Annotated in this window: 47 protein-coding genes, 2 pseudogenes, 2 riboswitches and 1 other annotated feature; of the genes and pseudogenes, 24 read left to right on the forward strand and 25 right to left on the reverse strand. The window is 62.9% G+C overall.

Annotated elements, in window-relative coordinates:
• Nucleotides 1–88: a sequence feature (AL1L pseudoknot), on the reverse strand. This feature is flagged as partial in the annotation.
• The 6 genes and pseudogenes from DQ230_RS12900 to DQ230_RS12925 form a co-directional block, all read right to left on the reverse strand.
• A pseudogene (locus DQ230_RS12900) lies at nucleotides 1–375 on the reverse strand (transposase); the annotation flags it as partial. It overlaps the preceding feature by 88 nt.
• Before the next feature lie 48 nt (nucleotides 376–423).
• Nucleotides 424–1,208: pseudogene (locus DQ230_RS12905) on the reverse strand (IS3 family transposase); the annotation flags it as partial.
• Nucleotides 1,209–1,473: 265 nt separating this feature from the next.
• On the reverse strand, nucleotides 1,474–4,188 hold the full coding sequence (gene metH, locus DQ230_RS12910) for a methionine synthase (protein ID WP_113913028.1): 2,715 nt from the start codon (nucleotides 4,186–4,188) through the stop codon (nucleotides 1,474–1,476).
• On the reverse strand, nucleotides 4,185–5,228 hold the full coding sequence (locus tag DQ230_RS12915; RefSeq protein WP_113913029.1) for a homocysteine S-methyltransferase family protein: 1,044 nt from the start codon (nucleotides 5,226–5,228) through the stop codon (nucleotides 4,185–4,187). The genes metH and DQ230_RS12915 overlap by 4 nt, the downstream gene beginning before the upstream one ends.
• Nucleotides 5,229–5,374: 146 nt before the next feature.
• Nucleotides 5,375–6,244, reverse strand: coding sequence for a GGDEF domain-containing protein (locus DQ230_RS12920; protein ID WP_203228074.1), 870 nt, complete (start codon nucleotides 6,242–6,244; stop codon nucleotides 5,375–5,377).
• Nucleotides 6,245–6,375: 131 nt separating this feature from the next.
• The gene (locus DQ230_RS12925; protein ID WP_113913031.1) at nucleotides 6,376–7,428 is read right to left on the reverse strand and encodes an enoyl-CoA hydratase/isomerase family protein; all 1,053 of its coding nucleotides are present in this window, start codon (nucleotides 7,426–7,428) and stop codon (nucleotides 6,376–6,378) included.
• 255 nt (nucleotides 7,429–7,683) lie between these two features.
• Nucleotides 7,684–7,899: riboswitch (cobalamin riboswitch) on the forward strand.
• 126 nt (nucleotides 7,900–8,025) lie between these two features.
• On the opposite strand from DQ230_RS12925, the gene DQ230_RS12930 reads away from it, so the two are divergent.
• The 3 genes from DQ230_RS12930 to DQ230_RS12940 all read left to right on the forward strand — a co-directional run bounded on the left by DQ230_RS12930 (nucleotide 8,026) and on the right by DQ230_RS12940 (nucleotide 11,873).
• A complete protein-coding gene (locus DQ230_RS12930; protein WP_113913032.1) occupies nucleotides 8,026–10,017 on the forward strand; it encodes a TonB-dependent receptor plug domain-containing protein in 1,992 nt (663 codons plus the stop codon).
• Nucleotides 10,018–10,125: 108 nt separating this feature from the next.
• Complete coding sequence (locus DQ230_RS12935) at nucleotides 10,126–11,109, forward strand: FecCD family ABC transporter permease (RefSeq protein ID WP_113913033.1); 984 nt, start codon at nucleotides 10,126–10,128, stop codon at nucleotides 11,107–11,109.
• Nucleotides 11,106–11,873: an ABC transporter ATP-binding protein gene (locus DQ230_RS12940; protein ID WP_113913034.1), complete on the forward strand. Its 768-nt coding sequence runs from the start codon at nucleotides 11,106–11,108 to the stop codon at nucleotides 11,871–11,873. The genes DQ230_RS12935 and DQ230_RS12940 overlap by 4 nt, the downstream gene beginning before the upstream one ends.
• Before the next feature lie 879 nt (nucleotides 11,874–12,752).
• Here DQ230_RS12940 and DQ230_RS12945 read toward each other — a convergent pair.
• The 7 genes from DQ230_RS12945 to tldD form a co-directional block, all read right to left on the reverse strand.
• Nucleotides 12,753–13,376, reverse strand: a complete 624-nt coding sequence (locus DQ230_RS12945; RefSeq protein WP_113913035.1) for a 3-oxoacid CoA-transferase subunit B — start codon at nucleotides 13,374–13,376, stop codon at nucleotides 12,753–12,755.
• Nucleotides 13,376–14,080 (reverse strand): CoA transferase subunit A, encoded by a 705-nt coding sequence (locus DQ230_RS12950; RefSeq protein WP_113913036.1) that lies wholly within the window; start codon nucleotides 14,078–14,080, stop codon nucleotides 13,376–13,378. The genes DQ230_RS12945 and DQ230_RS12950 overlap by 1 nt, the downstream gene beginning before the upstream one ends.
• A gap of 119 nt (nucleotides 14,081–14,199) precedes the next feature.
• Nucleotides 14,200–14,766, reverse strand: a complete 567-nt coding sequence (locus DQ230_RS12955; RefSeq protein WP_113913037.1) for a L,D-transpeptidase — start codon at nucleotides 14,764–14,766, stop codon at nucleotides 14,200–14,202.
• Between the two features lie 154 nt (nucleotides 14,767–14,920).
• Entirely contained in the window at nucleotides 14,921–17,671 is a 2,751-nt protein-coding gene (topA, locus tag DQ230_RS12960) for a type I DNA topoisomerase (protein ID WP_113913038.1), read from the reverse strand.
• Nucleotides 17,672–17,757: 86 nt separating this feature from the next.
• Nucleotides 17,758–18,903, reverse strand: a complete 1,146-nt coding sequence (gene dprA / locus DQ230_RS12965) for a DNA-processing protein DprA (RefSeq protein WP_113913039.1) — start codon at nucleotides 18,901–18,903, stop codon at nucleotides 17,758–17,760.
• 231 nt (nucleotides 18,904–19,134) lie between these two features.
• Nucleotides 19,135–19,392, reverse strand: coding sequence for a hypothetical protein (locus DQ230_RS12970; protein WP_113913040.1), 258 nt, complete (start codon nucleotides 19,390–19,392; stop codon nucleotides 19,135–19,137).
• Nucleotides 19,393–19,412: 20 nt separating this feature from the next.
• The gene (tldD, locus tag DQ230_RS12975) at nucleotides 19,413–20,837 is read right to left on the reverse strand and encodes a metalloprotease TldD (protein ID WP_113913041.1); all 1,425 of its coding nucleotides are present in this window, start codon (nucleotides 20,835–20,837) and stop codon (nucleotides 19,413–19,415) included.
• 259 nt (nucleotides 20,838–21,096) lie between these two features.
• On the opposite strand from tldD, the gene coxB reads away from it, so the two are divergent.
• From coxB to DQ230_RS13020, 10 genes are all read left to right on the forward strand, one after another.
• Nucleotides 21,097–21,972, forward strand: a complete 876-nt coding sequence (coxB, locus tag DQ230_RS12980; protein ID WP_113913042.1) for a cytochrome c oxidase subunit II — start codon at nucleotides 21,097–21,099, stop codon at nucleotides 21,970–21,972.
• A gap of 138 nt (nucleotides 21,973–22,110) precedes the next feature.
• Nucleotides 22,111–23,082 (forward strand): heme o synthase, encoded by a 972-nt coding sequence (gene cyoE, locus DQ230_RS12985; RefSeq protein WP_113913043.1) that lies wholly within the window; start codon nucleotides 22,111–22,113, stop codon nucleotides 23,080–23,082.
• Nucleotides 23,082–23,258 (forward strand): hypothetical protein, encoded by a 177-nt coding sequence (locus tag DQ230_RS17265; protein ID WP_203228075.1) that lies wholly within the window; start codon nucleotides 23,082–23,084, stop codon nucleotides 23,256–23,258. Before cyoE ends, DQ230_RS17265 begins: the two co-directional genes overlap by 1 nt.
• Nucleotides 23,245–23,829, forward strand: a complete 585-nt coding sequence (locus DQ230_RS12990) for a cytochrome c oxidase assembly protein (RefSeq protein WP_113913044.1) — start codon at nucleotides 23,245–23,247, stop codon at nucleotides 23,827–23,829. The genes DQ230_RS17265 and DQ230_RS12990 overlap by 14 nt, the downstream gene beginning before the upstream one ends.
• Before the next feature lie 135 nt (nucleotides 23,830–23,964).
• Complete coding sequence (locus tag DQ230_RS12995; RefSeq protein WP_113913045.1) at nucleotides 23,965–24,777, forward strand: cytochrome c oxidase subunit 3; 813 nt, start codon at nucleotides 23,965–23,967, stop codon at nucleotides 24,775–24,777.
• 102 nt (nucleotides 24,778–24,879) lie between these two features.
• Nucleotides 24,880–25,557 carry an SURF1 family protein gene (locus DQ230_RS13000; RefSeq protein ID WP_113913046.1) on the forward strand — a complete coding sequence of 226 codons (678 nt, stop codon included), beginning with the start codon at nucleotides 24,880–24,882 and terminating at the stop codon, nucleotides 25,555–25,557.
• A 15-nt stretch (nucleotides 25,558–25,572) separates the two neighbouring features.
• A complete protein-coding gene (thrC, locus tag DQ230_RS13005; protein ID WP_113913047.1) occupies nucleotides 25,573–26,961 on the forward strand; it encodes a threonine synthase in 1,389 nt (462 codons plus the stop codon).
• Nucleotides 26,958–28,220: a M16 family metallopeptidase gene (locus tag DQ230_RS13010; protein WP_113913048.1), complete on the forward strand. Its 1,263-nt coding sequence runs from the start codon at nucleotides 26,958–26,960 to the stop codon at nucleotides 28,218–28,220. Before thrC ends, DQ230_RS13010 begins: the two co-directional genes overlap by 4 nt.
• A complete protein-coding gene (locus DQ230_RS13015) occupies nucleotides 28,220–28,822 on the forward strand; it encodes a GNAT family N-acetyltransferase (RefSeq protein ID WP_162497442.1) in 603 nt (200 codons plus the stop codon). Before DQ230_RS13010 ends, DQ230_RS13015 begins: the two co-directional genes overlap by 1 nt.
• 78 nt (nucleotides 28,823–28,900) lie before the next feature.
• Nucleotides 28,901–30,319, forward strand: coding sequence for an FAD-binding oxidoreductase (locus tag DQ230_RS13020; protein WP_113913050.1), 1,419 nt, complete (start codon nucleotides 28,901–28,903; stop codon nucleotides 30,317–30,319).
• 63 nt (nucleotides 30,320–30,382) lie between these two features.
• Here DQ230_RS13020 and DQ230_RS13025 read toward each other — a convergent pair whose 3' ends face one another.
• On the reverse strand, nucleotides 30,383–31,405 hold the full coding sequence (locus tag DQ230_RS13025) for an extracellular solute-binding protein (protein ID WP_238987528.1): 1,023 nt from the start codon (nucleotides 31,403–31,405) through the stop codon (nucleotides 30,383–30,385).
• A 180-nt stretch (nucleotides 31,406–31,585) separates the two neighbouring features.
• On the opposite strand from DQ230_RS13025, the gene DQ230_RS13030 reads away from it, so the two are divergent.
• Nucleotides 31,586–33,502 (forward strand): acyl-CoA synthetase, encoded by a 1,917-nt coding sequence (locus DQ230_RS13030; RefSeq protein WP_113913051.1) that lies wholly within the window; start codon nucleotides 31,586–31,588, stop codon nucleotides 33,500–33,502.
• 21 nt (nucleotides 33,503–33,523) lie between these two features.
• Here DQ230_RS13030 and hemC read toward each other — a convergent pair whose 3' ends face one another.
• Nucleotides 33,524–34,468 (reverse strand): hydroxymethylbilane synthase, encoded by a 945-nt coding sequence (gene hemC / locus DQ230_RS13035; protein ID WP_113913052.1) that lies wholly within the window; start codon nucleotides 34,466–34,468, stop codon nucleotides 33,524–33,526.
• Nucleotides 34,469–34,568: 100 nt separating this feature from the next.
• Here hemC and hemE point away from each other — a divergent pair, with 100 nt between their 5' ends.
• Nucleotides 34,569–35,612, forward strand: a complete 1,044-nt coding sequence (gene hemE, locus DQ230_RS13040) for a uroporphyrinogen decarboxylase (protein ID WP_113913053.1) — start codon at nucleotides 34,569–34,571, stop codon at nucleotides 35,610–35,612.
• A gap of 16 nt (nucleotides 35,613–35,628) precedes the next feature.
• On the opposite strand, the gene DQ230_RS13045 is transcribed toward hemE, so the two are convergent.
• On the reverse strand, nucleotides 35,629–35,931 hold the full coding sequence (locus DQ230_RS13045) for an HNH endonuclease (protein WP_113913054.1): 303 nt from the start codon (nucleotides 35,929–35,931) through the stop codon (nucleotides 35,629–35,631).
• 68 nt (nucleotides 35,932–35,999) lie between these two features.
• On the opposite strand from DQ230_RS13045, the gene DQ230_RS13050 reads away from it, so the two are divergent.
• A complete protein-coding gene (locus tag DQ230_RS13050) occupies nucleotides 36,000–37,169 on the forward strand; it encodes a TIGR03862 family flavoprotein (protein WP_113913055.1) in 1,170 nt (389 codons plus the stop codon).
• On the opposite strand, the gene DQ230_RS13055 is transcribed toward DQ230_RS13050, so the two are convergent.
• On the reverse strand, nucleotides 37,166–38,698 hold the full coding sequence (locus tag DQ230_RS13055) for a cryptochrome/photolyase family protein (protein ID WP_113913056.1): 1,533 nt from the start codon (nucleotides 38,696–38,698) through the stop codon (nucleotides 37,166–37,168). The genes DQ230_RS13050 and DQ230_RS13055 overlap by 4 nt on opposite strands.
• Complete coding sequence (locus DQ230_RS13060; RefSeq protein WP_113913079.1) at nucleotides 38,692–39,360, reverse strand: SDR family NAD(P)-dependent oxidoreductase; 669 nt, start codon at nucleotides 39,358–39,360, stop codon at nucleotides 38,692–38,694. The genes DQ230_RS13055 and DQ230_RS13060 overlap by 7 nt, the downstream gene beginning before the upstream one ends.
• Nucleotides 39,361–39,695: 335 nt before the next feature.
• On the opposite strand from DQ230_RS13060, the gene DQ230_RS13065 reads away from it, so the two are divergent.
• Nucleotides 39,696–41,273, forward strand: a complete 1,578-nt coding sequence (locus DQ230_RS13065) for a 2-isopropylmalate synthase (protein WP_113913057.1) — start codon at nucleotides 39,696–39,698, stop codon at nucleotides 41,271–41,273.
• A 98-nt stretch (nucleotides 41,274–41,371) separates the two neighbouring features.
• Here DQ230_RS13065 and DQ230_RS13070 read toward each other — a convergent pair whose 3' ends face one another.
• The 3 genes from DQ230_RS13070 to DQ230_RS13080 form a co-directional block, all read right to left on the reverse strand.
• A complete protein-coding gene (locus DQ230_RS13070; protein WP_113913058.1) occupies nucleotides 41,372–41,710 on the reverse strand; it encodes a DUF2794 domain-containing protein in 339 nt (112 codons plus the stop codon).
• Between the two features lie 72 nt (nucleotides 41,711–41,782).
• Complete coding sequence (locus DQ230_RS13075) at nucleotides 41,783–43,441, reverse strand: Y-family DNA polymerase (protein ID WP_113913059.1); 1,659 nt, start codon at nucleotides 43,439–43,441, stop codon at nucleotides 41,783–41,785.
• A 128-nt stretch (nucleotides 43,442–43,569) separates the two neighbouring features.
• On the reverse strand, nucleotides 43,570–43,866 hold the full coding sequence (locus DQ230_RS13080; protein WP_238987529.1) for an I78 family peptidase inhibitor: 297 nt from the start codon (nucleotides 43,864–43,866) through the stop codon (nucleotides 43,570–43,572).
• Between the two features lie 140 nt (nucleotides 43,867–44,006).
• Between DQ230_RS13080 and DQ230_RS13085 the strand changes: the two genes are divergently transcribed.
• Entirely contained in the window at nucleotides 44,007–45,119 is a 1,113-nt protein-coding gene (locus DQ230_RS13085) for an S-(hydroxymethyl)glutathione dehydrogenase/class III alcohol dehydrogenase (protein WP_113913060.1), read from the forward strand.
• A gap of 132 nt (nucleotides 45,120–45,251) precedes the next feature.
• A complete protein-coding gene (gene yghU / locus DQ230_RS13090) occupies nucleotides 45,252–46,121 on the forward strand; it encodes a glutathione-dependent disulfide-bond oxidoreductase (RefSeq protein WP_113913061.1) in 870 nt (289 codons plus the stop codon).
• A gap of 3 nt (nucleotides 46,122–46,124) precedes the next feature.
• Here yghU and DQ230_RS13095 read toward each other — a convergent pair whose 3' ends face one another.
• On the reverse strand, nucleotides 46,125–46,697 hold the full coding sequence (locus DQ230_RS13095; RefSeq protein ID WP_113913062.1) for a hypothetical protein: 573 nt from the start codon (nucleotides 46,695–46,697) through the stop codon (nucleotides 46,125–46,127).
• Between the two features lie 185 nt (nucleotides 46,698–46,882).
• On the opposite strand from DQ230_RS13095, the gene DQ230_RS13100 reads away from it, so the two are divergent.
• Together DQ230_RS13100 and gltX are read left to right on the forward strand one after the other, a co-directional pair.
• Entirely contained in the window at nucleotides 46,883–47,590 is a 708-nt protein-coding gene (locus DQ230_RS13100; protein WP_113913063.1) for an NYN domain-containing protein, read from the forward strand.
• Between the two features lie 63 nt (nucleotides 47,591–47,653).
• A complete protein-coding gene (gene gltX, locus DQ230_RS13105) occupies nucleotides 47,654–48,979 on the forward strand; it encodes a glutamate--tRNA ligase (protein WP_113913064.1) in 1,326 nt (441 codons plus the stop codon).
• On the opposite strand, the gene DQ230_RS13110 is transcribed toward gltX, so the two are convergent.
• A complete protein-coding gene (locus tag DQ230_RS13110; RefSeq protein WP_113913065.1) occupies nucleotides 48,976–49,545 on the reverse strand; it encodes a gamma-glutamylcyclotransferase family protein in 570 nt (189 codons plus the stop codon). The two genes, gltX and DQ230_RS13110, sit on opposite strands and share 4 nt — an antisense overlap.
• 113 nt (nucleotides 49,546–49,658) lie before the next feature.
• A riboswitch (glycine riboswitch) is annotated at nucleotides 49,659–49,745 on the forward strand.
• Nucleotides 49,746–49,907: 162 nt separating this feature from the next.
• On the opposite strand from DQ230_RS13110, the gene gcvT reads away from it, so the two are divergent.
• The 3 genes from gcvT to gcvP all read left to right on the forward strand — a co-directional run bounded on the left by gcvT (nucleotide 49,908) and on the right by gcvP (nucleotide 54,375).
• Nucleotides 49,908–51,032: a glycine cleavage system aminomethyltransferase GcvT gene (gene gcvT, locus DQ230_RS13115; RefSeq protein ID WP_113913066.1), complete on the forward strand. Its 1,125-nt coding sequence runs from the start codon at nucleotides 49,908–49,910 to the stop codon at nucleotides 51,030–51,032.
• A gap of 24 nt (nucleotides 51,033–51,056) precedes the next feature.
• On the forward strand, nucleotides 51,057–51,416 hold the full coding sequence (gcvH, locus tag DQ230_RS13120) for a glycine cleavage system protein GcvH (protein WP_113913067.1): 360 nt from the start codon (nucleotides 51,057–51,059) through the stop codon (nucleotides 51,414–51,416).
• A gap of 109 nt (nucleotides 51,417–51,525) precedes the next feature.
• Complete coding sequence (gcvP, locus tag DQ230_RS13125; RefSeq protein ID WP_113913068.1) at nucleotides 51,526–54,375, forward strand: aminomethyl-transferring glycine dehydrogenase; 2,850 nt, start codon at nucleotides 51,526–51,528, stop codon at nucleotides 54,373–54,375.
• 77 nt (nucleotides 54,376–54,452) lie between these two features.
• On the opposite strand, the gene DQ230_RS13130 is transcribed toward gcvP, so the two are convergent.
• Nucleotides 54,453–56,966, reverse strand: a complete 2,514-nt coding sequence (locus tag DQ230_RS13130) for an ABC transporter permease (RefSeq protein ID WP_113913069.1) — start codon at nucleotides 56,964–56,966, stop codon at nucleotides 54,453–54,455.
• A complete protein-coding gene (locus DQ230_RS13135; RefSeq protein WP_113913070.1) occupies nucleotides 56,963–57,646 on the reverse strand; it encodes an ABC transporter ATP-binding protein in 684 nt (227 codons plus the stop codon). Before DQ230_RS13135 ends, DQ230_RS13130 begins: the two co-directional genes overlap by 4 nt.
• Nucleotides 57,647–57,671 lie beyond the last annotated feature (25 nt).

Here is a 57,671-nt window from a genome sequence, read left to right on the forward strand (position 1 = left end):
GCTCGACCCCACATACCTCCCGGTGCTCTTTGATAAACCGGATCATTTCCGAAATGGGCGGTCGAGCTCCGCCTGTGCAAAATACGCCGATGCTTTCCTGAGGATTTCATTGGCTTGTCGAAGCTGGCGGTTCTCGCGCTCCAACGCCTTGATCCTGTCCCGTTCGGCGGTCGTCACACCGTCACGTCGACCGCTGTCCGTCTCAGCACGCCGAACCCACGCACGAAGCGTATCAGGCCCACAGCCGATCTTAGGCGCAATCGATTTGATCGCAGCAGACTGGCTGTCAAATTCACCCTGATGTTCGAACACCATCCGCACGGCACGCTCGCGCACCTCCGGTGAATATCTGTTTCCACATTTGTTCTTTTCCATAACCCAGCATCCTTACTTCTGGGTCTCCGGCAAACAAGGGGCGGTTCAGTAGCCGCGCATTTCAGCAATGCGGTCCAGTTCACGACCCACACGGTCGCCTGAGAGCGATGTGTCGACCACGGCAGCCAAACATTCGCGGCTGAAGTCGTCGATCACGTTCAGAATGCGGAACCGGCGACCGCAGGACAGGCTGTCGGACACAAAGTCGAGCGACCACCGCTGGTTTGGCCCCTGTGGGACCGCCATTGGCGTCCTGGTGCCAACTGCGCGCTTGCGACCGCCACGTTTACGGACTGTTAATCCTTCTTCGCGGTAGATGCGGTACAGCTTCTTCCAGTTCACCGCCCAGCCTTCACGTTTGAGCAAGATGTGCAGCCGCCGGTATCCAAAACGACGTCGTTCAGATGACAGCTCCTTCAATCGGTCTCGCAGATCAATGTCCGCTGAGCGCTTCGACATCCGCCGATAAACACGCGGGTCGATCCCAGCCAGGGCGCAGGCCCGCTTTTGATTGTATTGCCTCTCTGTCATGGCCCAGGTCACTGCCTTTCTGCGTGAACCGGGCCTCAAAAGTTTTTTCCCAACATCTCCTTGAGCGTCGACACATCCATCATTTGCTCAGCCAGCAGCTTCTTCAGTTTGGCATTCTCAACCTCAAGCGCCTTCAGCCTCTTGGCCTCCGACACTTCCATGCCGCCATATTTGGACCGCCACTTATAGAACGTCGCATCGCTCACGCCATGCTTGCGGCACAGCTCCTTCGCACCAAGCCCTGCCTGATGCTCCTTCAGTATCCCGATTATCTGTTCTTCGCTGAAACGGCTTCTCTTCATCGTCTGTCTCCTTCTTGGAGAACAGGCTAACTCAAAACACCGGACATTTCAGGGGTGCAGGTCAGAGGGTATGGCCCCACTGGGTAACGACCTGGCTATCTCACCAGCGGAATTGGCTACAATTACACCATAACCGGGCCATCAGTTCGTGATGTCCGGTCACAATTCTGGATTTTCCTTATAAGGTGGTCCCACACACTGAGCGTTGCCACGCTGATTAGGTCGGCATCGTCTATCACACGATGCCGCCGTTTGGATGCGTTGGTTATTCAGCCGCGATGGCGGACTGTGGGCCGGGGATGTAGTTAAGGATCGGTGCGAGCCAGCGCTCCGCCTCGTCAAAATCCATGCCTTTGCGAATGGCATAGTCCTGCACCTGATCGCGTTCGACCTTGGCCACACCGAAATAATACGAGTCGGGATGCGCAATATACAGCCCCGATACCGAAGATCCGGGCCACATCGCCATGCTTTCTGTCAGCTCGACGCCGGTGGCGGCCTGTGCATCCAGCAGCCGGAATAGCGTCAGCTTTTCGGTGTGATCAGGCTGCGCGGGGTAACCGGGCGCCGGGCGGATGCCGCGATAAGGCTCGCCCGCCAGCTCATCGGGCGCAAATGTCTCATCGGCGGCGTAGGGCCACAGCTCGCGGCGGACGCGCTGGTGCAACATTTCGGCCATCGCCTCGGCAAAGCGGTCGGCCAGCGCCTTGACCAGAATGGACGAATAGTTGTCATTCGCTGCATCGAACGCCTTGGCGCGCGCGGCCTCTTCGGGGCCGGAGGTGACGACAAAGCCGCCAACCCAATCGTTTGTGCCGACGGGCGCGACGAAATCGGACAGGGCCAGATTGGGCCGTCCGGGGCGTTTGGCGTGCTGCTGGCGCAGAGTGTGCAGCGTATCCAATGTTTGGCTGCGCGCATCATCGGCAAACAGCTGAATGTCGTCGCCTTTGGCATTGGCGGGCCAGAACCCGACCACTGCACGCGGGCCGAACCATTTTTCGTCGATGATCCGTTTCAGCATGTCCTGCGCATCGGCAAAGAGGGCGCGCGCTGCTTCGCCCTGACGTTCATCGTCAAGGATCTTGGGATAGACGCCCTTCAGCTCCCATGTGCGGAAGAACGGCGTCCAGTCGATATATTCGGCGATTTCGGCCAGATCCCAGTCGTCAATCACCTTGGCGCCAGTGAATTGCGGCGCCGGTATGCTGTAATCCGTCCAGTCGATTTCAAACGCATTGCTGCGCGCGACGGACAGCGGCACACGCTCCTTGGCGCGCTCTGACCGCTCATGCCGCTCGGTGACGGTCACGTATTCCTCGCGAATGCCGTCCAGATATGCAACGCGCGTTTCGGGGTTCAAAAGCTGGCTGACAACGCCCACCGCGCGGCTGGCATCCAGAACGTAAACCGCCTGGTTTTTGGTGTAGCGCGGCGCGATTTTCACCGCCGTGTGGATTTTTGACGTGGTTGCGCCGCCGATTAGCAGGGGAATATCAAACCCTTCGCGCTCCATCTCGGAGGCCATATGCGCCATTTCATCCAGCGACGGCGTGATCAGACCGGACAGGCCGATAATGTCGACATTCTCGGCGCGGGCGACCTCAAGGATCTTTTGCGGCGGCACCATGACACCCAGATCGATGATCTCGTAATTGTTGCAGGCCAGCACGACGCCGACGATGTTCTTGCCGATGTCATGTACATCGCCCTTGACCGTGGCCATCAGCACCTTGCCCGCGGATTCGCGGCCCTCGCCGCCATTCAGACGCTTTTCCTCTTCCATATAGGGCAGCAGAATCGCAACGGCCTGTTTCATCACGCGGGCCGATTTCACCACCTGCGGCAGGAACATCTTGCCAGAGCCAAAGAGATCGCCGACGACGTTCATGCCCGCCATCAGCGGGCCTTCGATCACGTGCAGCGGGCGCTCGGCGGCCTGCCGCGCCTCTTCGGTGTCGGCGTCGATGAATTCGGTGATGCCGTTGACCAGCGCATGCTCCAGCCGTTTTTCAATCGACCATTCGCGCCACGCCAGATCGCGCACCTTTTCTTCGCGCGTGCCGCCGCGGAAACGGTCGGCAATCTCCAGCAGCCGGTCAGTGGCATCATCGCGGCGGTTCAGCACCGCATCTTCGCAGCGCTCGCGCAGTTCCGGTTCAATCTGGTCATAGACAGCCAGCTGGCCCGCGTTGACGATGCCCATATCCATGCCCGCCTGAATGGCGTGGTAAAGGAACACGGCATGCATCGCCTCGCGCACAGGTTCGTTGCCGCGGAAACTGAAGCTGAGGTTCGACACCCCGCCCGACACATGGGCGTGCGGCAGATTGGCCCGGATCCAGCGGGTCGCCTCGATGAAATCGACGCCGTAGTTGTTGTGCTCCTCAATGCCTGTCGCGATGGCAAAGACGTTGGGATCGAAAATGATGTCTTCGGGCGGAAATCCGACCTCGTCCACCAGAATGCGGTAAGCGCGGGCGCAGATTTCGGTCTTGCGCGCGCAGGTATCGGCCTGCCCCTGTTCATCGAACGCCATGACCACCACGGCGGCGCCGTAGGCCAGGCACAGGCGCGCGTGGTGACGAAACGCCTCCTCGCCTTCTTTCATGCTGATGGAGTTGACGATGGATTTGCCCTGAACGCATTTCAATCCCGCCTCGATCACCTCCCATTTGGAGCTGTCGATCATCACCGGCACGCGGGCGATGTCAGGCTCGGACGCGACAAGGTTCAGGAAAGTGACCATTGCCGCCTGCGAGTCGATCAACCCTTCGTCCATGTTGACGTCGATGATCTGCGCGCCGTTTTCTACCTGATCCAGCGCCACTGCCAGCGCGGCGGTGTAATCGCGGTTGGTGATCAGCTTGCGGAATTTGGCCGACCCGGTGACGTTGGTCCGCTCGCCCACGTTCACGAACGGGATGTCAGGGGTCAGGACAAAGGGCTCAAGCCCCGAGAGGCGAAGATATGTGCTCATGCTGCTTGCTCCTGTCGGATCTGGCGGGGGGCAAAGGGGGCGACGGCCTCGGCGATGGCGCTGATATGGTCGGGGGTGGTGCCGCAGCAGCCACCGACCACGTTCAGCAGCCCCTCTTCTGCGAAACCGGCCAGTTGCTGCGCTGTCTGCTCGGGGCCTTCATCATATTGGCCGAACGCGTTGGGCAGGCCGGCGTTGGGGTAGGCGCAGGTGAATGTATCGGCCACGGCGGCGATCTCGGCCATATGCGGGCGCATCGCCGCCGCGCCCAGCGCGCAGTTCAGGCCAACGGTAAAGGGGCGTGCATGTTTGATCGAATGCCAGAAGGCGGTCGGCGTCTGGCCGGACAATGTGCGCCCGGATGCATCGGTGATGGTGCCGGAAATCATGATCGGCAGGCGGCTGCCATGTTCCTCGAACGCCTCGAAACAGGCGAATATTGCGGCCTTGGCATTCAGCGTGTCAAAGATCGTCTCGATCATGATTATATCCGCGCCGCCCGCAATCAGACCGCGGATCTGCTGGCCGTAGGCAATGCGCAGGTCGTCAAACGTCACCGCGCGGTAGCCCGGATCGCTGACATCGGGGGAGAGCGAGGCGGTCCGGTTCGTAGGTCCGACAGCGCCAGCGACGAAGCGCTGCTTGCCGTCGATTGCTGTCGCACGGTCCAGCGCGCGGCGCACAATTCGCGCGCCCTGTTCGTTCAGGTCATGCACAGCCGCCTCAAGCCCGTAATCGGCCTGCGCGATGGTGGTGGCGGAAAATGTGTTGGTTTCCACAATGTCAGCGCCGGCGGTGGCAAAGCTGAAGTGGATCTCCTCCAGCGCCTCTGGCTGGGTCAGGATCAGCAGATCGTTATTGCCCTTCTGCGGGTGATCCGAATGATGCCGGCAGACATGCCCGGATCCGCGGCCGGAATAATCCTCTTCGCCCAGCTTGAGGCTCTGGATTTGCGTTCCCATTGCGCCGTCAAGGATCAGGATGCGCTGGCGCGCCAAGGCGGCAAGAGTATCGGCGGTAGTGGCAGATGAGGCTGACATGAGTGTTCCTGACAATGTGACCGGACTGCATATCTAGCCTTTTCGCGTGCATTAAGCGAATTCATAATGTTCAGGATGATTATGAATTTGGCTGCAATATGGAGCAGGGTAATGCCGCCAACCGGATGCATACCCGCAGGACCAGTTCATGCGCTCGCTTTGTCCGGAACAGCCATATCAGCCGAACACGCAACGCGGTTGCGCCCGGCAGATTTCGCGAAATACACTGCCTTATCCGCCAGCTTGATGGCATCGTCAACGGTTCCGCCCGGCTCCAGAATGGCAATGCCAAAAGACGCCGTGACCGGCCGCCCGTCGATATGAACGTTTTGCTCTATTTCTGCCCTGGCCCGGTCTACGATTTGTCTGGTGTCGCGAATGTCTGCGCCCGGCAGAAAGGCGACAAACTCTTCGCCGCCAAACCGTGCGACGATATCCCCGCTGCGAAGCGCGCGGGAGAATATGGTGGCTGCCTCCCGCAAAACCAGATCGCCGGCGTCGTGCCCATGCGTGTCATTCACGGATTTGAAGTGATCCAGATCCGCATAGATAATACCGCCTGCACCCCCTTGGGTAATGGCACAGTCAAATCCCCGGCGGTTCAGGACGCCGGTCAGCGGGTCGGTGTTTGCGGCATCGGATCTGCGCCGCAAGTCTACGTCGATATCCGCGATCAGGCGGTTCGTCATTGTCATGATCTCGCCGATTTCGTCGCTGAATCCGCTATTCAGATCCAACCGCTCCCGCCGTTTTTCGAACGCCTCCATCGCGTCATGCACTTGGTACAATGGTTGAAGTATCGCCCTGAGGCCCAGCAGGGTCGCGGCTGTTCCCACAAGCGTGGCGATCAGCATGACGATGAACACGTCACTGTTAACGGCAAAACCGCCGCGTTTTATCAAAAGAAAGTAAACCGTCAGGATCAGCGGAAGATGCGTGCCGATGAACGCGATAAAGAACACCTTTGCCGTAAAGCTACTGGGGAACAGCTTTGATAGAGTGGTATATGTGATCATCTGCACGTCATGTCCCCCAGCTTCCTGCATTGATTTCACGCGCGCGTTAAAAGGGCGTTAAAACGCGCGTGAAAAGCGCAGTGCCGCCGCGAAGGAATATGTAATACGCCGTCTGCCGCGGCGGCCAACGCTCAGACCGGGCGTTCGTAGATCTCAAGGTCGCCGCCCGGTGCGGGGCTGCGCATTTCCTGCATCAATTCCTCCGGCACGGAGTCGACGGTGGGGTATTGCCAGGCGGGGCTGCGATCCTTGTCGATGATCGCGGCGCGCGTTCCCTCCAGAAATTCGCCCATTTCGGCCGCACGGGAAACAAAGCGGAATTCGTCGCGCAGCGCCGTCATCAGGGATCTGTGGCTGCGCGCCGCCCGCACCAGTGACAGCGTCATCAGCAGTGACATGGGCGCGCCGGCCTTCATCTTCTTCGCGGTTTCCTGCGCCCAGTCCGAGGTGCCGCGCTCAAGATGGGCGCAAATCTGCGGAATTGTTTCCAGCCCGAACGCCTCGTCGATCTGTGCCTGATGCTTGTCCATGGTAAATTCCGGCGTTTGGGAAAAGCCGGCCAAGTCGGGCACGCGCCCTTCACTGATGATCTGGCTTTCCAGCTGCGCCAGCGTGCTGGATTTGACGTAGTGATCGCACAGCCCCGCATAAAGGCAGTCAGAGCCGGACAGTCTGGTGCCGGTCAGGGCCAGATATTCACCGCAGCGTCCCGGCGTGCGGGCCAGCAGGACCGACGCGCCGATATCAGGCACCAGGCCGATGCTGCATTCAGGCATGGCGAAAAGGGCGTTTTCGGTCATGATCCGGTCGGTGCAGTGGGCCGCGATACCGACGCCGCCGCCCATGACGATGCCATCCACAATCGAGACGGTCGGCTTGGGGTAGGTGGCGATCAGGTGATTCAGCTGATACTCGGTCCGCCAGAACTCGTGCCCATAGGCGTAGTTGCCCTCGCGCCCGGTGCGGTACATTTCGCCAATGTCGCCGCCGGCACAAAATGCCCGCCCCTCGGCGGCGTCAAAGATGACAAGCGATGCGCTGTCGTCGGTTTTCCAGTCCTCAAGCGCGGCGCAAATCGTCTGGACCATGCCCAGCGTCAGCGCGTTCAGCGCCTTGGGCCGGTTCAGGGTGATCCGGCCGACCTGGCCTGTCTGCGTGATGGATACGTTTTCAGATGCTGTCATGTCTGCACCCGCTTGCTGTCGTAATTGCCTGTGTCATTTCAAGTGCTCCTTGCCGGAGGCGATGCATCTGCATGCCTCCGGCCATTTTTAGGTATCTTTGCCTGCGAAACAGCCAGATCCGGCGCCGATTTGCAAGCCATCGCAGGGCGGCGCGGTTCGCCTTGGGGTGTGGCCTACCCGGTCCTGGGCCGGGACGCATTTTTGCAACAAACTGCAAATCAGCCAGATTCCGATTTCCAACTGCGGCGGTCCGGGCTATTAAAGCACTGCTTTGGTCCGGGCGATTTTGCTGCCCGGTGAAAAGGGAATGCGGTGCGGTCTGTTCATACAGGCCAACTCCGCAACTGCCCCCGCAACTGTAAGTGGCGAGCAAAGCCGGATTTATGTCACTGCCGCAAAGGATCGCGGCGGGAAGGCCCGGCCAAGCGTTGACCCGCAAGTCAGGAGACCTGCCAAGGCGATCACCCTGTAGGGGCGCGGGGCGCGTCCATACAACGGAATCTTCCGTAGCGGTGGTGTTTTGCACCGTCTGCGGGGGCCAGTCCTCCAACGACATCAACGGTTTTTGCCCGGCCGGGCAATCGGAGGACGATCTTGATGAAACGCAATACCTTTGCACTGCTTGCCGCCACCACATCGCTGATCGCAAGCGCGGCCGCAGCGCAGCAGACCTATGATCTGGGTACGATCGTGCTGTCGGGCGGGTTCACCCCGGTTGAGGCATCAAAATATGGCCGCGCGGCCAGTGTTATCACCCGGCAGGACATTGAGGCGCAAAATGCGCGCTATGTCACCGACATCCTGCGCACCATTCCGGGCGTTTCGGTGTCGCGTGCCGGGTCGTCAGGCGCCGTGACCAGCGTGCGCTTGCGCGGCCACGAAAGCAACCACACACTGGTTCTGATTGACGGTGTCGAAGTCGCCTATTCCGGGGACGGCACATATGATTTTGCCGGGCTTCTGGCACAGGATATTGAGCGAATCGAGGTGCTGCGCGGCGCCCAGTCGTCAATCTATGGCTCTAACGCGATCGGCGGCGTCGTCTCGATCACCAGCAAGCGCGCGGATGAACCGGGACTGACGGGCGAGGTTGCTGTCGAAATCGGCAGCAATAATACCTCGACCGCGCTTATGGCGCTGCGGGCCAAGGCAGCGCGCGGCGATCTCAGCTTCTCGGTGGCGCGTCAGGAAACCGACGGGTTTGACGTGTCCCAGACGCCCGGCGGCGAAAAGGACGGTCACCTGAACACCACCTATAACCTCAACGGGCGCTATTACCTGACCGATGCCGTCACGGTTGGCGGTGCGCTGCGCTATACGGACCGCATCACCGACGCTGACACCTTCAACTTCGGCGCGCCGACGACGGCAGGACTGGTGACGGATACGCCGCTGGCCGAAAACGAATCTCAGGAGTTGTTCGGCTCGGTCTTTGCCGAGATTGCGCTGATGGACGGCCGGCTGGAGAACCGGATCGACCTCAGCTTTGGCGAGATTGATCGCAAAGGGCGCAATGGCGCGGGCGTCAAGGATCAGGACAGCACGGGCACCAATGCCAAGATTGCCTATCGCGGGACTGTCGCGCTGGATGCGGCCACCGTTGCCGCCGCCGATCATCTGCTGACATTTGCCGCCGAGTGGGAGCGCCTGACCTACAAGGAAAATGACCCGGCAATCGTTTTTGGACCCGGCCAGTTGGTCAAGCGGACGCGCGAGCAGACCGGCATCGTTATGGAATATCAGGGCAGCATCACGCCCGACTTCAACGTGCAGGCCAGCGTGCGCCATGATTTCAACGACAAGTTCGAGGATTTCACAACCTACGCCGTCGGCGCATCCTATACCCTGCCAAACCAGACCACGCGCCTGCACGCGTCATATGGCACGGGCGTGCAGAACCCTACATTGATCGAACAATTCGGTTTTTTCACCGATTTCGTCGGCAACCCAAACCTGAAGCCAGAGCAAAGCGAAGGCTGGGATATCGGCATCGAACAGCAGTTTCTGGACGGCCGCGCGATCATTGACCTGACATATTTCGACGAAACACTCGAAGATGAAATCGGATCGGAGTTTGTCCCTGCTCTCGGCGCCAGCCGTCCGATCAACAATATCGGCAAAAGTGACCGTCGCGGGATCGAAATTGCCGGCCGTACCGACATCACGGACCGCTTGGGAATGACCATCGGCTATACATGGCTGGACGCAACCGAGCCGGTTCCAGTGGCCGCTGGCGGCATCCGCAACGCTATCGAAGTGCGCCGTCCCGAACATCAGTTTTCGCTGGGGGTCAATTACGCATTCCCGGACGATCGCACGCGCTTCAATCTGGACGCAACGCATATCGCGGGGCTTTATGATCTGGACTTCAAGACTGCCAGCTTCATCAGTGGCAATGCCGATGATGATTTTGACCGCGTAAAATTGAGCGATTACACATTGGTCAACATGAACATTACGCATGATCTGAACGACCGGGTCAGGATCATCGGCGGGGTGCGCAACCTTCTGGACGAATCCTACGAAGAGCTGGAGGGCTACGGCACCGAGGGCCGCACCTTTTACGTTGGTCTGACGAGCACGTTCTGAGATGCCGCGCCCACATAAATTGGGGCGCATGTTGGATCTGACTGCGGCGGCGCTGACCGCCGCGGCCACGGCTTGCACCGCGGGCCAAACAAACGCCGGAGAGGCGCGATGACACGGCTGAGTTTGGTTCTGATTGTTGCGGTCCTTGCCCTCTTCACCGGCTCGCTGCTGATCGGGCCGGCGGGGTTGGGTGCGGGCGAAAGCCTGCGCGCGCTGGTCTTGGGCGGTGATGGTCCGCTGCCGATGGTCATGCGCGAAATCCGGTTGCCGCGCGCCATTCTGGCGGCGATGATCGGCGCCAGTCTGGGCCTTGCCGGGGCCGCGATGCAGGGATATCTGCGCAACCCGCTGGCAGAACCGGGGCTGATCGGCGTCTCCGGCTCGGCCGCGCTGGGGGCGGTTTTGTCGATCCAGACGGGGCTGGCGACCGCGTTCGTTCTGGCGCTGCCGGTTGCGGCACTGACCGGCGCGCTGCTTGGCGTTGGTCTGGTCATGTCGCTGGCCGGGCGCGGGGGCGCGTCGCTGAGCCTGATATTGGCGGGGATCGCCGTATCGGCGCTGGCCGGCGCGATGACGTCTCTGGTGCTGAATCTGTCGCCAAACCCCTTTGCCGCCAATGAAATCGTGTTCTGGATGATGGGATCGCTGGCTGACCGCTCCATGACGCATGTGTGGATCGCGCTGCCGTTCATCGCGCTGGGCTGGTTGCTGCTGGCGTCGACCGGGCGCAGCCTTGCGGCGCTGACATTGGGCGAGGATGCAGCAGCGGCGATGGGTGTCAGCCTGCCGCGTCTGCGACTGGTGATCGTTCTGGGCACCGCCTGCGTTGTCGGCGCAGGGACGGCGGTGGCGGGGGCCATCGGCTTCGTCGGGCTGGTGGTGCCGCATATCCTGCGCCCGTTTGTGGGCGCGCATCCGGGCCGCCTGCTGTGGGCGTCCGCGCTGGGCGGGGCGGTAATGCTGCTGGCGGCCGACATCGCCGTGCGCATGGTGCTGCCCGCGCGCGATCTGAAGCTGGGGGTGCTGACCGCGCTGGTCGGCGCGCCGCTTTTCCTGCACCTGATCTACAAACTGCGCAAGGGTGCGCTATGACGCTTCTGTCCGTCTCCGGCCTGTCGGTCACCCAGCGCAATCGTGAGATTTTTCGCGATGTGTCTTTTCAGATCGGCACCGGCGAGGTTGTTGGCCTGATCGGACCGAATGGTGCGGGCAAGACAACGCTGATGCGTGCCGCGCTGGGCATGATCGCGCATGGCGGTGACAGCACGCTTGCCGATCTGACGCCACACGCACGGGCCAAGGCTGCCGCCTGGATGCCCCAATCGCGCGAGATTGCATGGCCGGTCAGCGTGGAAACGCTGGTGATGCTGGGCCGTCTGCCGCATCTGGGCCCCTACAGCCGCCCCAGCGCCGAAGATCACGCGCGCGTGGATGAGGCGATTGCATGGATGGAACTGGAGCAGATGCGCCACCGCACCGCCACGCGCCTGTCAGGCGGGGAGCAGGCCCGCGTGCTGATCGCGCGCGCCCTGGCCCAAGGCACCCCGCTGCTGATGGCGGACGAGCCGATTGCAGGGCTGGACCCGGCCCACCAGATCGGGACGATGAAAATTTTCGCCCAGATGGCTGCGCATGGCAAATCGGTGCTGGTGTCGCTGCACGATCTGGGGCTGGCGGCGCGGCATTGCACCCGGCTCATCATGCTGGGACAGGGCCGCATCATTGCCGATGGCGCGCCCGAGGATGTGCTGACGCCCGCGCGTCTGGCCGAAATCTTCCACATTACTGCGTGGTATCAAAACACCGAACACGGCCCGGTCTATCAGCCGCTTGACGTCATCGGACGCACAGATTGAATCCACGGCTTTGCAGCCCCAGGTCGTCCTTGATGGTCCATACGCTCTAAACTGATAGGGGCCAGTCCCTTGTTTTTGACTGTGGGCTGACGGCAGGTGCGGGCGAAATCCGGGCCAGTGCGATGTGAGCCTGCTGAACGCACGACCCGGCCGGTATTTGCCACCGGCGGAGGATAATGACCGGGTCACCTTGATGTCCTATTCGACAAACCCCGAACTGCCGGAAGCCAAGCCGGAGACGCTGATGGCAACCTGTCCGTCATCCGGGTCGGGCGGCACCGACTGTTTGAGCGCCAAGGGTCAGCGCACAACCGCATAATTCAGCCCAACTGTGACGCGCTATACTGTGAATAGCGGCGTCTGGTGGAGAATTGCTTCGCAAAGATCAAGGCATTCAGAGCTATAGCAAAGGGGTTCGAGAGGGCGGACTGTAGCCGCGTCGCTTGCAGTCACTTGGTCGCAACACAGATTGTATCAAAGTGAACGTTCGCAGGCCCCGATTCAACTTCGGTTAGCCAGGCTTTTGCTTTGATGATCTGACCCGTCGCCCCAAATAGCGGCTCTCTGGCAGTGGCGCGTCTCGCAGCTCTACCAAATCAAAAACATGAGTTTGCTATCAGATGTATCTCGGCCCCAAACCTCAGTAATGACGGTGGTTTCAGGTCAACGTGTTTAATACTCAGGATCGCGCCCCCAGCGGCCAAACTCCATGTTTCTGACCACCGATGCTGCACGTGGCAGGCGCAGATGGGCACCTGATCTTGCGCAATCGGAGGCCAGACCGGAAGTTCCAGGGGCTTCTTTAGGCTTCGGCCGTGAGACAGCGGCGCCAGATACGGCGCCGCCTTTCGCGTTCAGTTTTCCAAACCGCTATGCGGATCAGACTATGGTGGCCTCGGTCGCGGCGCGCAACTCGTCTTCGGTCACGCCGTCGGCTATCTCGACAATCTTCAGCCCGCCTTCGACCACGTCCAGAGCACCCAGATTGGTAATGATCCGGTCCACAACGCCGGTGCCAGTCAGCGGCAGTGTGCACTCTTTCAACAGCTTGCTGTCGCCGTGCTTGCTGGTGTGGTCCATCACCACGATGACGCGGCCGACGCCGGCGACCAGATCCATCGCGCCGCCCATGCCTTTGACCAGCTTGCCGGGAATCATCCAGTTGGCAAGGTCCCCATTTTCGGCAACTTCCATCGCGCCAAGGATCGCTGCGGCGATTTTGCCCCCACGGATCATGCCAAAACTGGTGGCGCTGTCGAAATACGCTGTGCGGTTCAGCTCGGTAATCGTTTGCTTGCCCGCGTTGATCAGGTCGGGGTCTTCCTCGCCCTCGTAGGGAAAGGCACCCATGCCCAGCATGCCATTTTCCGACTGAAGGGTGATTTCCTTGTCACCGACATAGTTGGCCACCAGGGTCGGGATGCCAATGCCAAGGTTGACATACATGCCATCCTCCAGCTCCTGCGCGGCGCGTTCGGCCATTTGATTGCGGTCCCAGGGCATCAGATATCCTCCCTCTTGCGCGTGGTGCGCTGTTCAATGCGTTTTTCATGATCGCCCTGTATCAGGCGGTGTACATAAATGCCGGGCAGGTGAATGTGGTCAGGGTCAAGCGACCCGCGCGGGACGATTTCCTCGACCTCGGCCACGCAAATCTTGCCGCACATGGCAGCGGGTGGATTGAAGTTGCGGGCGGTTTTCCGGAAGATCAGGTTGCCGGTGTCGTCCGCTTTCCACGCTTTCACGATCGCGAGGTCTGCGACAATGCCGCGCTCGAGGATGTAGGTTTCGCCGTCGAAATCCTTGTGTTCCTTGCCCTCGGCCACTTGCGTGCCAACGCCGGTTTTCGTGTAGAAACCGGGGATGCCAGCACCGCCAGCGCGCATGCGCTCGGCCAGTGTTCCCTGTGGGTTGAACTCAATCTCAAGCTCACCCGCCAGATACTGACGCATAAATTCCGCGTTCTCACCCACATATGAGCTGAGCATCTTCTTGACTTGGCGTGTTTGCAGCAGGATGCCGATACCGAAATCATCTACGCCAGCGTTGTTGCTGGCGAATGTCAGATCCTTGGTTCCAGCCTCCTTGATCGCTTGCAGCAGCAATTCAGGAATGCCGCACAGACCAAAACCGCCTGCGGCGATGGTCATGCCGTCGAACAACACCCCGTCCAACGCAGCGGTCGCGTCAGGATATACCTTCTTCATTGAAAAACCCCTAATATGGCATGGTTGCCATGGTTGTGGGGCAGGGCGGCGGCAAAAGTCAATGCCGCCGCTGGAGTTTGCCGGGGTCGCGGCGTCACCCTCGGGTATCGTAACCGGTTCTAAATAATGCGCACTTGCGTGCCGACAGGTGTCACAGCGAACAATTCTTCGATCTTGGCGTTATACAGACCGATGCAGCCAGAGGATGACTTGCGGCCAATCTTGCGCGTGTCATGCGTGCCGTGAATCAGGTAGGCGGGCCATGTCAGATACATCGCGTGCGTGCCCAGCGGGTTATCCGGGCCGGGCGGCATGTAGTCAGGAAGGTCAGGATTCGCCGCCTTCATGTTGGACGTAGGCGTCCAATCTGGTCCAACCTTCTTGCGTACGATCTTGGTATAGCCCCTGCGTGTCAAATCGTCTGTCATTGGCACGGATGTCGGATACACCCGGTAATCGGTCGCATCCGAATTCCAGTAATGCAACGCGCGTGACGACGTGTCACAGACAATCGCCCCGGAGCCGAGCGAATCAAAGTGATCCTGCCAGTTTTGCGTGACAAAGCTGGAGGCGTTGCGCCGCGCGCCCGCAGTTTGCGCGCGCAAGATGCCCGGCGTGGCCAGTGTTACGAATGCGGCTGCGCCCCCGACCAAAGCGGCGCGGCGGTTAAACTTGATATCTGTCATGGCGCGAATCCTCTCGTTCAGGCGGGTGCAGCGTTACACCCTTACAGATAAAATGCGGATTGGGCGAGATAGGTTCCAATAACATTGCCGTGTTGCAACGCCGCCGGGACCGGGGCGCACTGCGCGTTCCGGCCCCGGCGGCGCTGCCGATTGATCATTCCGACGCAGTTTTTTTCGGTGCGGCCTTCTTTGCTGCCGGCTTTTTCGCTGCGGTCTTCTTGGCGGCAGGTTTTTTGTCTGTCGTCTTGGCGGCTGTTGCCTTCTTTGCTGCGGGCTTTTTGGCGGCAGCCTTCTTCGCCGGAGCCTTCTTTTTGGTCCCTTTGCCTGATTTAGCGGCCTTTTCGGCAATCAGCTCGACGGCCATATCCATCGTCACGTCCGCCGGCTCGGTGCCTTTGGGCAAGGTGGCATTTACCTTCTCCCACTTGACATAGGGTCCATAGCGCCCCTCCATCACATTTATGGCGCCGCCGCTGGTGGGGTGTTCGCCAAGTTCCTTGAGTGGTGCAGCGGCGGCCCGGCCTGCGCCGCGGCTGGCCAGTTTCTGGGCCAAGACCTCGACGGCACGATTCATGCCGATGGTGAACACCTCGTCCACTTCTTTCAGGTTGGCGTACAGTTTCCCATGTTTGACAAACGGTCCGTATCGGCCAATTCCGGCCTCGATCGGCTCTCCGTCATCGGGATGCGCACCGACTTCGCGGGGCAGGCTGAGCAGGGTCAGGGCCTTTTCCAGATCCATCGCATCGGGTGTCCACCCCTTGGGAAGGGAGGCGCGGGGCGGCTTCTTGTTTTCTTCTGTCGCCTCGCCGCGTTGGACATATGGGCCAAACCGGCCCGAGCGCAGGGAAATTTCATCGCCATTGTCCTCGCCCAGCACACGGTCGCCGGCCTCGGCCGCATCTGCCCCGATGGGGCGGGTATAGCGGCATTCGGGATACCGCCCGCAGCCGACGAATCCGCCCGATTTCGACGTTTTCAGATGCAGCTTGCCCTCGCCGCACAAGGGGCAGACGCGCGGATCGGTCCCATCCTCGCGCGGTGGGTAGAGCGTGGGTGCCAGCGCATCGTCCAGAACGTCCAGCACTTCGGAAATGCGCAATTCCGATGTTTCTGCGATGGCGGCGGAAAAGTCGCGCCAGAACCGTGTCAGAATGTCTTTCCAGTCTGCTTCGCCGGCGCTGACATGGTCCAGCTCCTGCTCAAGGTTGGCAGTGAATTCATAGCCTACATATTGCTCGAAGAAATTCAGCAAGAAAATGGTGACAATGCGCCCCTTATCTTCGGGGATGAGGCGGTTGCCGTCCTTGCGGACATATTCGCGATCCTGGATCGTGGTGACGATGCTGGCATAGGTCGAGGGGCGCCCGATGCCCAGCTCTTCCATGCGCTTGACCAGAGTCGCTTCGGTATAGCGCGGTGGCGGCTGGGTATGTGATTGCAGGCCCAGCACCGCTGCGTTTTCGGACAAAACGGCAGCCTCGTGGCGGGCTATCCCTTGGGCGCTGTCTTCAACGAGGCTGTCGGATTTATCCGCTTTGGCGAACTGCGCCTTGAACCCGGACTGGCCAAAGGGCGCGGCATCGCCTTGGGTGATCTTGGGTAGGCGGCCATCTTCGCCGCTCTCATCGACATCGTCGCGGCCTTCCTCGTAGATGCGCAGGAAGCCGTCGAACAGCACAACCTGCCCGGTCGCGCGCAGCCCGATCTGGCCGTCCTTGCTGCTGATTTCGACGGTTGTACGCTCCAGCCGGGCGCCTTCCATCTGGCAGGCAAGCGTGCGTTTCCAGATCAGATCATACAGCCGCGCCTGATCTCGGTCGGTAATCTTCAGCGCGGCGGCGTCGCGCGTCATTTCGGTCGGGCGGATACATTCATGCGCTTCCTGCGCATTCTTGGCCTTGTTTTTATAGATGCGCGGCGATGATGGCACGTATTCCTTGCCGTATCGGTCGGCAATCGCCTCGCGGGCGGCTGTCACCGCTTCGGGCGCCATGTCGATGCCGTCGGTTCGCATATAGGTGATGTGGCCGGCCTCGTACAAACGCTGTGCGGCGCTCATGGTCTGGCGTGCGCCCATGCCGAATTTGCGGCTGGCTTCTTGCTGCAAGGTGGAGGTCATGAACGGGGCGGATGGGTTCCGGCTGGCCGGTTTTGCCTCGACCGAGGATACGCTGAGCGTGCTGCCGGACACGGCCAGCACCGCGGCTTCGGCCTGCGCGGCGTCCGCCAGATCGAATTTCTCCAGCTTCTTGCCGGAGAGTGTGGTCAAGCGCGCCTCGTATTCGTGGCCGTCCGGCGTGGCGAGCAGGGCCTTGACGGACCAGTATTCGCGCGCATCGAACGCCTCGATCTCCATCTCGCGCTCGACGATCAGGCGCAGGCAGACCGATTGCACGCGCCCGGCGGATTTGGCGCCGGGCAACTTGCGCCACAAAACCGGGCTGAGGTTGAAGCCCACCAGATAGTCCAGCGCGCGGCGGGCCAGATATGCCTCGACCAGCGGCGCGTCGACCTGCCGGGGGTTTGCCATCGCCTCGGTCACGGCGGCCTTGGTGATGGCGTTGAAGACGACGCGGCTGACCGGTGTGTCCTTCTTGATCGCCTTGCGCTTGCGCAGCGCCTCTTCGAGGTGCCAGCTGATCGCCTCGCCCTCGCGGTCGGGGTCGGTTGCGAGGATCAGCGCGTTATCCTCGGCCAGTGCATCGGCGATCGCCTTGACATGTTTGCGGCTGTCGGTGCCGATCTCCCATTTCATGTCAAACCCGTTGTCGGGATCGACCGAGCCATCCTTGGGCGGCAGATCGCGCACGTGTCCGTAGGATGCCAGCACCGTGTAACCGGGGCCGAGATATTTGTTGATTGTCTTGGCCTTGGCCGGGGATTCGACGACGACGACGGGCATGAAATTCCTCTCCACTCGGGGCGGCTCTTATGGCGGGGCACCATGTGGGGGCGCAAGAGGGTTTGTCAATGCGCCGGGGATCTGCGTCACTTTGCCAGTGACAATAGCCCGCCGGCCTGCCGGTGGATGCGGCCGTCCAGCTCCAGATCGATCATGGCGGGGGCAACGCTGCGCGCGGGTGCGTTCAGGTCGCGGATCAGCTGATCTTCGGCCAGGGGCGACGGGCCGAGGCGGCTGAGGATGCGGGTATGCAGCGCGGCTGTCTCGCGCAGGCCGCGATGTTCGGGCGGGCCTGCGGGAATCGGCTCGGGCAGGGGCAGGTCGGGCTGCATCGTTTGCGCGGCTGGCAGGGCTTCGATCACATCCTCGGCGTTGCGGATCAGGCGGGCGCCGTCGCGGATCAGCATGTTGCACCCTGCGGCGCGCGCATCGAAGGGATGGCCCGGCACCGCCAGCACCTCGCGCCCCTGATCCAGCGCGTTGCGCGCCGTGATGAGCGAGCCGGATTTGGCAGCAGCTTCGACCACGACGACGGCGCCGGCGAGGCCGCTGATGATGCGGTTGCGGCGCGGAAAGTGGCGCGCCTGCGGCTGCGTGCCCATTGGCATTTCCGACAGGCGCACCCCGCAGCGCAGGATCTCGCCCGCCAGTTTCGCGTTCTCGGCTGGATACAGAACATCGACACCGCCCGCCATCACGGCAATCGTGCCGCCCTCGACCGTGGCGGCGTGAACGGCTGTATCAATGCCGCGCGCCAGCCCGGAGGCGATGACATATCCGGCGTTCGACAGCTCGGTCGCCAATGCGCGCGCCATGCGCGTACCCAGCGAGGATGCATTTCGCGCGCCGACCATGGCGATGGTGGGACGCGCCAATGCGCTGATATCGCCCATGACCCACAGGATGGGCGGCGGGTCAGGAATGTCGCGCAGGGCGCTGGGATAAAGCGGGTCGGTGACGCAGATCATCTGCGCCCGCGCCATCCGCGCGGCGCGCATCTCGGCCAGAACCACGCCTTCGGGGCAGGGGGTGTAATCGTCAATACCGGCGGCCTTGGCCACTTCGGGCAGGGCGATCAGGGCGGCCTGGGCCGTGCCATGTTCGGCAAGCAAGCGGTAGAAGGTCGCGACGCCGACGCGCCGTGATCGCAAGAGACGAAGCCACGATACCCGGTCATCTTCCGTGGTGGGTGGGAGTGGGGGGTGAGTGGAAGGATGTGTTTCCTCGGACATCGTGGCTCCATCTGCTTGCAGAATCAGGTGTAGCGCACGGGTGGTTAACAGCCGGTAAACCAGCTTCAGAAAGTAGCCTTAGCGCAGGAACGCGTTGGGCCGCATCAGGCGCAGCGCCAGCCAGAACAGACCACCTGCGATGGCGCCACTGATCAGGAAAGCTCTGTCAGGTATATCCAGCAAGCTGCTGAATCCCAGACCAAAAGCCGCGCCAAGGGCGATTGCAACCGCTCATCCGCCCCAGCCAAATGAGAGTAAAATTGCATATATTGGAACCGCGAAAACGATCGGAAGCCACGCAAACGCCGGGAACATGCTGAGGATCAGCAGCACCTCCAGCGCAGAATTGCCGCGTATTTCAACGTCAGCCGGGACCGTCAGCATCAGCAGCTGACCCATCAGCGGCAATACAATCATCACGGCACCAACGGCAGCCAGCCAGTCAGACCAGCGCAGCACCTGAAGGCTGCGCTGGCTCGTCTGGAGCACCGGCCAACCCACTTGCCTGCTCACGCGGCGCCGGATCCGCCCACGGTCAGCCCGCCGATCATCACGGTCGGCTGGCCCACGCCCACCGGCACCCACTGTCCGGCCTTGCCGCAATTGCCCATGCCGGGGTCCAGCGCCATGTCATTGCCCAGCGCGCGGATGTGCTGCAACGCGGTCGCGCCGTCCCCGATCAGGGTGGCGCCCTTGACGGGTGCGCCGATCATGCCGTTTTGAACGCGGTACGCTTCGGTGCAGGAGAAGACGAACTTGCCGTTGGTAATATCGACCTGACCACCGCCAAAACCGACGGCATAGATGCCATCCTTGAGGTCCGCCACGATATCGCCCGGCGCGGTATCGCCGCCCAGCATATAAGTATTGGTCATGCGCGGCATCGGCACGTGGGCGTGGCTTTCGCGGCGGCCGTTGCCGGTGGCCTGCGTGCCCATGAGGCGTGCGTTCTGGCGGTCCTGCATGAGGCCCACCAGAATGCCGTCGTCGATCAATACATTGCGCTGCGACGGCGTTCCTTCGTCATCAATGGTGATCGAGCCGCGGCGATCGGGCATCTTGCCATCGTCCAGCACTGTCACCCCCTTTGCCGCGATGCGCTGGCCCATCAGGCCGGCAAAGGCCGACGCGCCCTTGCGGTTGAAATCCCCTTCCAGACCGTGGCCAATCGCCTCGTGCAGCAGGATTCCGGGCCAGCCGGGGCCAAGCACGACGTCCATCACGCCCGCCGGGGCAGGCACGGCATCAAGGTTCACGACCGCGATGCGCAGCGCCTCGCGCGCCTTGGCCTGCCAGTCTGCCGGGTCGATCAGCCCATCAAGGCCCACACGCCCGCCGCCGCCGGCGGTGCCGGATTCGCGACGCCCGCCATTCTCGACGATCACCGACACGTTGACGCGGGTCATCGGGCGCACGTCGCGCAGGTGGAGCCCGTCGGGGCGCAAGATCTCGACCTCCTGAAGTGAGGCGGAGATGACGGCAGACACCTGCACCACGCGCGGATCCAGATCACGGGCAAAGGCATCTATCTGGCGCAGCGTTTCGATCTTGACCGGGAATGACGCGCCATTGATCGGATCGTCATCTGTATAGAGCCGCCGGTTGGTGGCCTGCGGGGGCGGGGTCATCGTGCCGCCGCCGTCGCCAACGGCCAGCCGCGCGGTGCTGACGGCGCGCGTCAGCGCGGCCTCGCTGATATCGGAGGAATGGGCATACCCCACCGCCTCCCCGCGCACGGCGCGCAGGCCAAACCCCTCGCCCGCGTCATAGCTGGCGGTCTTGACGCGCCCGTCATCGAAAACCAGCGCTTCGCTGCGGGTCCGTTCCAGAAACAGCTCCCCGTCATCGGCGCCGCCGGTGGCGCGGCGCAGTTGCGCAAGCGCGGCATCCTTGTCCAGATTATCCTCAAACGGGCGAAAGGGGGCGTCGGGCATGATGGCTCCTGCAAGTGGGATTCGGGGCGTGGCGAAGGGCGCGCCGGAGATTATTTTGGCAAGGCGACACTGTGACGCCGATATTTTTGATCTAAATCAGGGCAAAGGTCAGATTGTCACAACCGTCTTTCTTGTCTGTAGCTTCAGAATATGGTTTTAAAGGCTCCAGATACAACGGGGGCTGTCCACCGGGCGGCTGCCCAAGGGGCGGCAGACACCGCGACCACACTATATCCGCTTCAACCGATCAGGGTGCTTTATGCGAAACAAATTCAAACTGACGGCGGCGATGGCCGCGCTAACCGCCCTGCCTGCGATGGCTCAGGACAACCTTGAGGTTGTTGGCAGGCCGACGCAAGGCGGCATGGGCTTCCAGCCTGCCGCGACCGAACTGGCCAGCGATCTGTTCTGGCTGGATGGTATGGTGCTGGTGCTGATCACAATCATCACGCTGTTCGTCGTTTCGCTGCTGGCCTACGCAATCGTGCGTTTCAACCGCAGGGCAAACCCGACGCCGGCAAAATTCACCCACAACTCGCCGATCGAAGTGGCGTGGACCATCGTGCCGATCGTGATCCTGGTCTTTATCGGGGCGTTCTCGCTGCCGGTGCTGTTCAAGCAGCAGGAGATCCCGGAGGGCGACATCAACATCAAGGTCACCGGCTATCAGTGGTACTGGGGCTATGAGTATGTCGACGAGGAATTCGGCTTTGAATCCTTCATGATCGGCGAAGGCAAGGTTCTGAACGACGAAGTCGTCGCCGAACTGGAAGAGGCAGGGTACGGCCGGGAGGATTTCCTGCTGGCCACCGACACTGCCGTTGTCGTCCCTGTCGGCAAGACTGTCGTCATGCAGGTGACCGGCGCCGACGTGATCCACAGCTGGACCATCCCCGCCTTCGGCGTCAAGCAGGACGCGGTGCCCGGCCGCCTTGCGCAGCTGTGGTTCAAGGCCGAGCGTGAGGGCATCTATTTCGGCCAGTGCAGCGAACTGTGCGGCAAGGATCACGCCTATATGCCGATCACCGTCAAGGTCGTCAGCCAGGATGCGTATGATGCGTGGCTGCTGGATGCCAAGGCGCAATATGCCGGGCTGGAGGCACCGCAAAGCTACAAAGTGGCCGCTGCGCAGTAAACGTTGATCCAAAGACGCGCTCGTCTGCATCGGCACCGGGCGCGGGAACTACACAATCGCCCGGCAGTTGCCGGGCGGTATGGGTGCAATAAGACGCTGACAGCGGACAAGGGCAGGTGCCCGGAAGCGGAGTGAAACATGAGCGATGCAAGCCTGAACGCCAGCAATGTGCAGACCTGCGATGCCCAGCCGCAAGAGGCGGGATTCGGCGATTTCTTTGCCTTGCTGAAACCGCGGGTGATGTCGCTGGTAGTGTTCACCGCGCTGGTTGGCCTTCTGGCGGCTCCGGTGCCTGTGCATCCCTTTGTCGGCTTTGTTGCGATCCTGTTCATCGCCATCGGTGGCGGCGCCTCTGGCGCGCTGAACATGTGGTGGGATGCCGATATCGACCGCATCATGAAGCGGACCCGCAGCCGTCCCATTCCCGCAGGGCGCATCACCGAAGGCGAGGCGTTCGGATTTGGCATCGCGCTGTCGGCGATTTCGGTCATCATGCTGGGTCTGGCGACAAATTTCGTCGCTGCCGGGCTGCTGGCATTCACAATCTTTTTCTACGTCGTCATCTACTCCATGTGGCTCAAACGCTGGACGCCGCAGAATATCGTGATTGGCGGCGCTGCCGGCGCATTCCCTCCGATGATCGGCTGGGCGGCGGCGACCGGCGGCATCTCGATTGAATCGGTGTTGATGTTTACGCTGGTGTTCGCATGGACACCGCCGCATTTCTGGGCATTGGCCCTGTTCATGAAGTCCGATTACGACGAGGCCGGCGTGCCGATGCTGACCTCGACCCATGGCCGCCGCGTCACGCGAAACCATATCCTGGCCTACACGATCATTCTGGTGCCGGTGTCCTTTGCGCTGGCCTTCACGTCAATCGGCGGGCCGGCGTATATGATTGCCGCCGTGCTGCTGAACGCGCTGTTCCTGCGCGGCGCATGGGCCATCTGGCGCCGGGACGAGGCGGCAGCACAGGCTGATGGGTATGCCACCGAAAAGAAGGTGTTCAAGCATTCGCTCTACTACCTGTTCGGCCTTTTCGTCGCGATCCTGATCGACGCCACATTGCGCGCCATGGCCATCGTGCCGGCCGCAGGCTGGGTGCTGTAATGTCTTTTCCCAAACAGCACGAAATTCATACCCGCCGCTTTAGCCGCAACCTTGGCCTTGGGCTGGTTCTGGCCGCTTTCGTGGCGCTGATTTTCGGCCTGACGGTGGCCAAGGTCAGTCAGGATGAATTCACGGTTCCGGACGTTGGAAAGGGGGCAAGCTATGGCCAAGACTGATCGCACGCAGCGCACCGCGCTTAAACTGGTCGGAGTTGTGCTGACGATGGGCGCGCTGGCCTGGGCGTCTGTGCCGTTCTACGACTGGTTTTGCCGCGTCACCGGCTTTGGCGGTGTGACCGGCGTGGCCGCTGCCGAATCGGATGTGGTTCTGGACCAGACCATCAAGGTCCGCTTTGACGGCAGCCTGTCGCGCGACATGCCCTGGGAATTCAAGCCTGAGGTCCGCGAAATGGAGTTGCGCATCGGCGAGACTGGGCTCGCATTTTACGAGGCGTACAACCCGACGGATCGCCCGGTGGCCGGGCAGGCGTCCTATAACGTGACACCCTACGAGGCGGGCGGTTTTTTCGAAAAGATCGAGTGCTTTTGCTTCACCGAACAGGTGCTGCAACCGGGCGAGCGTGTGGATATGCCGGTGACGTTTTACGTCGATCCGGCCATCGTGACAGACCGCGATGCGAAATATACCAAGGTCATCACCCTGTCCTACACATTTTACGAGATCGACCTGCCTGAAAAACAGGCGGCACTTGCGCAAGACGACGAAACCGGTAGAAACGTAAATTAAACGGCTGCGGGCGCACCCGAAAGGGTCCGTTTCAGGCCGTAACGAAGCAAAAGAACGTCGCACAGAAGGTCGCGCTTAGCCATTTGTAAGGTTTTGAGCGATATGTCTGAGGCCCGTCCACGAGGGAACACTAAGATGGCACACGAAAAGAACCACGACTACCACATTCTACCCCCGTCTTTATGGCCCCTCCTGGGGTCGGTCGCGGCGTTCGTCATGTTGTTCGGCGCCGTTCTGTGGATGTCGCCGCAGGTTGACAACAACCAGCCATGGCTGTTCCTGGCCGGGCTTGCGGGCGTGCTGTATACCATGTTCGGCTGGTGGTCGGAAACCGTGGCAGAAAATCAGGCGGGTGATCACACGCCGGTGGTGCGGATCGGCCTGCGCTACGGCTATATCATGTTCATCATGTCCGAAGTGATGTTCTTTGCCGCATGGTTCTGGGCGTTTTTCAAAAATGCGATGTACCCGATGGGCGAATTTTCGCCCGGTATCGACGGTGTCTGGCCTCCCGTGGGTATCGAGACGTTCGATCCTTGGCATCTGCCGCTGATCAACACGCTGATCCTGCTTTGCTCGGGCGCGGCGGCAACATGGGCGCACCACGCCCTGGTGCATGAAAACAACCGCGAAGACATGAAGAAAGGTCTGGCGCTGGCTGTTGTTCTGGGCATCCTGTTCACCATCTTCCAGCTTTACGAATACAGCCACGCGGCGTTCGGTTTTTCCGGCAACGTCTATGGTGGCATCTTCTTCATGACCACGGGCTTCCACGGCTTTCACGTCTTTATCGGCACGATCTTTCTGTTCATCTGCCTTCTGCGCACGATGCGCGGCCATTTCACCCCCGACAATCACATCGGGCTTGAGGCGGCGGCATGGTATTGGCATTTCGTCGATGTTGTCTGGTTGTTCCTGTTTGCAGCGATCTACATCTGGGGCGGCTGAACAGTCGGATAAAACTCTGCACTGCGCGGGGATTCGTACAACATTAGAAAAATGCGGAAGGGACAGCCTTCCGCATTTTTGCCTTGAAGAGGATCACAGGTGATGCGGCGGATCGCGGTTCCACTGATATTTGGTCTGCTGGGCGCGGCCATTTTATTGTCGCTGGGGGTTTGGCAGTTGCAGCGCCTGACATGGAAGCAGGCCATCCTGGCGGATATCGACGCGCGCATCGCGGGCGCCCCGGCGTCCCTGCCGCAGCAGATTGATCCAGAGCGCGATAAATACAGCCCTGTCACCGTCACCGGCGCGTTGGCGGCCCCCGAATTGCATGTTCTGGTCGGGGCCAAGGACTTGGGCGCGGGATATCGCCTGATCCAACCGCTGGAGGTCGGATCCCGCCGCATTATGGTCGATCGCGGATTTGTCCCGCTGGAGGCGAAAGACGCGCCGCGCGCGATGGGCAATGTGCGCCTGATTGGCAATCTGCACTGGCCGCAGGAAACGGACAGTTACACCCCTGCGCCGGATCTGGACGAGAATATATGGTTTGCCCGCGATGTCCCTGCCATGGCCGCCGCGTTGGAGACCGAGCCTGTGTTGCTGGTTGTTCGCAGCCAAGAGGGCGGCACGCCGGACAGTATAACGCCCCTGCCGGTTGGCAGTGCGGGAATTGCGAACGACCATTTACAATACGCGATCACTTGGTTCTCACTGGCCCTTATCTGGCTGGCGATGACAGGCTATCTGCTGTGGCGCGTGCGCCGCGTCGCGCAAAACTGATGTGAGGTTTGAGACATGAAATATATCTCCACGCGGGGTCAGGCCCCGATCCTGAGCTTTGAAGAGGCGATGCTGACGGGGCTTGCGCGCGACGGCGGCTTGTACCTGCCTGAAACCATCCCCCAGATGTCTCAGGCAGAGATCGCCGCGCTTGCGGGCCTGAGCTATGAGGAGGCGGCGTTTCGCATCATGCGCCCCTATATCGGCGACGCGTTCACCGATACCGAATTTCAGGACATCATCGCGCGCGCCTATGCCGGATTTGCCCATGCCGCACGTGCGCCCCTCGTGCAGCTGGCGCCGGGGCATCACTTGCTGGAGCTGTTTCACGGCCCGACCTTGGCGTTCAAGGATTTCGCGATGCAGCTGATCGGCCAGCTGTTCGAGGCATCGCTCAAACGCAGCGGCAGCCGCGTTTGCATCGTGGGTGCGACCAGCGGCGATACCGGGTCCGCTGCAATCGACGCGTTTCGCGGGCTGGAGATGGTGGATGTGTTCATCCTTTATCCGCACGGTCGCGTATCCGAGGTGCAGCGCCGCCAGATGAGCACCCCGACCGAAGGGAACGTGCATGCCTTGGCGATGACCGGCCATTTTGACGATTGTCAGGCCCGCGTTAAGGATATGTTCAATGATTTCGCGTTTCGTGATGCTGTCGGCCTTGCCGGGGTCAACAGCATCAACTGGGCGCGCGTTCTGGCGCAGGTGGTGTATTATTTCACCTCTGCCGTTGCGTTGGGCGCACCGCATCGCAAGGTCAGCTTTACCGTGCCGACAGGTAATTTCGGGGACGTCTTTGCCGGCTATATCGCCAAACGCATGGGGCTGCCCATCGACCGTCTGGTTGTGGCGACAAACCAGAACGACATCCTGCACCGCTGCCTGAGCGGCGGCGGCTACACCCCGGACGGGGTCATCCCGTCGATCAGCCCGTCGATGGACATTCAGGTGTCCTCCAACTTCGAACGCGCGCTGTTCGAGGCATATGACCGCGATGCGCCCGCCACCGCCCAACTGATGGAGGAACTGAAGGCCGGCGGGTTCACCGTCAGCCAGGGCGCGCTTGAGGCCCTGCGCGAGACGTTCGATTCCGGCCGCGCGGACGAGGATCAGACCCGCGCCGCGATTCGCCGCACGTGGGAGCAGACCGGCGAATTGCTGTGCCCGCACGGCGCCATCGGCGTGCATGTGGCCGAGCAGCATCTGGACCCCGCCACCCCGATGATTACGCTGGCCACGGCGCATCCGGCCAAATTCCCCGCAGCGGTGGAGGAGGCGAGCGGCCAGCACCCCCCCTTGCCCCCGCATATGGCGGACCTGTATGAGCGGGATGAACGGATCACCGAGGTCGACAATGACCTTGGCGCCATCGAGACCCTCATCAAAGAACGGATCGCGCGTTGACGGTAAACCTGACCACACTTTCCAACGGCTTTCGCGTCGTGACCGAGGCGATGCCGGGCCTGCAATCGGCGGCCGTTGGCGTCTGGGTGCTGGCCGGTGCGCGCAACGAAGAGACGGCGCAGAACGGCATTGCGCATTTTCTGGAGCATATGGCGTTCAAGGGCACGCACCGCCGCAGCGCCCTGCAAATAGCCGAGGCGATCGAGGATGTGGGCGGCTATATCAACGCCTATACCAGCCGCGAAGTCACTGCGTATTACGCCCGTGTGCTGAAGGATGACGTGCCGCTGGCGCTGGACGTGGTTGGGGATATCCTGCGTCATTCGACGTTTGACCCCAAGGAAATAGAGATTGAACGCGGCGTGATCTTGCAGGAAATCGGTCAGGCGCTGGATACGCCCGATGACATCATTTTCGACTGGCTACAGGAAAAGGCGTATCCCGATCACCCGCTGGGCCGTGCCATCCTCGGCCAGCACGAAGGGGTGGCGCGCTTCAGCCGCGCCGATCTGACCGGCTTTGTCGATCAGCATTACCGCCCCGGCCAGATGGTGCTGTCGGCGGCAGGCGCGGTCGATCACGACGCACTGGTCAAGGCTGCTGAGGCGATGTTTGGCGATATGGCACAGGGCGATGCGCCCATCGCGCCGCCCGCGCGGTTTCAGGGCGGCGAAAGCCGCACCATCAAGACGCTGGAGCAGGCGCATATGGCGCTGGCATTCGAATCGCCCGCCTATGGCGACGACCAGATCCATGCGGCGCAGATCTATGCCACCGCCCTGGGCGGCAGCATGTCATCGCGCCTGTTTCAGGAAATCCGCGAAAAGCGGGGGCTGTGCTACACGATCTACGCGCAAGCGGGCGCCTATGCGGATACCGGCATGATGACGGTCTATGCGGGCACATCGGGCGAATCCATGGTGGGCCTTGCCGAGATCACGATTGACGAGATGAAACGCGCGGCTGGCGATATGCGCCCCGACGAGATTGAGCGCGCCCGCGCCCAGATGAAGGCCGGGCTGCTGATGGGGCTGGAGAGCCCCAGCAACCGGGCCGAGCGTCTGGCGCGGATGATCCAGATCTGGGGCCGTGTGCCGGGGCTGGAAGAAGTGGTAGAGAAAATTGATGCCGTGACGCTGGCGGATGTGCGCACACTGGCCGAGACAATCGCGCAGGATGCGCCTGCCGCGCTTGCGCTGTACGGGCCGGTGCAGGATGCGCCGACGCTGGAGGCCCTCCAGACACGGCGCGCGGCCTGATGTTTTTGCCGCGTCGCAAGGTCCGCATCGAAACCGAGCGGCTGACCCTGCGCCAGCCCGCCATGCCTGATTTTCGGGACTGGGTGCATTTGCGGCGCAGCAGTGCCGCATTTCTCAGCCGCTGGGAGCCAAGCTGGGCTGCCGATCACCTGTCGCGCAAGGGCTTTGCCAACCGTGTTTACTGGGCACAGCGCAGCATTACGGGCGGCACGGCGCTGCCGCTGTTTTTGATCCGGCGCGAGGATGACCGCCTGCTGGGCGCGATCACGCTGGATAACCTGCGGCGCGGTCCCAGCCAGTCGGGAACGCTGGGCTATTGGATCGGCGAGAGCCATGCGCGGCAGGGCTACATGCGCGAGGCGATTCAGGCGGTGTCGCATTACGCATTTGACCGTTTGGACATCAGCCGGATCGAGGCGGCGTGTCTGCCCTCGAATACCGCATCGCGCGGATTGCTGGAGAAATGCGGCTTTAAGTACGAGGGTGTCGCACAAAGCTATCTTCAGATTGACGGGCGGTGGCGCACGCATGTTCTGTATGCCGCGCTGCGCCATGACAGGCGCGGTCGCAGCGATGCGGGGCTGCTGGAAATAGGGCTGTAGGACAAGAAAATTCTGCGAATTTTCCGGCGCGCCGCTTTGGCCGTTCACGCGGGGCGGTAACGGCGTTAGTGTCGCGCTATGAAAAATGATGCCTCACATGCCACCTTTCTGAATGATCTGAAATCGGCGCTGCCGCCTGCCGCGCTGCGCGATCCCGCCCCGCGCTATCTGCACGAGCCACGCGGCCGTTGGACAGGTCACGCCTGCGCTATCGTTGCGCCTGAAACGGCCGGGCAGGCGGCCAGTGCGCTGCGCCTTGCGGCGGCGGCGGGCGTGCCGGTTGTGCCGTTTGGCGGCGGCACGGGCCTGGTGGGCGGACAGGTGGCCGATGGCGGTGCGGCGCCGCTGCTGATTTCGCTGGAGCGGATGACGCGGATCCGCGCGATCTATCCTGACGAGAACGCAATGGTGGTCGAGGCGGGCGCGATCCTTTCGGATGTGCATGACGCAGCCAGCGCCGCCGGGCGGCTGTTCCCGCTCAGCATTGCGGCCAAGGGCAGCGCGCGTATTGGCGGGCTGCTGGCGACAAATGCGGGCGGCGTCAATGTGCTGCGCTATGGCAACGCGCGTGATCTGTGTCTGGGGCTGGAGGTGGTGATGCCGTCGGGCGACATCTGGCACGGCCTGAAACGCCTGCGCAAGGACAACACCGGCTACGATCTGCGCAATCTTCTGATCGGCTCCGAGGGGACGCTGGGCCTGATCACGGCGGCGACGCTGAAACTGGCGCCGCGCCCGGCGGGGGAGGGGACGGCGCTGATCGTGGTGGACAGCCCGGCCGCCGCCCTTAAACTGCTGGCGCTTGCACGCGACCACATGGGCGAGGGGGTCAGCGCGTTTGAGTTGATGCATCGCCAATGTCTGGCATTTCTGGCCGAAACGATGCCGCAGGTCCGGCAACCGTTTGCGGATCCGCCTGAATGGTTCGTCCTGATTGACGTGGGCCTTGCGCGGGGGCTGGACCCGGCGGGCGCCTTGGCTGCCTTGTTCGCAGACGCGCTGTCGGCGGGGCTGGCGTCAGACGGGCTGATTGCCCAGTCCGAAGCGCAGCGGGCCGATTTTTGGTCCCTGCGCGAATCGGTGCCGGAGGCGAACAGGCATATCGGCTCGGTCAGCTCGCACGATGTGTCGCTGCCCTTGGGCGCGGTGGCCGAGTTCATCGAACGAGGGGCAGAGGTGATCGGCGCGATTGGTCAGTTTCGCATCAACTGCTTTGGGCATCTGGGCGACGGCAACCTGCATTACAACGTGTTTCCAATGCCGGGCCATAGCCGCGCCGACCATGAGGACCAGCGCGATACGATCAAGCGCGCGGTGCATGATCTGGTACATGACATGGAGGGATCAGTCAGTGCCGAACATGGCATCGGGCGCCTGAAAGTGGAGGATCTGGAACGTTACGCCGACCCGGCCAAGCTGGCCGCGATGCGGGCGATCAAGGCGGCGCTGGACCCTCAGGGCATCATGAATCCGGGCGCCGTTCTGCGCGTGCCATAGCGCGGCAGAACGAAAAAACGGGCCCGAAGGCCCGTTTTGAAGTGGCAACTTGGCAGCCGGGCTTTACTGCCAGTTCACCGCGTTGAAAATCTCCTGCGCCTGCTTGGCATTGGCCGAGAAGGATGCCGTGGGCGTCGACGTATCGGGCACGAAGAAGCCAAGGCGCGCGGTATCTGCGTCCAGACCGACACCCGGCACCGCGGGATATTCATTGTTCTGGTTGGCGAAATGGTACTGTGCGTACTCGCCGGTCAGGAATTCCAGCAGGGCCAGCGCCTCTTCCGGGTTGGGGGAGGATTTGGCCATCGCGGCGGCGGTCAGGTTCAGGTGGGCGCCGCGGCCGCTTTGGTTGGGCCAGACCCAGCCGATGCTGTCGATCTTGGCGCTCAGCCCTTCGACGTCCGAATCGAAGCCGCGCAGGAAGTAATAGTGGTTGGCAACGGCGATATCGCATTCGCCCGACACAAGGCCGCGCAGCTGGTCGGTGTCGCCGCCCTGCGGTGCGCGCGCCATGTTGTCGACAACGCCCTGCGCCCACTCCTTGGCGGCATCAGCGCCATCCGCCTCGATGATCGAGGCCAGAAGCGACTGGTTGTAGACGTTGGAGGAGGAGCGGATGCAGATCTGGCCCTTGTACTCGGGATCGGCCAGCGCCTCGTAAGTGCGGGGCGGGTTTTCGACGCGCTCCTTGTCGTAGAAGATGATGCGCGCGCGCTGGCTGACGCCGAACCACAGATCGTCGGGGTGGCGCAGGTGCGACGGCACCGCATTGTCGACGACGTCGCTGTCATACGCCTGAAGCACGCCGGCCTCTTCGGCGCGGGCCATGCGGCCGGCATCGACGGTGATCAGCACGTCGGCGGGGCTGTTGTCGCCCTCGGCCTCAAGACGGGCAATCAGCTCGTCTGCCTTGCCTTCGATGCGGTTGACGGTGATGCCCGTCTGCTTGGTAAACTCTTCGTAAAGAGCATCGTCGCTGTCGTAATGACGCGAGGAATAGACATTGACCTCGGCGGCCATGGCCGCGCTTGAGATGGCGATCAGGCTGGTCGCCGCAATCAGGCGGGCGGTGAGGGTGGTCAGCATAAGAGGTGTCCTAACAGTATCCGACAAAATTCATGGGGCATTACTGACTTTCCCGACTAAATTAGTCAAGCAAGATTTACCGCCGATCCTTCGGCAGTTTTGCAGTTGGCCTTGCGCCAACTCGGGATCGCGCCCATTCTGACCGGCAATCGGCCCGCTGCGCCGGCCAGAGGAGGTTTGATGACATTCGCGAACCGGCAGGATGCGCTTGATATTCAGTCGGAAATGCCGTGGCAGGCCCGCCCGCGCCCCGAAACGGTGTACGCCATGCTGCGCGCGACCGTCCGCGCGCACCCGGACCGCCCGGCGATCAGCTATCAGCTGACCTCGGGCGCGCGCGATCCGGCGCAAACCCTGACATGGGCGCAGTTTCACACCGATGTGTGCCGCGCGGCGAACCTGTTTCGCAGCCTTGGCGTGGGCGCAAATGACGCGGTCGCGCTGATCCTGCCGAACACGCTGGAGACGGCCAGCGCCACTTTGGGCGCGATGATTGCGGGCATTGTTGCGCCGATCAACCCGCTGCTGGAGCCGGAACAGATCGCTGCCCTGCTGCGCGAGACGGGCGCGCGCGTCGTCGTCACGCTGAAGGCATTTCCAAAGACGGATATCGCCGCGAAAACCGCCGAGGCCGTGCGCCACGCGCCCAGAGTGCGCACGGTGCTGGAGGTGGATCTGAACCGCTATCTGAGGCCACCGAAAAGCTGGCTGGTGCCGTTTTTGCGGCCCAGGGATGACGGCGTAGAGCGCGCCGATGTGCTGGGCTGGACCCGCGAGATCGCCCGCCAGCCTGACGCGCTGACGTTTGAAGATAGCGCCACGGACCGCGTCGCCGCCTATTTCCACACCGGCGGCACCACGGGCATGCCCAAGATGGCGCAGCATCGCTATTCCGGGATGGTCTATAACGGCTGGCTGGGCGACCGGCTGCTGTTTGACGAAACCGACGTGCTGATGTGCCCGCTGCCGCTGTTTCACGTGTTTGCCTGTCATGTGGTGTTGATGTCGGCGCTGAAATCGGGCGCGCATGTGATCCTGCCCACCCCGGCGGGGTATCGCGGCGACGGTGTGATCGGGAATTTCTGGAAGCTGTGCGAACGCTGGGGCGTGACGTTTGTCATCACCGTGCCAACCGCCGTTGCCGCCCTGATGCAGCGCAAGGTTGATGCGGATATCAGCCGCGTCAAAAACGCCTTTTCCGGCAGCGCGCCGATGCCGCTGGAGCTGTTCAAGCGGTTCGAATCGGCCACTGGCATGAGCGTTATCGAAGGCTACGGCCTGACCGAGGCGACCTGCCTTGTGTCCTGCAACCCGCCCGAGGGGGCAAAAAAGGTCGGCTCGGTCGGTATTCCGCTACCCTATACGGATGTCAAAATTCTGCGCGGTACGGATGATGGCCCGATCGAATGCCAGCCCGACGAGGTCGGCGAGATTTGCATCAGCAATCCCGGCGTTTACGTGGGCAATACCTATACCGACCCGGCCCGCAATCGCGAGCTGTTTCACGGCGATCACCTGCGCACCGGCGATCTGGGCCGGATCGACCCCGACGGGTATCTGTGGATCACAGGCCGCGCCAAGGATCTGATCATTCGCGGCGGTCACAACATCGACCCCGCCGACATCGAAGAGGCGCTGATGGCCCATTCCGCCGTTGCCGGCGCCGGCGCGATTGGCCAGCCGGATGCCCATGCGGGCGAATTGCCCTGCGCCTATGTCGAACTGGTCGACGGCGGCGAGGTCACCACCGATGCGTTGCTGGAGCATTGCCGCCAGCGCGTGCGCGAACGCGCCGCCGTGCCGAAATACATCGAAATTCTGGATGAGTTGCCGAAAACCGCCGTGGGCAAGGTGTTCAAACCGGACCTGCGCAAGCGCGCCATCGCCCGCGTCTATGATGCGGCGCTGAAGGATGCGGGCAGCGCGGCCCGCGTGGCCGAGGTGATGGACGATAAAAAACGCGGTCTTGTGGCGCTGGTGGACCGACACGGCGAGACTGACGATACCCGCGTGTCCGAGGTTCTGGGGCAATTCACCCGGCCATGGGACTGGGATGACACCGATGCGGAGCTTGCTCCCAAGGACGATCCGACCTAGGCGCCGCAGGCTTGCACTGCATTACCGCCAGTCAAAAAATCCCGGCCCGGCCTCTTTCAGCATGTCCGCCGCCATGGCGCGGCCCAGGTCCGCGCCGTCCGCAATCGGCGCGCTGCGCGCATCCCTGATGGTTTGCGACCCATCCGGGCGCAGCACTTCGCCGCGCAGATGCAGCGTGTCGCCGTCCAGTTCCGCCAGACCCGCAATCGGCGTCTCGCAGGATCCGTCCAGCGCAGCAAGGAACGCCCGCTCGGCCGCCAGCCTTTGGCCGGTGGTGGCGTCATGAATCGCGCTCAGCATTTCGGCGGCGCGGCTGTCATCCGCGCGCCGCTCGATCCCGATGGCGCCTTGTGCAATGGCGGGCAGCATCTCGGACGGGTCCAGCGCACTGCGCGCCACCTCTTCGCGGCCCAGCCGCTTCAATCCCGCCATGGCCAGGAATGTGCAGGCGGCAACGCCGTCATCCAGTTTCTTCAACCGGGTCTGCACATTGCCGCGAAATTCGACCACGTCCAGATGCGGATAGGCCACCAGCACCTGCGCCCGGCGCCGCAATGACGATGTGCCCACTTTCGCGCCTTCCGGCAAATCCGACAACTGTGCGTATTCTGCCGACACAAACCCGTCGCGCACATCCTCGCGCGGCAGGTAGGTGTCCAGCAGCAGACCGCCGGGCTGAAGCGTCGGCATGTCCTTCATCGAATGGATGGCGATGTCGATGCCGCCGGACAGCAGCGCATCCTCGATCTCGCGGGTGAACAGACCCTTGCCGCCGATCTCTTTCAGCGGGCGGTCGATGATCCGGTCGCCAGTCGTCTTGATCACCACGATCTGAAACGCCTCATGCGGCAGATCGAACGCGGCAGCAAGGCGCGCGCGTGTTTCATTCGCCTGGGCAAGGGCCAGGGGCGATCCGCGCGTGCCCAGTTTCAACGGGGCCATGGGTGTGGGCAATTGCAATGTCATGCGGGTGGTTTAGGTGTGACAGGGGCGCAAGGCAAGAGAGGCCGCGCTTGACTTCCATTGCCGGGAGGGCGACGACCGCTGCAAAATGAGAGGATGCATCATGGCCAACCAGACATCAGACAAGACAATCCTGCGCGCCCTGGCGGGCGAGACGCAACACACGCCCCCCATCTGGATGATGCGTCAGGCCGGCCGCTACCTGCCCGAATACAAGGCGACACGCGCCGAGGCCGGCGATTTTCTGTCGCTGTGCTATAATCCCGATTTGGCGACCGAGGTCACGCTTCAGCCGATCCGCCGCTTTGGGTTTGATGCCGCGATCCTCTTTGCCGATATTCTGCTGGTGCCTCAGGCGCTGGGCGCGGATCTGTGGTTTGTCACCGGCGAGGGGCCACGCCTGTCCACCATCACGGGCGAGGCCGATTTTGCCCAGCTGCGCGGCGTGGACGATATTCACGAGACGCTGTCGCCGATCTATCAGACCGTGCGCAATCTGGCCTCGGCCTTGCCCAAGGAAACCACGCTGATCGGGTTTGCCGGCGCGCCGTGGACCGTGGCCACCTACATGATCGCCGGGCAGGGCACGCCCGACCAAGGGCCCGCGCACGCGCTGAAAGGCACCCACCCGGCGGTGTTCGATGCGCTGATCGAGCTGATCACAGCCGCGACGATCGAATACCTGTCGGCCCAGATTGATGCCGGCGCCGAAGTGGTCAAGCTGTTCGACAGCTGGGCCGGATCGCTGCGCGGCGACGATTTTCAGCGTTACGCGCTGGAGCCGACCCGCCAGATCATCGCCGCGCTCAAGGCGCGCCACCCCGATACGCCGATCATCGCCTTTCCGCGTCAGGCCGGCGACGCCTATATCGGCTTTGCCAAGGCAACCGGCGCCGATTGCGTTGCGGTCGATAATTTCGTCACCGCCGAATGGGTGGCCGAACATGTGCAGCCCGATGGCTGCGTGCAGGGCAATCTGAAATCAACGCATATGGTCACTGGCGGTGCGGAACTGGTCAGCGAAACGCAGCGCATCGTGCGCGCGCTGCGGGGTGGGCCGCATATCTTCAACCTTGGGCATGGCATCACGCCCGATGCGGACCCCGATAACGTGCAGCTGATGATCGACACGGTGCGCAGCGCCTGAAAATTCGCAGAATTTTCTAGGGCCGCTTGCGCAGTCTTTTCGGCGTTTTCGAGTGAAACGCAGGCGGCCTTTTGCGCACCCAGGCGATGAACTTGGCCAGCCTGGGATGCGCGCGCAGTGCCTCGGGCGTGTTATAGTCGCGCGCCAGTTCGGCTTCGGTCAGGGTCGCGTGAATCTCGTTATGGCAGATCTGATGCACGCGTACGACCGGCCCGCCCTTGCCGCCCTTCAGCTTGGGCGTCAGGTGATGCAGGCTCTGCTTGGCGTCCGGCGGTATCGGGCGCAGGCAGATAGGGCATATTGGGGTGACGTTTTCTATCGGTTGATCCTCGCGGCGCTCACAGCCAAAAGGATGGCGCGGTACTCCGCAGAGGCAAGAGGCATAGATTGGAAAATTCCCCCGAAGCGCTGATCATCGGCGCAGGCCCCGCCGGGCTGATGGCCGCTGAAATCTTGGGCAGCGCCGGCCATTCCGTCACGGTGGCCGAGGCGAAACCATCGCCCGCGCGCAAGTTTCTCATGGCCGGTAAATCCGGTCTGAACCTGACCAAGGCCGAAGACATGGACGCCTTTCTGGCAGCCTATGGCGCGGGCGCCGCGCCGATATATCCCATGCTGCGCGCATTTGGCCCGGACGCGGTACAGGATTGGGCGCGCGCCCTGGGCCAGCCGCTGTTTACCGGATCGACGGGGCGGGTTTTTCCCAACGCGATGAAGGCATCGCCGCTGCTGCGCGCGTGGCTGGCACGGCTGGACAGCCTTGGCGTGCGTATCCAGCGCCGCTGGCGCTGGCAGGGCTGGGATGGGGGCGCGCTGCTGATCCATACACCGGACGGCCTGCGCCGCCTGACACCGCGCGCGACCGTGCTGGCCTGCGGCGGCGCATCCTGGGCGCGGCTGGGATCGGATGGTGCCTGGGCGGCGCATCTGCCGGGGCAGGTGGCGCCGTTTCAGCCCGCAAACATGGGCTTTGCGGTGGATTGGTCGCCCCATATGCAGCGGTATCTGGGCGCGCCGGTCAAGGGGATTGCCCTGCGTGCGGGATCGCAAACCTCACGCGGCGAAATCGTGATCAGCCGCGCAGGCATCGAGGGCGGCGGCATCTATGAGGTGTCGCGCGCCATGCGCGAGGGCGCGCCGTTGCTGCTGGACCTGATGCCTGACCTGACGGCCGAGGATCTGCGCGCGCGGCTGGGCCGCCCGCGCGGCAAGCAAAGCGTGGCCAACCATTTGCGCAAGGCGCTGAAATGGGCGCCCGAGAAACAGGCGCTGCTGATGGAGTTCGCCCGCCCGCTGCCCGACGATCTGGCGCCGCTCATCAAGGCGTTGCCGGTCATTCATCACGGACCGTTACCGATGGATCAGGCGATCTCGACGGCGGGCGGACTGCGCTTTGATGCGCTGGATACCGGCCTTATGCTGAAGGATCGCCCCGGCACGTTTGCGGCGGGCGAAATGCTGGATTGGGAGGCGCCGACCGGCGGCTATCTGATCACGGCCTGCCTTGCCACGGGCCGCCATGCCGGGCGCGCGGCGGCGGATTGGCTGGCACGCTAGACGGTTTCGCCATCGTCCAGTTTTTGCAGAATCGCATCGGCGGTTTGCAGCATCGTCTTGCGTTTATCCTCGTTCATCTTGTCCCAACTGCGATAGATCATGCCCATCCGGTGATTGCCTTCAAACCGGTCCCTGTGCCGGTCAAGAAAATGCCAGTAGAGCGTGTTGAACGGGCAGGCATCTGGCCCTGTCTTGTCTTCCACCGAATACGCGCAAGAGCCGCAATAATCGGACATCTTGTTGATATAATTGCCCGAACTCACATAAGGCTTCGACGCGATGATACCGCCATCGGCCCATTGGCTCATCCCGATGGTATTGGGCGCCTCTACCCACTCGAAGGCGTCGATGTAAACCGACAGATACCATTCATGCACCTCGGCCGGCGCGATGCCGACCAGCAGCGCGAAATTACCTGTCACCATCAGCCGCTGGATGTGGTGCGCATACCCCTCGGATTCGGTCTGGCCTATCGCATGGGCCATGCAATTCATCCGCGTTTCTTCGCCCCAATACATCGCTGGCAGCGCGCGGTCATGGCCCAGCACGTTGCGCGTGGTATAATCCGGCCCCTCGCGGAAATAGAGCCCGCGCACATATTCGCGCCAGCCGATGATCTGGCGGATGAACCCCTCCGCGGCGTTGATCGGAACTTTCCCCTCCTTCCACGCCTGTTCTACGCGCTGGCACACTTCCAAAGGGTTAAGAAGGCCCAGATTCATGTAGGGCGACAGCAGGGAATGATGCAGAAAGGCATCGTCTTGCAGCATCGCATCCTGATAATCGCCGAACCCTTCCAGCAGGTATTTCACGAAGTGGTCGAGCGCGCGCAGCGCCTGACCGCGCGTGACGGCAAAATGAAACGGGCGTAACGTGCCGAAATTACTGGCAAAACGGCCCTCGACCAGTTGCAGGACGTTCTCTGTCACGTCATCGGGGGTGAACTGCATCGGCGCGCTGCGCAGCATGTCGGCCTGCGCCGGTTTGCGGTTGTCGTGGTCGAAATTCCACTTGCCGCCTGCCGGATCATCGCCCTCCATCATCAGCCCGGTCTTGCGCCGCATCTGGCGATAGAAATACTCCATCCGCAGCTCTTTGCGCCCCTCGGCCCATGCGTCAAACTCGTCCAGAGACGCGATAAAGCGGTCATCGGCCAGCAGGTGCACCTTTAGCGGCATCTCCTCCAGCGCGGTGATCAGGCGCCATTCGCCGGGGCTTGTGGCGATCACGTCGCTGGCGCCATGCGCCTCCGCGCGGCGCAAAAGCTCGCCGGGGATCGTGCCGGAGTTGCCTGGATCGTCCAGCTTGGTATAGGCGACGGTCCAACCGTCTGCCTCAAGGCTGGCCGCAAAATGGCGCATGGCGGCCAGCACCAGCGCGATCTTCTTGGGGTGGTGCGGGACATATTCAGTCTCGCCCGCGACTTCGGCCATCACGACGATGTCGCGCGCCTTATCCGCGGCGCAAAGCGCGCTGATCTCCTCGCTCAGCTGGTCGCCCAGAACCAGTACCAGCCGCGGCGCTACCACTCCACGCGCTCGCCCTGCCAGTCGAAGAACTGGCCGCTTTGTCGCGGGCTTAGCCCCTCCAAGACCGACAGCAGGTTATGGGCCGCCTCGTCCGGCGTGACGGTGGGGTGATTGCCGGCGAATTTCGCAGTCAGATCGGTCTGTACCGTGCCGGGGTGCAGCGCGACGCACACGGCCTCGCGGTGGGTGCGTTTCAGCTCGATCGCGGCGGAGTGGATCATCTGGTTCAGCGCGGCCTTGGCGGTGCGGTAAGAGTACCAGCCGCCCATCTTGTTATCGCCAATGGACCCGACGCGCGCCGAAAGGGCGGCGAAACAGCTGGGGCCGTTGCGCGGCAGGCGGTGCAGCGCGTGTTTCATCACCAGCGACGGACCGATGCAATTTACGGAAAATTGGGCGACCATGGCCTGCGCATCCAGCTCTTTCAGCGCCTTTTCCGGGCCGTTGCCGTTCAGCTCCAGCGCGCCGGTGGCAACGAAAATCAGCTGAAATTCACCTTCCACCCGGTCCAGCACCTCCTTGACGCTGGCCTCGTCCGTGATGTCGAGGCCATCGGCACTGCGCGACAGCGCTGTCACCTCGCTGCCGTTTTGTTGCAATTTCGCGGTGATCGCACTGCCGATACCGCCCGAGGCGCCGATGATGAGGGATCTATGTGTCATGCCTGAAAGTGTAGGCGGGCGGCGCGGCGCTTCAACGCCATGCAGATAAAAAAGCGCCTTTTCATCGCGGCGCGCTTTGCGTAACGTGGCGCGCATGAACATGACGCAGCATATCGCCCCTGACGCACACGGCCCGCGCCGTGCGCTGATTGCTGCCCTGCTGCTAAGCCGCCTCTGAGCGTGCCTGCCCGGCGCGAACGCTCAGGGGATGTGCTGTTACGCGCCGGATATCAGACCGGAACCCGCATCAGGACCAAACCCATGACAGTGCCGCATGTATTTCAGCGCAGTGACGTGGCCGCGATCCAGCAACATTTTCAGACGGATAAAAGACAATGACCGATACCAGCACCGACACGAGCAAAGAGCGCGTCTATATCTTCGACACCACCCTGCGCGATGGCGAACAGTCGCCCGGCGCCACCATGACCCACGCCGAAAAGCTGGAGATCGCGCAGCTGCTGGACGAAATGGGCGTCGATATCATCGAGGCCGGTTTTCCCATCGCGTCCGAGGGTGATTTCAATGCCGTGTCCGAGATTGGCAAGCGCTCAAAGGATGCGGTGATCTGCGGGCTGGCCCGCGCCAATCTGCGCGACATCGACCGCTGCTGGGAGGCGGTGAAACATGCGCGCCAGCCGCGGATTCATACCTTTATCGGCACGTCGCCACTGCACCGCGCCATTCCGAACCTGACGCAAGATGAGATGGCCGAGCGGATTCATCAGACGGTCAGCCACGCGCGCAACCTGTGCGACAATGTGCAGTGGTCACCGATGGATGCCACCCGCACCGAATGGGACTATCTGGCCCGCGTCGTCGAGATTGCGATCAAGGCGGGCGCAACCACGGTGAACATTCCCGATACGGTCGGCTACACCGCGCCGGTGGAATCCGCCGATCTCATCCGCCGCCTGATTGCCGAGGTGCCGGGCGCAGACGAGATCATCTTTGCCACCCATTGCCATAACGATCTGGGCATGGCGACGGCCAATTCGCTGGCCGCCGTTGAGGGCGGCGCGCGCCAGATCGAATGCACGATCAACGGTCTGGGCGAGCGTGCCGGCAACACCGCGCTGGAAGAGGTGGTGATGGCGATGAAGGTGCGCGGCGACATCATGCCCTATCGCACGCGGATCGACACGACCAAGATCATGAACATCTCGCGCCGCGTCGCCACGGTTTCCGGCTTTGCCGTTCAGTTCAACAAGGCGATCGTGGGCAAGAACGCGTTCGCGCATGAGAGCGGCATCCATCAGGACGGCATGTTGAAGAACGCCGAGACATTCGAGATCATGCGCCCCGAGGATGTCGGCCTGACTGAAACGAATTTGGTCATGGGCAAGCATTCCGGCCGCGCCGCGCTGCGCTCGAAACTGAAAGAGTTGGGCTATGAGCTGGCCGATAACCAGCTGAACGACGTGTTTGTTCGGTTCAAGGAATTGGCCGACCGCAAGAAGGAGGTCTATGACGAGGACCTGATCGCGCTGGCCAGCACGGACGCCTCCGAAGAGGAGAACCGCCTTGTCATCAAGTCCTTGCGCGTCGTTTGCGGCACCGAAGGACCGCAGACAGCGGCCCTGACGCTGGAAATCGACGGCACGGCGCACAAGACCGAGGCAACGGGCGATGGCCCGGTGGACGCATGTTTCAACGCGGTCAAGAACCTCTTTCCGCATGAGGCGCGGTTGCAGCTGTATCAGGTGCATGCCGTGACCGAAGGGACCGATGCGCAAGCGACCGTTACCGTCAAAATGGAAGAGGGCGGGCGCATCGTGACCGGCCAATCGGCGGATACCGACACGGTCGTTGCCTCGGCCAAGGCATATGTCCACGCGCTGAGCCGGCTGATCGTGCGGCGCGAACGTGCGGGCAGGGATACGCCGGAAGTCAGCTACAAGGACGTGGTATAACGCGCCGGTCCCCCGGCCCAGCCGGGGGACCGGCTAAGATTTTTCGCGAAAAATCTCTGCCAGCATCGCGCGTTGTGCATTATTCCCGGAAGGCGGGGTCAGTCGATAGCGCGGATCAGCTTGCGTTCCAGCACGCGCAGAACTTGGCGCAGGTCCGCGCCGCGCTTCAGGATCTGCCCGTCCATGCCGATCACCGCGTATTGCCCCTGTTTGCCGCGCAGTTTGGGGCGTTTTTCGATCCGGTAGAGCGGGTATTCGGCGGTGCGACGAAACACCGAGAAGACAGCCACGTCGCGCAAGGTCGAAATGCCGTAGTCGCGCCATTCGCCCGCCGCCACCATCCGACCGTAAAGGGACAGGATCACCCCCAGTTCGGTCCGGTGAAATGTCACCCTGTCAGGTGCAGCAAAACTGGGGGAGGGTGACTGAAAACTCATGTTGTCAACAGTTGCGCCGATATCGGGTTAAATCAAGTCCTTATCTGTCGCGTGATTTGCCGCGCCGGCGCATCAGGCGAATTGCCCCTGACAAAACCAGCCGGGGCTGAGCGCTGCGCCATGTGCGTAAAACAGCCACAGCCGCGCGCCGCCTTGCGTGACGATGTCCCAGTAATCGCGCACGCCGCTGCGCCATTCCGGCTCGTCCAGCCACCATTCGGGCGCGATCCGTTCCGGGCCGCGGGCGTCTGACAGATCATGCAGGGCGCCGCGCCAGCGGAATTGCAGGGGCGGGCGGGGGGCGTCATGCGCGGTCACCAATTCAGGCCGCCACAGCAGCAGGGGGCGCGCGTTTGGCGGGCTGGGCCAGCTGCCGGGCGGGGCGGCTTCTGACCATGCGGCGGGCTGAACGCTTGCGCATTTCTCGGGGATGTGGCTGCTGGCCGGATGGCGGCGTGTGATCGCGTCCAGCCCGGTGCGCGCGCCGATGCGCCCGATCAGGTCCTCCAGCGCGGTGTCGCGTGCGGCGCGGTTGCGCGCGGCGTTGGTGGCGTCCAGATGCCCGGCGGGGCGGGCGCTGTGCAACGGCTCGGTCCTTGTGGCCTCAAGCCGCAGGACGTCAATGCCGTACCCTGCATCCAGATCGTCCAGCTTCAGGGCGAAAAGCGGTGCGATACGTTCAGGCAGGTCCGCGGGCCGGGCAAGGCCGATTTCGACGCAAACCATTGTATCATCACAGCGATACGCCTCCAGCCGGAGGGCGCGGGCGCCCTGGCCTTTGATGCGCAGCATCTCGCACAGGCGGGGGATCAGGCGCCCCAAGGCGGCCTCCACATCCGCGCGCAGGCCGATGGGATCCGGCAGGCTGATCCTTGTGGCAAAGCGGGGCGGGGCGGCATGGGGTGACACCGGTTCGGGCGCGGCGCCCAGCGCCTGATCCATGCGCATCAGCAGCCCCCGGCCAAAGCGCCGCGCCAGCGGGCCGCGCGGCTGGCCGGTCAGCTCGCCAATGCGGCGCAGGCCCAGCCGGGCCAGTGCGGCGGTCGTATCGCCATCCAGACGCAGCGCCGCGACCGGCAGATTTGCCAGCGCCTGCCGTGTCTGACCCGGCGCGGCAATGCGCGGCGCGCTGCCTTGCGCGGCGGTGGCGGGCGCGGTGCCGCCCCGCTCCCAATGGCGGCGCTTGGCGGCGCGGGACCGGGTCGCGCGCGCCTCCTGGTCAATGGCATCGCCGGATCTGTCATGGCCCGCGCCGCGCCCTGCATAACGCGCCAGCGCCCAGGCCGCGCCGGGCGTGTCGGCCAGCCCGCAGATGGCGGCAACGCCCATATCGCCTGCTTCCTCGGCCAGCCCGGCCATCATTGCCGCCTCGCCGCCAAAGAGGTGCGCACAGCCGGTAATGTCCAGCATCAGGGCATCCGGCGGCTGCGCCGCCACCCACGGAGTGTAACGCCCGGCCCAGCGCGTCAGCACGTTCAAAAACGCCGCCTCGGCGTGGATGTTGCGCGTCCGCGTGATCAGCCCGGCGCACATCGCATGGGCATCGCGCGCAGGCTGGCCCACGCGCAGGCCCGCCGCCTCGGCCAGCGGGCACAGCGCGCTGATGATCTGCATCTGGCCGGTTTCCTCCAGCACCGCAAAGGGCGCGCCGTGCAGATCGCCCAAGCGGCGCAGCAGGCGGTCGGCCCCGAGGCGGGGAAACCAGACGGAAAGGATTCGGCGATTGGCCATGACAACCGATTGTTCACTTTTTGTTCCTAAATATCCATTGAAACAAAGCGAGTCGAGTCATTGCCATGTGCAGAATTCATAACAAAAACAGGCCGGGCCGCCGCCACCCGGCCTGCATTTCCGTCAGGTCAGCCGCACCAGATGCGCGTGATTCTGCCTTGCGTGTCGATATCGACGTTCAGCCGCTCTGTCCGGTGATCCATCGTCATCGGGGTGTTCGGGCCCAGCACGCGCACCGGCCGGTTCGGCGCGCTGAAATCATACGCGGTGTGATCCTTTCCCACCCGGTTCGAGTAGGCAGCAGCGCCGCACGCATCGCGGTCCGGGCGGTTCAGGACGGGATCATTGTTCGTGGCGGGCTGGCAGGCGGCCAGCATCAATGCGGCGGGCACGGCCATGCAGGCGGCAAGGGATAAGCGTGACATCAAGAACTCCAAATAAACCACGCACCAAAATGCCAATAAATGCGCAGGTTGCAAGCCAAGCGGCTTTGCGTTGTTGAAACCAGTCGGCATTTCGCCCAATGTCCGGCGGGACAAACGACGCGAAGATAAAGGATCCTATCATGCGCACAACAGCAGCGGTGGCCTTGGAGGCCGGCAAACCATTGGAAATCATGGAGGTCAATCTGGATGGCCCCCGCAAGGGCGAGGTGTTGGTCGAAATCAAGGCGACCGGTCTGTGCCATACGGACGAATTCACCCGTTCGGGCGACGACCCCGAGGGGATCTTTCCCGCCATTCTGGGCCATGAGGGCGCGGGCGTCGTGATCGAGGTGGGCGAGGGTGTGACATCGCTGGAAGTGGGCGATCACGTCATCCCGCTTTATACACCCGAATGCCGCGAGTGCGAATACTGCCTGAACCCCAAAACCAACCTTTGCCAGTCGATCCGCACGACCCAGGGCGCCGGGCTGCTGCCTGACGGCTCTACCCGGTTTTCCATGCTCGATGGCACGCCGATCCATCACTACATGGGCTGCTCGACCTTCGCCAATCATACGGTTGTGCCTGAAATCGCGCTGGCCAAGGTGCGCAAGGACGCGCCGTTCGACAAGATCTGCTATATCGGCTGCGGCGTGACCACCGGCATCGGCGCGGTGATCAACACGGCCAAGGTAGAAATCGGCAGCCGCGCCATTGTGTTTGGCCTTGGCGGCATCGGCCTGAACGTCATTCAGGGCCTGCGCCTGGCTGGCGCCGATCAGATCGTCGGCGTTGATCTGGACCCCAGCAAAAAGGAAATGGCGACGCGCTTTGGCATGACCGATTTCGTCAACCCGAAGGACGTCAAGGGCGACATGGTCGGACACCTGGTCGAGCTGACACGCGGCGGGGCCGATTACACCTTCGATGCCACCGGAAACGTGGGCGTGATGCGTACCGCGCTTGAGGCTGCGCACAAGGGCTGGGGCGAGAGCATCATCATCGGCGTGGCGCCTGCGGGCGCCGAAATCTCCACGCGCCCCTTCCAGCTGGTCACTGGCCGCACCTGGAAAGGCACCGCGTTCGGCGGCGCGCGAGGCCGTACGGACGTGCCGAAAATCGTCGATTGGTACATGGACGGCAAGATCGAGATTGATCCGATGATCACGCACATCCTGAAGCTGGAAGAGATCAACAAGGGCTTTGAGATGATGCACGCGGGCGAGAGCATCCGCAGCGTGGTCGTGTACTAAATCCTGACCATCCAGCGCATTTTCAAGGCGGCCCCATCGGGCCGCCTTTTTCGTGCAATCCGCACGCTCTTGCGCTGCGCGTCCCGTGGCATAGGTTTACCGCCAGCGCATAATTTGAAAGGAGCCACCGCAATGGCCGACACACCCTACACCCCGCCCGATGTCTGGACATGGGCGCCCGGCAATGGCGGCAAATTCGCCAGTACCAACCGCCCGACCGCCGGCGCCACCCATGCGCAGACGCTGCCCGAGGGCAAGCACCCCTTTCAGCTGTATTCCCTGGCCACCCCGAACGGCGTCAAAGTGACCGTCATGTTCGAAGAGTTGCTGGCCGCGGGCCATGACGCCGAATACGACGCATGGGTGATCGACATAGGCGAAGGGGATCAGTTCGGCAGTGGCTTTGTCGAAATCAACCCAAACTCCAAAATCCCCGCATTGCTTGATCGCACGGGTGACGCGCCGCTGCGCGTGTTCGAATCGGGCAGCATCCTGCTGCATCTGGCCGAAGCATTTGGCGCCTTCCTGCCCGCGTCAGGCCCGCAGCGCACCGAGGTGATGAACTGGCTGTTCTGGCAGATGGGCAGCGCCCCCTATCTGGGCGGCGGTTTCGGCCACTTCTACGCCTATGCGCCTGAAAAGTATCAATATCCGATCGACCGCTTCACCATGGAGACGAAACGCCAGCTGGATGTGCTGGACCGGGCCCTCGCCGACAGAACCTATATCGCAGGTGATGACTACAGCATCGCGGATATCGCGATCTGGCCGTGGTATGGCCAGCTGGCGCTGGGGCGGCTCTATGGCGAGGCGGCGACATTTCTTGATATCGCCAGCTATGAAAACCTGATGCGCTGGGCTCAGGCGATTGACGCGCGCCCCGCCGTGCAGCGTGGTCGCATGGTCAACCGCAACTTCGGAGAGCCGGAAACGCAGCTGCATGAACGTCACGCCGCGTCGGATTTCGACACCCGGACACAGGACAAGATCGGCGACCAGTAGGCGCTACTGATTGGCGCGGGCGACAATATCGCCCGCGTTCCGCTGCCGGATCGGCACATCGGCGCGCAGCTTCCAGTCGTATTTGGTATCGTTGCGCACATGATCCCAGTGCAGAAAGCCGCCCGTGCGCCATGGGTCCAGCACAATCCCGTTTTTCCACGAATCGCCACGCGCGAACACCACCGCTGTCGAATGTTCCAGCCGAAACGGATTGTCTGCATTGGCCACAAGCCGGTTGAATTGCAGCGTGGCGTATCGCGCATGGGTCATCCGCGTCTGGATGTCACGCGCCCAATGATAGCAAAGGCCGCGCGGCTTCAGGCCGATATTCACCTTTGTATTATGCACCAGCGGCCCGTCGACGATCTGGTACTCGCGGCGCAGCGTATCGCCGACATCATAGGCCATGCGCGCGGCGCGCGCCGCCTCTGCCGGGTCCACGTCCGGCCCCAGCGCCAGAAGCGCGGCCTGCAATCCCGCCACATCGCGGTCGCTCGTCTCTACCGGGGTGCCGCCGCACCCCGCCAGCAGCGCCGCCGCGCCCGCGCCCAGAAGTATCGCTCGTCTCGTGCTCATGCTGTGCCTCTGCCCTCTGCGTTTGCGCCTTGTTCTAATCGCGCTGCGCTGCCGGTGCCAGCCCCCGCATCTTTCATCTTCCTGAAAATACTTCCGCCGGAGGCGCTCTGCCCCGCCTACAATGCGCAGGTGGCTTTCGCCTTGGCGCGCGATAGGGCATGTAAGGGAAAAACAGGAGCTTGCCGATGTCTGACCGTGATCGCACCCCCCTTCTGGCCGTCCTCATCGACGCGGATAACACCTCGCCCAAATGGACAAAGGCCATCTTTGACGAGATTGCCGGCATCGGGGAAGCCTCCGTGCGTCGCTGTTACGGTGATTTTTCATCGCAGCAGATGAGCGGCTGGAACAAGGTGCAGGCCGAATTCGGACTGGTGCCGCACCACCAGCCGGCAAATACCGTGGGCAAGAATGCCAGCGACATCGCACTGGTCATTGATGCCATGGATTTGATGCATTCGGGCCGCTTCGACGGGTTCGTGCTGGTGTCGTCCGACAGTGATTTCACCCGCCTTTCCAGCCGCATCCGCGAGCAGGGGCTGGATGTCTTTGGCATTGGCGCCAAAAAGACGCCGGCGGCGTTCCGGCAGGCCTGCAAGCGGTTCATCTATCTGGAAAACCTGGGCGGCGGCACGCCCGAGGATACGCCCAGCAAGCCCGCCGGCCAGAACCTGACCGAGGCGCGCGATCTGTTGTTCAAGGCGATGGACAGCATCGACCAGGACAGCGATTGGTACGCGCTGGGCCGGCTGGGCCAGCAGATGACCACCGCCAACCCCGATTTCGACACCCGCAGCTATGGCCACAAGAAGCTGAGCGATCTGATCGCCGCGATCAAGGTGCTGGAGACGCGCCGCGAGGGCAATCAGCTGATGGTGCGGCGGATGGACTGACGCGCTGCATTCTGGACAAGCGCGGCCCCCTGTGACACATCACACCCGACCAAGGAGCGCGCCATGACCATCACCCGTTTTGCCCCATCGCCCACCGGCTATATCCATGTCGGCAACCTGCGCACCGCGCTGATGAACTATCTCATTGCGCGCAAGGCGGGCGGCACCTTCATCCTGCGCATCGACGATACCGACCCGATCCGCAGCAAGGAAGAATACGTCGACGCGCTGAAGGAGGATCTGGAGTGGCTGGGCCTGCACTGGGACCGGGTCGAGCGGCAGTCCGAGCGGCTGGACCGCTACCATGATGCCGCCGAGAAACTGCGCGACATGGGCCGGTTTTACGAGGCGTTCGAAACCCCGACCGAGCTGGACCTGAAGCGCAAGAAACAGCTGAACATGGGCCGCCCGCCGGTATATGACCGCGCTGCGCTGAGCCTTGATGAGGCGGCCCGCGACAAGCTGCGCGCCGAGCGGGGGGCGGGCGTCTGGCGGTTCAAGCTGGATCAGCAGCGCATTGAATGGAACGACGGCGTGCTGGGCGATATCAGCATTGATGCCGCATCGGTCAGCGATCCGGTGTTGATCCGCGGCGACGGGCAGGTGCTCTATACACTGGCGTCGGTGGTGGATGACACCGACATGGGCGTGACGCATATCGTGCGCGGCTCGGACCACGTGACCAACACCGCCACGCAGATCCAGATCATCGAGGCGCTGGGCGGCAGCATCCCGCAATTCGCGCATCACTCGCTGCTGACCGGCCCGCAGGGCGAATCGCTGTCCAAGCGTCTGGGCACGCTGTCCCTGCGCGATCTGCGCGCCCAGGGGGTAGAGCCTGCCGCGCTGCTCAGCCTGATGGCGCGGCTGGGGTCGGCCGACCCGGTCGAGCTGCGTACCGATATGGACGCACTGATCGACGGATTCGACATCTCGCGCTTTGGGTCGGCGCCGACGAAATTCGACGTGAACGACCTGTTCCCGCTGACCGCGCATTATCTACAAGGGCTGGATTACCAGACCGTCAAGCCGCGCATCGCCGAACTGGGCGTGCCGGAGGATCTGGCGCCGCAATTCTGGGCGGTCGCGCGCGACAATATCACGACCTTGGGCGATCTGGATGCGTGGTGGGCCATGTTCCGCGACGGGGCCGAGCCGGTGATCGACGACGAGGATGCCGAATTCATCGTCACCGCCATGACCCTGCTGCCCGAAGGGCCGCTGGACGAGGGCAGCTGGGCTGCATGGACCACCGCGGTCAAGGAAGAAACCGGTCGCAAGGGCAAGCAGCTGTTCATGCCGCTGCGCAAGGCGCTGACGGGGCAGGCACACGGGCCGGAAATGGCGCAGGTTCTGCCGCTGCTTCAGGTGATCCGCGCGCGCGGCTAAGCGCGGCGCATCTGGACGCCCAGCCGGTCCAGCGCGGCATCGACGGTGTCGCGCTCCTCGCCGCTCAGGCGGCAGGCACGCGGGTAACGCGGGTCGGCGCGGTCATCCAGAACGGGCGCGTCCCATCCATCGGTGGTGTCGAAAAAATGCTGCGCGCCGGCGGTGCCGAATTCGCGCAGGTATCCCTGCACGACCACGTCGATATAGCTGAGCAGCAGATGATGCCCGGCGCCCGGTTGCGGGCTGTCCGGCACGGCATAAACCGCAATTTGTGGCCTGTGGGGCAGGGGGTGATCCACCATGTGTTCGGCAGGCAAGCGGTCATAGGCGCCCTCGCGGATGTCCAGTGCGTGCCAATCGGCATCCGGCACCGGCGCGATCAGCCCATCGATCCAGCCTGCGTCGTCGCGGGCGACAGACAGGAACGCCACGTCGCGCAGGTTGGTCGGGCGCCACGTGCGGCGCCAGCCGTTCAGCCGGGCGGGATGCGCATCCTTGAAGGCATGCGTGTCGCGGTTCACAAGGCTGCCGTAACCAAAGAAATAGGCATGTGCGGGCAGTGACATTGCGGTGCTTTCTTATGATCAAGTCCAAAACGTCGCGCAATGACCGGCCAATTTCAAGGGGCGCGGCCCGCAATTTCTCTTGCTGCGCGGCGCGCGGTGTACTACGGTCCACAATGATTGGATTGGGAGAACCGGCAACCGCCGGTGCCGAAGGAGCAACCGCCCCGGAAACTCTCAGGCGAACGGACCTGTTCAATCATCAGACTCTGGAGAGTGCCCCGCCAGCGGGGCCGCCGAAGGGATAGCGATCTCAGGCCAAAGGACAGAGGGGGCATCGTGGCGCAGTCCGAACGCGGACACCTGCGCCTTTGCGATGCCGTAGTTGATTCCCGTCAACCCGGCAGCCATGACAGGAGGCTGGGATGAGCGACCTAAAGACGACCGTGCTGAACGCGCTGCACCGCGAACTGGGCGCCAAAATGGTGCCGTTCGCAGGCTATGACATGCCCGTGCAGTACCCTATGGGCGTGATGAAGGAACACCTGCATTGCCGCGCGCAAGCCGGTCTGTTCGACGTCAGCCATATGGGCCAGGTCGTGATCACGGCCCCCGGCGGATATGCCGAAATTGCCGCCGCGATGGAGGCGTTGGTGCCGGTCGATGTGGCCGGGCTGGCCGACGGGCGGCAGCGCTATGCGATGTTCACCAACGCCGTCGGCGGAATTGAGGACGATTTCATGATCGCGCGGCGCGGCGAGGAAATGTTCGTTGTGGTCAATGCCAGCCGCAAGGACGTCGATTTGCCGCGCATGACCGATGCGATGACCGGCTGCGACGTGCGCGAGGTCACCGACCGTGCCCTGCTGGCGCTGCAAGGACCAGACGCCGAAGCGGTGCTGGAGGCGCTGGTGCCGGGCGCGGCGGCGATGCGGTTCATGGATATCGCCGTGCTGCCGTCGGATTACGGCGAGCTGTGGCTGTCCCGCTCAGGGTACACCGGCGAAGATGGCTATGAGATTTCTGTCGAAGACAGCCGCGCCGAAGACTTGGCGCGCGCGCTGCTGGCGCATGACGCGGTCGCGCCTGTCGGGCTGGGTGCGCGCGACAGTCTGCGGCTGGAGGCGGGTCTGTGCCTTTATGGCAATGACATTGACGCAGGCACCACCCCGGTCGAGGCCAATCTGGGCTGGGCGATCCAGAAGGTGCGCCGCTCGGGCGGCAAGCGCGCGGGCGGGTTTCCCGGCGCGGATGTGATCCTGCCGCAACTGGTGTCAGGCGCTGAACGCCGCCGCGTTGGACTGTCGCCCGAGGGCCGCGCGCCGATGCGCGCCGGTACGCCGCTGTTTGCGGATGAGACGGGTGACACCGCGATCGGCACCATCACATCCGGCGCGTTTGGCCCCAGCATCGAGGCGCCGATGTCGATGGGCTATGTCACCAGCGATCTGGCAGCGTCCGGAACGGTGGTTTACGGTGAGGTCAGGGGCAAGCGTTTGCCTGCGACCGTGGTGGCGCTGCCCTTCAAGGCTGCAAACTTCAAACGTTGATACCCAAAAGGGAGATCCCAAGGCATGAAATTTACCGAAGAACACGAATGGCTGCGCGTCGAAGATGATCTGATCGTCGTTGGCATCACCGAACACGCGGCCGAGCAGCTGGGCGATATCGTCTTTGTCGAGCTGCCCGAAGTTGGCACCGAAGTGGTGAAGGATGACGATGTCGTCGTCATCGAAAGCGTCAAGGCGGCCAGCGACATTCTGGCGCCGATCGACGGCGAGATCGTCGAAGTGAACGAATTGCTGACCGATACGCCCAGCACGGTGAACGAGGATGCCATCGGCAAGGGCTGGATGTTCAAGATCAAGGCCGACGACATGAGCCAGCTGGACGACATGATGGACGAGGCCGCCTACAAGAAATTCATCGGCTAGGTGCCTGCCACCTGCCGGGGAGCCTCCGGCGGGAATATTTTTGGAAAGATGAAAGAGGGCGGGGCGCCAATGCGGCCTGCCCGGTTTCCCGAACCTGTTGGAGTGTGACATGACATTCGAGCCTACCGACTATCTGCCGTATGATTTTGCCAACCGGCGCCATATCGGTCCCTCGCCCGAGGAGATGACCGAGATGCTGAATGTGCTGGAGGTTGACAGCCTTGATACGCTGATCGACCGCGCGGTGCCCAAGGCAATCCGGCAAAAAGAGCCGCTGGATTTTGGCAAGGCCATGTCCGAGCGCGAATTGCTGCACCACATGCGCCAGGTTGCGGGCAAGAACAAGGTTCTGGTGTCGCTGATCGGCCAAGGCTATCACGGCACGGTGACGCCGCCGGCAATCCAGCGGAACATCTTTGAGAACCCGGCCTGGTACACCGCCTACACGCCGTATCAGCCTGAAATTTCGCAAGGACGCCTTGAGGCCCTGCTGAACTTCCAGACGATGATCAGCGACCTGACCGGGCTGGAGATTGCCAACGCCTCGCTGCTGGACGAGGCGACAGCCTGCGCCGAGGCGATGACGACGGCGCAGCGCGTGGCGAAATCCAAGGCCAAGGCGTTCTTTGTCGACCGCGACTGCCATCCGCAGAATATCGCGCTGGTGCAGACCCGCGCCGCGCCTTTGGGCATCGAGGTGATCGTCGGCAACCCGGACAGGATGGAGGCGGACAAGGTATTTGGCGCGCTTTTCCAGTACCCCGGCACATATGGCCATGTGCGTGATTTTACCGATCATATCGCCGATCTGCACAAACACGGCGCCATCGGCATCGTGTCCGCCGATCCGCTGGCGCTGACCCTGCTTAAAGAGCCGGGCGCAATGGATGCCGATATTGCCATCGGCAGCACCCAGCGGTTTGGCGTGCCGCTTGGTTATGGCGGACCGCATGCGGCCTACATGGCCTGCCGGGATGCGTACAAGCGCGCGATGCCGGGGCGTTTGGTGGGTGTGTCGATCGACAGCCACGGCAACCGCGCCTACCGCCTGGCCCTGCAAACACGCGAGCAGCATATCCGCCGCGAAAAGGCCACCAGCAACGTGTGCACCGCGCAGGCGCTGCTGGCTGTCATGGCGTCGATGTATGCCGTGTTCCACGGGCCCAAGGGCCTGAAGGCGATTGCGCAGCGCATCCACCGCAAGACGGTGCGTCTGGCCAAGGGGCTGGAGGCGGCCGGATTTCAGGTGGACCCGCAGGCGTTCTTTGACACGATCACCGTTGATGTCGGGCCATTGCAGGCCGCGGTCATGAAATCGGCGCTGGACGAGGGAATCAACCTGCGCCGCGTCGGCGAGACGCGTGTTGGCATCGCGCTGGACGAATGCACGCGCACCGAAAACATCGAAAGCGTCTGGCGCGCCTTCGGCATTGTGCATGAAGACAATGATTTCAGCCCCGAATACCGCGTTCCGGACAAGATGCACCGCACCTCGGATTTCCTGACGCATCCGGTCTTCCACATGAACCGGGCCGAGACGGAAATGATGCGCTACATGCGCCGCCTGGCCGACCGCGATCTGGCGCTGGACCGTGCGATGATCCCGCTGGGCAGCTGCACGATGAAGCTGAACTCGGCCGCGGAAATGATGCCGGTCAGCTGGCGCGAATTTTCGCGGATGCATCCGTTTGTGCCGCGCGATCAGGCTGAAGGCTATCACGAACTGATCGACGATTTGAGCGCCAAGCTGTGCGATATCACCGGCTATGACGCGATTTCGATGCAGCCAAACTCGGGCGCGCAGGGCGAATATGCAGGGCTATTGTCCATCGCCGCCTATCACCGCGCAAACGGGCAGGGCGATCGCAATGTCTGCCTGATCCCGACCAACGCGCATGGCACCAACCCGGCCAGCGCCAATATGGTTGGCTGGAAGGTGGTGCCGGTCAAGTGCAACGCGCGCGGCGATATCGACATGGACGATTTCCGCGCCAAGGCCGAAAAGCATTCGGACAAACTGGCCGGCTGCATGATCACCTATCCCAGCACGCATGGCGTGTTCGAGGAAACGGTGATCGACGTGTGCAAGATCACGCATGACCACGGCGGTCAGGTCTATATCGACGGGGCCAACATGAACGCCATGGTCGGGCTGTCGCGGCCCGGCGATCTGGGCGGCGATGTCAGCCACCTGAACCTGCACAAGACGTTCTGCATCCCGCATGGCGGCGGCGGTCCCGGCATGGGGCCGATCGGGGTAAAATCGCATCTTATCCCGCATCTGCCGGGCCATCCGCACACGGGGGGCGTTGAGGGGCCGGTATCGGCCGCGCCATTCGGTTCGCCCTCGCTGCTTCCTATTTCCTGGGCGTATATCCTGATGATGGGCGGCAAGGGGCTGACGCAGGCAACGCGCGTGGCGATCTTGAACGCCAACTACATCGCCAAGCGGCTGGAGGGGTCGTATGGCGTTCTGTACAAGGGCGAGAATGGCTATGTCGCGCATGAATGCATCCTTGATACGCGCCCCTTTGCAGATTCGGCGCATATTACCGTGGATGACATTGCCAAACGCCTGGTCGATTGCGGTTTCCACGCCCCGACCATGAGCTTCCCGGTGTCGGGCACGCTGATGGTTGAGCCAACGGAAAGCGAGACCAAGGCCGAGCTGGACCGGTTCTGCGACGCGATGCTGGCGATCCGGCAGGAAATCCGCGACGTCGAGGAGGGCAAGATTGATGCGGAGAATAACCCGCTGAAGAATGCCCCGCACACGATGGAGGATCTGGTCCGTGACTGGGATCGTCCGTACACGCGCGAGCAGGGATGCTTCCCCCCCGGCGCGTTCCGGGTGGACAAGTATTGGCCGTCGGTCAACCGTGTTGATAACGTCTATGGCGACACCAATCTGGTCTGCACCTGCCCGCCGATGGAGGATTACGCCGAAGCCGCAGAATAGCATTCTGCGATCGTCTGAATGACACGGAGAAGCGGGCCGCACTGGCCCGCTTTTTCATTTAGCGGGGGCGTTCATGGCTACTCTCTGGCGCGCAGGACTTGCGCAGGGCTGGCCGCAAGGGGCCGGAGCGCGAAGATCAGGGCCGTCGCCAGCGTCACCAGAATGCCTGCGATCACGATCAACAGCGCGGGCGCCCATAGCAGGGTATAGCGGATCTCCAGCACATAAAGGCTGACCGCCCAGCCGCCCAAGGCGCCGGCCCCGATGGCGACGATCCCTGCCGCGCTGCCCAGCAGGATCGCGCGTATGGCAAGGCTGGCCAGAATACGCGCGCGCGACGCGCCCAGAGTTTTCAGAATGGCGGCCTCGTATATACGTGCCCGCTGATCCGCCGCTGCCGCGCCGATCAATACCAGAAACCCGGTCAGAAGAGTGGCAGACGCGCCCCACGAGGTGGCGGCGGCCAATCCGCCCAGCAACTCGGACACGCGGTCAATCGCGCTGCGCACTGAAATGCCGGTGACGTTTGGAAACGCCTCGGACACGCGGCGCAGGATGCGCGCCTCGGCCTCCTGCTCGGCATAGACGGTGGCGATGGCGCTGTGCGGCGCGCCCTCCAGCGCGGCGGGGTTCATCACCATGATGAAGCCGATGCCGGCGGTGGAAAAATCAACCTCGCGCAGGCTGGTCAGGGTTGCCGTGATGTCGCGGCCCAGAATGTTGACGGTTATGTCATCGCCAAGGGCCAGCCCCATTTCGCGCGCCTCTTCGGCGGCAAAGCTGACTTGCGGCGGGCCGTCGTAATCTGCCGGCCACCACGTGCCGGTCTCAAGCGGGCCGCCTGCCTCGGCGGCATAGCTGACGCCGCGGTCGCCATTCAGTACCCAATGATCGCCGGCTACCTCGGCCGCATCCCGCCCGTTGATCTGGGTGATGATGCCGCGCAGCATCGGCGCGCTGTCCACCTTTGAAACCGCCGGATCGCCCAACGTGATCTGCATGAATTCCGGCATCTGGTCTGCTTGCAGGTCGATGAAAAAGAACGATGGCGCCCGCCCCGGCAGATCGTTCGAGATCGAGCCGCGCAGCGTGCCGTCAATCTGGCCGACCGCCGCCAGCACCGCCAGCCCAAGCCCCAGCGACAGCATCGCAGGCGCTGCCGTGCTGCCCGGCCCGCCGATGGCCGCCAGCGCCCAGTGCAATGCAGGTCGCCCCCGCGCCCAAGGGCGCGCCATACGCGCCAGCACCCGCAGCAGCGCCGCCGCAAACCACAAGATTGCCAGCGCGCCGATGATGCCGCCCGCCGTCCACAGGGTCAGCGCAAGGTTGCCGGAAAACCATGCAGCCACCGCCAGAAGCGCGGCCAGAAGCAGCGCGATGATTGCCAAAAACGGCCAGCGGGGCAGGGCGCGCCCATCGGCGCCGCCGTCGCGAAACAGGCTGGCCGCGCGGATGTCCTGCACCCGTGACAGCGGCGCGAGGGTAAAGATCAACACGGCAAGTGCGCCGTAAATCAAAGCCTCGACCATTGGCATCGGGTAGAAGGCAAAGATGGCCGGCACCGGCAGATAGGCCCCGATCACCGGCGCGAGCAGAACCGGAAGCCCGGCGCCCAGCAGGACGCCCGCGATCAATCCCAGCACGGCCAGGACACCAATTTGAATAAAATACATGGCCAGAATTGTTGCGCGATCTGCGCCCAGCGTGCGCAAGGTGGCGATCGTGGCGGTTTTGGATGCCAGATAGGCGCGCAAGGCCGCGGATATGCCAACGCCGCCCACCGCCAGACCGCTGAGGCCGACCAGCACCAGAAAGGCGCCCAGCCGATCGACAAACGCGGCGATACCGGGCGCGCCGTTGCGTGCGTCGCGCCACGCGATGCCGCTGGTGCCCAGCGCCTCATTTGCGGCTGCCTCAAGCGCGGCCAGATCGGCACCATCGGGCAGATCCAGCCGGTAACGCGTGCTGAACAGCGTGCCCGCCTGTAGCAGGCCGGAGGCTTGCAACGCGGTCGTGCGCACCATGCTGCGCGGCCCGAGGGCAAAGCCGGACGCGGCGCCATCCGGTTCGTCCACCAGCGCGGCCATCAATATGAACTCCTGACCGCCAAGCCGGAATGTGTCGCCGGGTGCCAGTGCCAGCCGCGCGATCAGCTGCGGCGCCATGACGCCGCCGGGCAGGCCGTCCTGCCCGTCCAGCGCCGCCGCCAGCGGCATAGCAGGGTCCAGCCCGATCGTGCCGGTCAACGGATAGGCGTCATCGACCGCCTTGACCTGCGTCAGCGCGCGGTCGCCATCTGGCGCCACGGCCAGCGACCGGAAATCGACGATTTCCGAGATGGCATCGGCGTGGCCTTCCATCCATTCCCGCTCGGCCACGTTCGCAAAGCGGTATGTCAGCCCGATTTCCGCATCGCCGCCCAGCAGGATCGCGCCCTTGTCCGCCAGCCCGGCCTCGATACTGGCGCGGATCGTGCCAACTGCGGCAATCGCGGCCACCCCCATGATGATGCAGGCCAGCAGGATGCGAAACCCCGCCAGCCCGCCGCGCAGCTCGCGCCGGGCCAGACGTGCAGCGACGGACAGGGTCATGCCGGCTGGCTTTCGTCGATGCGGCCATCGCGCAACGACACCACACGGCTGCACCGCGCGGCCAGTTCCGGGTCATGCGTCACCAGGATCAATGTCGCGCCATGTTGCGCGCTCAGGTCGAAAAGCAGCTCGATAATGGCCGCGCCGGTGACGCCGTCCAGATTGCCGGTCGGCTCATCCGCCAGAATCAGACGGGGCCGGGGGGCAGTGGCGCGGGCCAGCGCGACGCGCTGCTGTTCGCCGCCGGACATTTGCGACGGGTAGTGACCTGATCGCGCGGAGAGGCCCACGGCATCCAGCTGCGCCCCGGCGCGGGCGCTGGCATCGGAAACGCCGACCAGCTCCAGCGGCACGGCGACATTTTCCAGCGCGGTCATGGTCGGGATCAGGTTGAAGGACTGAAAAACCACCCCCATCGCGCCCCGCCGCAGGCGCGACAGCGCATCCTCGCCCAAGCTGTTCAGATCATGGCCCAGCGTTGTCACGCGCCCCGCGCTGGCCCGCTCAAGCCCGCCGATCAGCATCAGCAGCGACGATTTGCCTGACCCGGACGGGCCGATCAGCGCCAGCGTTTCGCCGGGCGCGACATCCAGTGAAATATCCTTGAGGATCTCGACCTGCCCCGTGCCGGACCTAAGTGTCAGACCAGCACGTTGTAACGACACAATAGAGGAGGTCATGGGATGCGCCTGTTGATAAAGGATT

The sequence above is a fragment of the Roseovarius dicentrarchi genome (assembly GCF_003316635.1).
Classification (GTDB): Bacteria; Pseudomonadota; Alphaproteobacteria; order Rhodobacterales; family Rhodobacteraceae; genus Roseovarius; species Roseovarius dicentrarchi.

Bases quoted from the DNA above. Each gene is read 5' to 3' on its own strand.
- gcvP (WP_113913068.1), top strand. From the start codon at position 51,526: ATGACATTCGAGCCTACCGACTATCTGCCGTATGATTTTGCCAACCGG.
- DQ230_RS13070 (WP_113913058.1), bottom strand. From the start codon at position 41,710: ATGAGTTTTCAGTCACCCTCCCCCAGTTTTGCTGCACCTGACAGGGTG.
- gltX (WP_113913064.1), top strand. From the start codon at position 47,654: ATGACCATCACCCGTTTTGCCCCATCGCCCACCGGCTATATCCATGTC.
- DQ230_RS12915 (WP_113913029.1), bottom strand. From the start codon at position 5,228: ATGTCAGCCTCATCTGCCACTACCGCCGATACTCTTGCCGCCTTGGCG.
- coxB (WP_113913042.1), top strand. From the start codon at position 21,097: ATGCGAAACAAATTCAAACTGACGGCGGCGATGGCCGCGCTAACCGCC.
- DQ230_RS12955 (WP_113913037.1), bottom strand. From the start codon at position 14,766: ATGACAGATATCAAGTTTAACCGCCGCGCCGCTTTGGTCGGGGGCGCA.
- DQ230_RS13020 (WP_113913050.1), top strand. From the start codon at position 28,901: ATGAAAAATGATGCCTCACATGCCACCTTTCTGAATGATCTGAAATCG.
- DQ230_RS12990 (WP_113913044.1), top strand. From the start codon at position 23,245: ATGGCCAAGACTGATCGCACGCAGCGCACCGCGCTTAAACTGGTCGGA.
- hemC (WP_113913052.1), bottom strand. From the start codon at position 34,468: ATGACATTGCAATTGCCCACACCCATGGCCCCGTTGAAACTGGGCACG.
- DQ230_RS12925 (WP_113913031.1), bottom strand. From the start codon at position 7,428: ATGACAGCATCTGAAAACGTATCCATCACGCAGACAGGCCAGGTCGGC.
- DQ230_RS12995 (WP_113913045.1), top strand. From the start codon at position 23,965: ATGGCACACGAAAAGAACCACGACTACCACATTCTACCCCCGTCTTTA.
- DQ230_RS13095 (WP_113913062.1), bottom strand. From the start codon at position 46,697: ATGAGCACGAGACGAGCGATACTTCTGGGCGCGGGCGCGGCGGCGCTG.
- DQ230_RS12945 (WP_113913035.1), bottom strand. From the start codon at position 13,376: ATGCCCTGGGACCGCAATCAAATGGCCGAACGCGCCGCGCAGGAGCTG.
- DQ230_RS13000 (WP_113913046.1), top strand. From the start codon at position 24,880: ATGCGGCGGATCGCGGTTCCACTGATATTTGGTCTGCTGGGCGCGGCC.
- topA (WP_113913038.1), bottom strand. From the start codon at position 17,671: ATGCCCGTCGTCGTCGTCGAATCCCCGGCCAAGGCCAAGACAATCAAC.
- DQ230_RS13075 (WP_113913059.1), bottom strand. From the start codon at position 43,441: ATGGCCAATCGCCGAATCCTTTCCGTCTGGTTTCCCCGCCTCGGGGCC.
- DQ230_RS12930 (WP_113913032.1), top strand. From the start codon at position 8,026: ATGAAACGCAATACCTTTGCACTGCTTGCCGCCACCACATCGCTGATC.
- DQ230_RS12935 (WP_113913033.1), top strand. From the start codon at position 10,126: ATGACACGGCTGAGTTTGGTTCTGATTGTTGCGGTCCTTGCCCTCTTC.
- DQ230_RS13080 (WP_238987529.1), bottom strand. From the start codon at position 43,866: ATGTCACGCTTATCCCTTGCCGCCTGCATGGCCGTGCCCGCCGCATTG.
- DQ230_RS12920 (WP_203228074.1), bottom strand. From the start codon at position 6,244: ATGATCACATATACCACTCTATCAAAGCTGTTCCCCAGTAGCTTTACG.
- DQ230_RS17265 (WP_203228075.1), top strand. From the start codon at position 23,082: ATGTCTTTTCCCAAACAGCACGAAATTCATACCCGCCGCTTTAGCCGC.
- DQ230_RS12950 (WP_113913036.1), bottom strand. From the start codon at position 14,080: ATGAAGAAGGTATATCCTGACGCGACCGCTGCGTTGGACGGGGTGTTG.
- DQ230_RS13135 (WP_113913070.1), bottom strand. From the start codon at position 57,646: ATGACCTCCTCTATTGTGTCGTTACAACGTGCTGGTCTGACACTTAGG.
- hemE (WP_113913053.1), top strand. From the start codon at position 34,569: ATGGCCAACCAGACATCAGACAAGACAATCCTGCGCGCCCTGGCGGGC.
- yghU (WP_113913061.1), top strand. From the start codon at position 45,252: ATGGCCGACACACCCTACACCCCGCCCGATGTCTGGACATGGGCGCCC.
- DQ230_RS13130 (WP_113913069.1), bottom strand. From the start codon at position 56,966: ATGACCCTGTCCGTCGCTGCACGTCTGGCCCGGCGCGAGCTGCGCGGC.
- DQ230_RS13060 (WP_113913079.1), bottom strand. From the start codon at position 39,360: ATGACACATAGATCCCTCATCATCGGCGCCTCGGGCGGTATCGGCAGT.
- DQ230_RS13025 (WP_238987528.1), bottom strand. From the start codon at position 31,405: ATGCTGACCACCCTCACCGCCCGCCTGATTGCGGCGACCAGCCTGATC.
- metH (WP_113913028.1), bottom strand. From the start codon at position 4,188: ATGAGCACATATCTTCGCCTCTCGGGGCTTGAGCCCTTTGTCCTGACC.
- gcvT (WP_113913066.1), top strand. From the start codon at position 49,908: ATGAGCGACCTAAAGACGACCGTGCTGAACGCGCTGCACCGCGAACTG.
- DQ230_RS13030 (WP_113913051.1), top strand. From the start codon at position 31,586: ATGACATTCGCGAACCGGCAGGATGCGCTTGATATTCAGTCGGAAATG.
- DQ230_RS13085 (WP_113913060.1), top strand. From the start codon at position 44,007: ATGCGCACAACAGCAGCGGTGGCCTTGGAGGCCGGCAAACCATTGGAA.
- DQ230_RS13100 (WP_113913063.1), top strand. From the start codon at position 46,883: ATGTCTGACCGTGATCGCACCCCCCTTCTGGCCGTCCTCATCGACGCG.
- cyoE (WP_113913043.1), top strand. From the start codon at position 22,111: ATGAGCGATGCAAGCCTGAACGCCAGCAATGTGCAGACCTGCGATGCC.
- thrC (WP_113913047.1), top strand. From the start codon at position 25,573: ATGAAATATATCTCCACGCGGGGTCAGGCCCCGATCCTGAGCTTTGAA.
- tldD (WP_113913041.1), bottom strand. From the start codon at position 20,837: ATGCCCGACGCCCCCTTTCGCCCGTTTGAGGATAATCTGGACAAGGAT.
- DQ230_RS13110 (WP_113913065.1), bottom strand. From the start codon at position 49,545: ATGTCACTGCCCGCACATGCCTATTTCTTTGGTTACGGCAGCCTTGTG.
- gcvH (WP_113913067.1), top strand. From the start codon at position 51,057: ATGAAATTTACCGAAGAACACGAATGGCTGCGCGTCGAAGATGATCTG.
- dprA (WP_113913039.1), bottom strand. From the start codon at position 18,903: ATGTCCGAGGAAACACATCCTTCCACTCACCCCCCACTCCCACCCACC.
- DQ230_RS13015 (WP_162497442.1), top strand. From the start codon at position 28,220: ATGTTTTTGCCGCGTCGCAAGGTCCGCATCGAAACCGAGCGGCTGACC.
- DQ230_RS13065 (WP_113913057.1), top strand. From the start codon at position 39,696: ATGACCGATACCAGCACCGACACGAGCAAAGAGCGCGTCTATATCTTC.
- DQ230_RS12940 (WP_113913034.1), top strand. From the start codon at position 11,106: ATGACGCTTCTGTCCGTCTCCGGCCTGTCGGTCACCCAGCGCAATCGT.